General features: G+C 61.7%; 49 protein-coding genes and 1 riboswitch (2 of these 50 running past the window's edge). Of the genes, 22 read left to right on the top strand and 27 right to left on the bottom strand.

What is annotated here, in order from left to right; translation table 11 throughout:
- Positions 1–410: the 5' portion of a glutathione S-transferase family protein gene (locus ACJ8HN_RS17850; RefSeq protein ID WP_039569625.1), read on the bottom strand. It extends 259 nt beyond the left edge of the window; the window shows 410 of its 669 coding nt (coding positions 1–410); it begins with the start codon at positions 408–410; its stop codon lies beyond the left edge, outside the window.
- Complete coding sequence (locus tag ACJ8HN_RS17855; protein ID WP_346422730.1) at positions 407–850, bottom strand: lipocalin-like domain-containing protein; 444 nt, start codon at positions 848–850, stop codon at positions 407–409. Before ACJ8HN_RS17855 ends, ACJ8HN_RS17850 begins: the two co-directional genes overlap by 4 nt.
- 196 nt (positions 851–1,046) lie before the next feature.
- Between ACJ8HN_RS17855 and bhsA the strand changes: the two genes are divergently transcribed.
- Entirely contained in the window at positions 1,047–1,307 is a 261-nt protein-coding gene (bhsA, locus tag ACJ8HN_RS17860) for a multiple stress resistance protein BhsA (RefSeq protein WP_025304435.1), read from the top strand.
- 55 nt (positions 1,308–1,362) lie between these two features.
- Here bhsA and ACJ8HN_RS17865 read toward each other — a convergent pair whose 3' ends face one another.
- Complete coding sequence (locus tag ACJ8HN_RS17865; protein WP_442523768.1) at positions 1,363–2,280, bottom strand: LysR family transcriptional regulator; 918 nt, start codon at positions 2,278–2,280, stop codon at positions 1,363–1,365.
- A gap of 132 nt (positions 2,281–2,412) precedes the next feature.
- Between ACJ8HN_RS17865 and ACJ8HN_RS17870 the strand changes: the two genes are divergently transcribed.
- Positions 2,413–3,162, top strand: coding sequence for a 3-oxoacyl-ACP reductase family protein (locus ACJ8HN_RS17870; protein ID WP_442523769.1), 750 nt, complete (start codon positions 2,413–2,415; stop codon positions 3,160–3,162).
- Positions 3,163–3,212: 50 nt separating this feature from the next.
- Here the strand turns inward: ACJ8HN_RS17870 and ACJ8HN_RS17875 are convergent, their stop codons facing one another.
- Positions 3,213–3,689 (bottom strand): Rrf2 family transcriptional regulator, encoded by a 477-nt coding sequence (locus ACJ8HN_RS17875; protein ID WP_197829447.1) that lies wholly within the window; start codon positions 3,687–3,689, stop codon positions 3,213–3,215.
- A gap of 196 nt (positions 3,690–3,885) precedes the next feature.
- On the opposite strand from ACJ8HN_RS17875, the gene ACJ8HN_RS17880 reads away from it, so the two are divergent.
- Together ACJ8HN_RS17880 and ACJ8HN_RS17885 are read left to right on the top strand one after the other, a co-directional pair.
- Entirely contained in the window at positions 3,886–4,227 is a 342-nt protein-coding gene (locus ACJ8HN_RS17880) for a DUF1360 domain-containing protein (protein WP_370531229.1), read from the top strand.
- An 11-nt stretch (positions 4,228–4,238) separates the two neighbouring features.
- Positions 4,239–4,934, top strand: coding sequence for a class I SAM-dependent methyltransferase (locus ACJ8HN_RS17885; protein ID WP_442523770.1), 696 nt, complete (start codon positions 4,239–4,241; stop codon positions 4,932–4,934).
- Positions 4,935–4,982: 48 nt separating this feature from the next.
- Here the strand turns inward: ACJ8HN_RS17885 and ssb1 are convergent, their stop codons facing one another.
- A complete protein-coding gene (gene ssb1 / locus ACJ8HN_RS17890) occupies positions 4,983–5,516 on the bottom strand; it encodes a single-stranded DNA-binding protein SSB1 (RefSeq protein ID WP_033654707.1) in 534 nt (177 codons plus the stop codon).
- A gap of 277 nt (positions 5,517–5,793) precedes the next feature.
- Here ssb1 and uvrA point away from each other — a divergent pair, with 277 nt between their 5' ends.
- Both uvrA and ACJ8HN_RS17900 read left to right on the top strand, forming a co-directional pair.
- Positions 5,794–8,622 carry an excinuclease ABC subunit UvrA gene (gene uvrA / locus ACJ8HN_RS17895; protein WP_442523771.1) on the top strand — a complete coding sequence of 943 codons (2,829 nt, stop codon included), beginning with the start codon at positions 5,794–5,796 and terminating at the stop codon, positions 8,620–8,622.
- A gap of 229 nt (positions 8,623–8,851) precedes the next feature.
- Complete coding sequence (locus tag ACJ8HN_RS17900; RefSeq protein ID WP_442523772.1) at positions 8,852–9,904, top strand: NAD(P)-dependent alcohol dehydrogenase; 1,053 nt, start codon at positions 8,852–8,854, stop codon at positions 9,902–9,904.
- Between the two features lie 30 nt (positions 9,905–9,934).
- Here ACJ8HN_RS17900 and maa read toward each other — a convergent pair whose 3' ends face one another.
- The 5 genes from maa to ACJ8HN_RS17925 all read right to left on the bottom strand — a co-directional run bounded on the left by maa (position 9,935) and on the right by ACJ8HN_RS17925 (position 13,286).
- A complete protein-coding gene (maa, locus tag ACJ8HN_RS17905; RefSeq protein WP_041036886.1) occupies positions 9,935–10,492 on the bottom strand; it encodes a maltose O-acetyltransferase in 558 nt (185 codons plus the stop codon).
- Between the two features lie 150 nt (positions 10,493–10,642).
- On the bottom strand, positions 10,643–10,996 hold the full coding sequence (locus ACJ8HN_RS17910; protein WP_019453210.1) for an MmcQ/YjbR family DNA-binding protein: 354 nt from the start codon (positions 10,994–10,996) through the stop codon (positions 10,643–10,645).
- A gap of 4 nt (positions 10,997–11,000) precedes the next feature.
- Positions 11,001–11,417 carry a secondary thiamine-phosphate synthase enzyme YjbQ gene (locus ACJ8HN_RS17915; protein ID WP_004936779.1) on the bottom strand — a complete coding sequence of 139 codons (417 nt, stop codon included), beginning with the start codon at positions 11,415–11,417 and terminating at the stop codon, positions 11,001–11,003.
- Between the two features lie 125 nt (positions 11,418–11,542).
- Positions 11,543–12,736: an amino acid aminotransferase gene (locus ACJ8HN_RS17920; RefSeq protein ID WP_049195296.1), complete on the bottom strand. Its 1,194-nt coding sequence runs from the start codon at positions 12,734–12,736 to the stop codon at positions 11,543–11,545.
- A gap of 82 nt (positions 12,737–12,818) precedes the next feature.
- Positions 12,819–13,286 (bottom strand): Lrp/AsnC family transcriptional regulator, encoded by a 468-nt coding sequence (locus tag ACJ8HN_RS17925; RefSeq protein ID WP_004936775.1) that lies wholly within the window; start codon positions 13,284–13,286, stop codon positions 12,819–12,821.
- Positions 13,287–13,501: 215 nt separating this feature from the next.
- On the opposite strand from ACJ8HN_RS17925, the gene ACJ8HN_RS17930 reads away from it, so the two are divergent.
- The gene (locus ACJ8HN_RS17930; RefSeq protein WP_039569645.1) at positions 13,502–14,269 is read left to right on the top strand and encodes a transporter substrate-binding domain-containing protein; all 768 of its coding nucleotides are present in this window, start codon (positions 13,502–13,504) and stop codon (positions 14,267–14,269) included.
- 44 nt (positions 14,270–14,313) lie between these two features.
- Here ACJ8HN_RS17930 and alr read toward each other — a convergent pair whose 3' ends face one another.
- Complete coding sequence (gene alr, locus ACJ8HN_RS17935) at positions 14,314–15,393, bottom strand: alanine racemase (RefSeq protein WP_039569648.1); 1,080 nt, start codon at positions 15,391–15,393, stop codon at positions 14,314–14,316.
- A gap of 17 nt (positions 15,394–15,410) precedes the next feature.
- Positions 15,411–16,835, bottom strand: coding sequence for a replicative DNA helicase (gene dnaB, locus ACJ8HN_RS17940; RefSeq protein WP_025160134.1), 1,425 nt, complete (start codon positions 16,833–16,835; stop codon positions 15,411–15,413).
- A 167-nt stretch (positions 16,836–17,002) separates the two neighbouring features.
- On the opposite strand from dnaB, the gene ACJ8HN_RS17945 reads away from it, so the two are divergent.
- On the top strand, positions 17,003–17,986 hold the full coding sequence (locus ACJ8HN_RS17945; RefSeq protein ID WP_442523773.1) for a quinone oxidoreductase: 984 nt from the start codon (positions 17,003–17,005) through the stop codon (positions 17,984–17,986).
- Positions 17,987–18,286: 300 nt separating this feature from the next.
- Here ACJ8HN_RS17945 and pspG read toward each other — a convergent pair whose 3' ends face one another.
- The 3 genes from pspG to ACJ8HN_RS17960 all read right to left on the bottom strand — a co-directional run bounded on the left by pspG (position 18,287) and on the right by ACJ8HN_RS17960 (position 20,356).
- Positions 18,287–18,505 (bottom strand): envelope stress response protein PspG, encoded by a 219-nt coding sequence (gene pspG / locus ACJ8HN_RS17950; RefSeq protein WP_033636200.1) that lies wholly within the window; start codon positions 18,503–18,505, stop codon positions 18,287–18,289.
- Positions 18,506–18,662: 157 nt separating this feature from the next.
- Complete coding sequence (gene dusA / locus ACJ8HN_RS17955) at positions 18,663–19,673, bottom strand: tRNA dihydrouridine(20/20a) synthase DusA (RefSeq protein ID WP_442523774.1); 1,011 nt, start codon at positions 19,671–19,673, stop codon at positions 18,663–18,665.
- Positions 19,674–19,783: 110 nt separating this feature from the next.
- Positions 19,784–20,356, bottom strand: a complete 573-nt coding sequence (locus ACJ8HN_RS17960; protein WP_033639268.1) for a sugar O-acetyltransferase — start codon at positions 20,354–20,356, stop codon at positions 19,784–19,786.
- A gap of 245 nt (positions 20,357–20,601) precedes the next feature.
- Here ACJ8HN_RS17960 and zur point away from each other — a divergent pair, with 245 nt between their 5' ends.
- Positions 20,602–21,114, top strand: coding sequence for a zinc uptake transcriptional repressor Zur (gene zur, locus ACJ8HN_RS17965; RefSeq protein ID WP_015379223.1), 513 nt, complete (start codon positions 20,602–20,604; stop codon positions 21,112–21,114).
- Between the two features lie 101 nt (positions 21,115–21,215).
- On the opposite strand, the gene ACJ8HN_RS17970 is transcribed toward zur, so the two are convergent.
- The 4 genes from ACJ8HN_RS17970 to ACJ8HN_RS17985 all read right to left on the bottom strand — a co-directional run bounded on the left by ACJ8HN_RS17970 (position 21,216) and on the right by ACJ8HN_RS17985 (position 24,259).
- Entirely contained in the window at positions 21,216–21,425 is a 210-nt protein-coding gene (locus ACJ8HN_RS17970) for a CsbD family protein (RefSeq protein WP_004936743.1), read from the bottom strand.
- Positions 21,426–21,739: 314 nt separating this feature from the next.
- Entirely contained in the window at positions 21,740–23,077 is a 1,338-nt protein-coding gene (gene dinF / locus ACJ8HN_RS17975) for an MATE family efflux transporter DinF (protein WP_442523775.1), read from the bottom strand.
- A gap of 102 nt (positions 23,078–23,179) precedes the next feature.
- Positions 23,180–23,788 carry a transcriptional repressor LexA gene (gene lexA / locus ACJ8HN_RS17980; RefSeq protein ID WP_004936736.1) on the bottom strand — a complete coding sequence of 203 codons (609 nt, stop codon included), beginning with the start codon at positions 23,786–23,788 and terminating at the stop codon, positions 23,180–23,182.
- Positions 23,789–23,890: 102 nt separating this feature from the next.
- The gene (locus ACJ8HN_RS17985; protein ID WP_015379225.1) at positions 23,891–24,259 is read right to left on the bottom strand and encodes a diacylglycerol kinase; all 369 of its coding nucleotides are present in this window, start codon (positions 24,257–24,259) and stop codon (positions 23,891–23,893) included.
- 148 nt (positions 24,260–24,407) lie between these two features.
- Here ACJ8HN_RS17985 and plsB point away from each other — a divergent pair, with 148 nt between their 5' ends.
- Positions 24,408–26,873 carry a glycerol-3-phosphate 1-O-acyltransferase PlsB gene (gene plsB, locus ACJ8HN_RS17990; RefSeq protein WP_033649708.1) on the top strand — a complete coding sequence of 822 codons (2,466 nt, stop codon included), beginning with the start codon at positions 24,408–24,410 and terminating at the stop codon, positions 26,871–26,873.
- A 65-nt stretch (positions 26,874–26,938) separates the two neighbouring features.
- On the opposite strand, the gene ubiA is transcribed toward plsB, so the two are convergent.
- The gene (gene ubiA / locus ACJ8HN_RS17995) at positions 26,939–27,811 is read right to left on the bottom strand and encodes a 4-hydroxybenzoate octaprenyltransferase (RefSeq protein ID WP_033654716.1); all 873 of its coding nucleotides are present in this window, start codon (positions 27,809–27,811) and stop codon (positions 26,939–26,941) included.
- 17 nt (positions 27,812–27,828) lie between these two features.
- A complete protein-coding gene (gene ubiC, locus ACJ8HN_RS18000) occupies positions 27,829–28,344 on the bottom strand; it encodes a chorismate lyase (protein ID WP_033636208.1) in 516 nt (171 codons plus the stop codon).
- A 392-nt stretch (positions 28,345–28,736) separates the two neighbouring features.
- Here ubiC and ACJ8HN_RS18005 point away from each other — a divergent pair, with 392 nt between their 5' ends.
- From ACJ8HN_RS18005 to ACJ8HN_RS18015, 3 genes are read left to right on the top strand one after another with little or no spacing between them, the layout of a single operon-like run.
- A complete protein-coding gene (locus ACJ8HN_RS18005) occupies positions 28,737–30,119 on the top strand; it encodes an MFS transporter (protein ID WP_033654718.1) in 1,383 nt (460 codons plus the stop codon).
- 24 nt (positions 30,120–30,143) lie between these two features.
- Entirely contained in the window at positions 30,144–31,145 is a 1,002-nt protein-coding gene (locus ACJ8HN_RS18010) for a LacI family DNA-binding transcriptional regulator (protein WP_033649706.1), read from the top strand.
- 21 nt (positions 31,146–31,166) lie between these two features.
- Complete coding sequence (locus tag ACJ8HN_RS18015) at positions 31,167–32,150, top strand: nucleoside hydrolase (protein WP_049195299.1); 984 nt, start codon at positions 31,167–31,169, stop codon at positions 32,148–32,150.
- A 55-nt stretch (positions 32,151–32,205) separates the two neighbouring features.
- Here the strand turns inward: ACJ8HN_RS18015 and malM are convergent, their stop codons facing one another.
- From malM to ACJ8HN_RS18035, 4 genes are all read right to left on the bottom strand, one after another.
- Positions 32,206–33,111 (bottom strand): maltose operon protein MalM, encoded by a 906-nt coding sequence (gene malM / locus ACJ8HN_RS18020; RefSeq protein WP_033636212.1) that lies wholly within the window; start codon positions 33,109–33,111, stop codon positions 32,206–32,208.
- A gap of 99 nt (positions 33,112–33,210) precedes the next feature.
- On the bottom strand, positions 33,211–34,500 hold the full coding sequence (locus ACJ8HN_RS18025; RefSeq protein ID WP_033649704.1) for a maltoporin: 1,290 nt from the start codon (positions 34,498–34,500) through the stop codon (positions 33,211–33,213).
- 32 nt (positions 34,501–34,532) lie between these two features.
- Positions 34,533–35,642 (bottom strand): maltose/maltodextrin ABC transporter ATP-binding protein MalK, encoded by a 1,110-nt coding sequence (gene malK, locus ACJ8HN_RS18030; protein WP_442523776.1) that lies wholly within the window; start codon positions 35,640–35,642, stop codon positions 34,533–34,535.
- On the bottom strand, positions 35,635–36,606 hold the full coding sequence (locus tag ACJ8HN_RS18035) for an alpha-amylase family glycosyl hydrolase (protein WP_033638605.1): 972 nt from the start codon (positions 36,604–36,606) through the stop codon (positions 35,635–35,637). The genes malK and ACJ8HN_RS18035 overlap by 8 nt, the downstream gene beginning before the upstream one ends.
- Positions 36,607–36,964: 358 nt before the next feature.
- Here ACJ8HN_RS18035 and malE point away from each other — a divergent pair, with 358 nt between their 5' ends.
- Genes malE through malG form a run of 3 tightly spaced genes read left to right on the top strand, consistent with a single transcriptional unit; the run spans position 36,965 to position 40,695 of the window.
- Complete coding sequence (malE, locus tag ACJ8HN_RS18040; RefSeq protein WP_033636215.1) at positions 36,965–38,158, top strand: maltose/maltodextrin ABC transporter substrate-binding protein MalE; 1,194 nt, start codon at positions 36,965–36,967, stop codon at positions 38,156–38,158.
- A gap of 57 nt (positions 38,159–38,215) precedes the next feature.
- Positions 38,216–39,793 carry a maltose ABC transporter permease MalF gene (malF, locus tag ACJ8HN_RS18045; protein WP_049232860.1) on the top strand — a complete coding sequence of 526 codons (1,578 nt, stop codon included), beginning with the start codon at positions 38,216–38,218 and terminating at the stop codon, positions 39,791–39,793.
- Positions 39,794–39,804: 11 nt separating this feature from the next.
- Positions 39,805–40,695 carry a maltose ABC transporter permease MalG gene (gene malG / locus ACJ8HN_RS18050; RefSeq protein ID WP_021505147.1) on the top strand — a complete coding sequence of 297 codons (891 nt, stop codon included), beginning with the start codon at positions 39,805–39,807 and terminating at the stop codon, positions 40,693–40,695.
- Between the two features lie 152 nt (positions 40,696–40,847).
- Here the strand turns inward: malG and psiE are convergent, their stop codons facing one another.
- Entirely contained in the window at positions 40,848–41,255 is a 408-nt protein-coding gene (gene psiE / locus ACJ8HN_RS18055; RefSeq protein ID WP_033636217.1) for a phosphate-starvation-inducible protein PsiE, read from the bottom strand.
- Between the two features lie 225 nt (positions 41,256–41,480).
- Here psiE and ACJ8HN_RS18060 point away from each other — a divergent pair, with 225 nt between their 5' ends.
- Positions 41,481–42,914, top strand: a complete 1,434-nt coding sequence (locus tag ACJ8HN_RS18060; RefSeq protein WP_049195303.1) for a capsule assembly Wzi family protein — start codon at positions 41,481–41,483, stop codon at positions 42,912–42,914.
- A 61-nt stretch (positions 42,915–42,975) separates the two neighbouring features.
- On the opposite strand, the gene pgi is transcribed toward ACJ8HN_RS18060, so the two are convergent.
- On the bottom strand, positions 42,976–44,622 hold the full coding sequence (pgi, locus tag ACJ8HN_RS18065; RefSeq protein WP_033636219.1) for a glucose-6-phosphate isomerase: 1,647 nt from the start codon (positions 44,620–44,622) through the stop codon (positions 42,976–42,978).
- A gap of 228 nt (positions 44,623–44,850) precedes the next feature.
- Between pgi and ACJ8HN_RS18070 the strand changes: the two genes are divergently transcribed.
- The 5 genes from ACJ8HN_RS18070 to ACJ8HN_RS18090 all read left to right on the top strand — a co-directional run.
- Positions 44,851–46,659: a cation:proton antiporter gene (locus tag ACJ8HN_RS18070; RefSeq protein WP_442523777.1), complete on the top strand. Its 1,809-nt coding sequence runs from the start codon at positions 44,851–44,853 to the stop codon at positions 46,657–46,659.
- Positions 46,660–46,711: 52 nt separating this feature from the next.
- Positions 46,712–46,906, top strand: a riboswitch (Lysine riboswitch).
- A 108-nt stretch (positions 46,907–47,014) separates the two neighbouring features.
- A complete protein-coding gene (lysC, locus tag ACJ8HN_RS18075; RefSeq protein WP_033649702.1) occupies positions 47,015–48,382 on the top strand; it encodes a lysine-sensitive aspartokinase 3 in 1,368 nt (455 codons plus the stop codon).
- 142 nt (positions 48,383–48,524) lie between these two features.
- Complete coding sequence (gene panS / locus ACJ8HN_RS18080; RefSeq protein ID WP_025304471.1) at positions 48,525–49,442, top strand: ketopantoate/pantoate/pantothenate transporter PanS; 918 nt, start codon at positions 48,525–48,527, stop codon at positions 49,440–49,442.
- Positions 49,443–49,826: 384 nt separating this feature from the next.
- Positions 49,827–51,506 carry a ShlB/FhaC/HecB family hemolysin secretion/activation protein gene (locus ACJ8HN_RS18085; RefSeq protein ID WP_033654724.1) on the top strand — a complete coding sequence of 560 codons (1,680 nt, stop codon included), beginning with the start codon at positions 49,827–49,829 and terminating at the stop codon, positions 51,504–51,506.
- Positions 51,507–51,551: 45 nt separating this feature from the next.
- Positions 51,552–56,340, top strand: the 5' portion of a protein-coding gene (locus tag ACJ8HN_RS18090; RefSeq protein WP_442523778.1) for a hemagglutinin repeat-containing protein. 38 nt of this gene lie beyond the right edge of the window; only the first 4,789 of its 4,827 coding nucleotides appear in the window; the start codon lies at positions 51,552–51,554; its stop codon lies off the right edge, out of view.

Genomic DNA, 56,340 nt, shown 5'->3' on the forward strand with positions numbered 1-56,340 from the left:
CCCTTGCCGATCGCGCCGGCCACCGGCCGCAGCAGCCAGGGGATCGGCGGCTGGCCGAGGCGGCTGAACACCAGTTTCATCACCAACAGCGGCATCAGCGATCCTTCGGCGTAGTGCAGCCAGTAGCGGTATTGCTGGCGCGCGTGGAAGTCGGTCGGCATGAACATCCCTTGCGCGTCATAGGCTTCCTGCAGGTATTCGATGATGGCGCCGGATTCCGCCAGCGTCAGATCGCCGTCGACGATCACCGGTGATTTGCCCAGCGGGTGGATCTTTTTCAGCGCCACCGGCGCCAGCATGGTCTGCGGATCGCGTTCGTAGCGTTGCACCTGATAGGGCACGCCCAGCTCTTCCAGAAACCACAGAATGCGCTGCGAGCGCGAATGATTGAGATGATGAACAATGATCATAAAGAAGCTCCTGTCCGCTGCCACACCAGTTCGCCCACCTGCACGCCGTTGCCGAGCTGCAAGGGCACCGTGCGCAACGTCAGCCGATCGCCGCTGAAAGCGTAAAAACGCACCTGACGGCTGCCTACCCAGTTGGGGAATGAACAGCCTTCGACCTGATGCACCACCCGCTGCTCGCTTTCCTCCACCTGATAGCGGCCGAAGTAGCAAATCATATTGATGAAGGCGGTGCGGATCTCCCGCTCGGACCCCTGCGCCAAATCGTCGGCGGCGAAACGCGGCCGCACGGCGCTGTACAGCTGCGCCGCCATCGTGCCGTTGGCCTCATAGTGGATGCGCCCCAGCACCTGCTCACCCAGCGGGTAATTCAGCTCGCCGTCCTGGTTTTTGAACACCGACGACACCAGCGCCCAACTGCCGATAAATGCGTTTACCGTCATTACGCTTCTCCGGTTAAGGATCGTCTGTAAAGGGTAGTGGCGATTTTTACTGCGCGCCAGCGGGTGAAAAAATAATCAGTTTATTTGACAGAGATACTCAAAACTCTCCGATTTTTTATTCACACCCGGTGCACTACTATTTAACACATCGAGAGACAACGGGCTCTCACCTAACAAATACTCTGAGGAACACATCATGAAAAACGTCAAAATTTTTGCTACCGCTGCGCTGCTGGCTACCGCTTCTTTCGCTACCTTCGCCGCTGACCTGCCTTCCAGCCAACCCGCTGCAGACGCGCAGAAAATCGGTGTCGTCTCCGTTAGCGGCGCCACCAACCTGAGCGCGCTGGAAAGCGAACTGGCCAGCAAAGCCGCCGCGTCGGGCGCCAGCTCATACCGCATCGTCGCCGCCGGCGGCCAGAACAAACTGTACGGCACCGCAGAAATCTTCAACTGATCGTCGAACAGCCAACCGACGGAAGAAAGAAGCCCCGCAAGGGGCTTTTCTCGTTTTAGCGGGCGTCGAAGCGCGTCGCCAGCTTCTGCAGGCGAAACTGCTCGGTGATGAAATCGACAAAAACCCGGGTTTTGGTCGGTAAGAATTTGGTGGTGGGAAAATAAAGGTGCATGCTGCCGCGATCGACATACCAACCCGGCAACACCCGCACCAGGCAGCCGTTTTCCAGAGAGGGCACCGCATTCGGCATGGCGATCAAGGCAATGCCCAAGCCCATTTCCGCCGCCCGCGCCGCCGCCTCCGGCTCGTTTACCGTCATGCCGATCGCCATCGCCGGCGCATGCTGCTCGTTTTCCGCATTGCGCAGCGGCTGATGGCGGATGCGCCCGGTCTGCGGCGAACGGATGAAAATCCCGGTGTGTTGCGCCAGCTGTTCCGGCTGCCGCAGCGGCGGCCGTTGCCGCAGATAATCCGCCGAAGCCACCAACACGCCGTGTGCGGGCGCCAGCTCGCGCGCAATCATCCCCTGAGCCAGTTCGATGCCGCCGCCCAACGCGGCGTCGAAGTGCTCGCCGATCAGATCCACCTGGCGATTATCAAAATGCCAGTCCGGCACGATCGCCGGATAACGCGCCAGAAAATCCGGCAACATCGGCAACACGAAATTCAGACCGAAAGCGGTGCCCATGCTGATCCTCAGGCTGCCGGCCGCCACGCCGCTGCTGCTGCTCAGCCCCTTCAACGCGCACTGAATCGACTGCAGACCACCGCTGATTTCCTGCAAAAAACGCTCGCCCTCTTCGGTCAGGATCAGCTGGCGAGTGTTGCGCTGGAACAGGCGCACGCCAACCAGCGTCTCCAGCCGGGTGACGTTTTTGCCCACCGCCGCCGGGCTGAGGCCCAGCTTGCGGCCGGCGGCGGAAAAGCTGCCGTTTTCCGCGCTGCTGACGAAGCATTCCAGGTGTCCCAGCATACTTTTCCTCTATGGATTTCAAACTAATGGTTTGAACTGATTATAGCTCTTTGTGGCTAGTGGCCGTGCCGGCGATCTCCGATACTGAATGACGGCACTTTACTTTACCCTCACCCACTTTGGAGAAATAACATGACCACAGCACACCCTCTGCAAGGCAAAGTCGCGTTCGTTCAAGGCGGTTCACGCGGCATCGGCGCCGCCATCGTTAAACGGTTGGCGAGTGAAGGCGCCGCCGTCGCCTTTACCTACGCCGCCTCGGCCGATCGCGCCGATGCGGTGGCAAGCGCCATCACCGCCGCCGGCGGCAAAGCCCTCGCCATCAAGGCCGACAGCGCCGATGCGGCGGCGCTGCAGCAGGCGGTGCGCCAGGCGGTCAGCCAGTTCGGCAATCTGGATATTCTGGTGAACAACGCCGGGGTGTTTACGCTGGGCAGCACCGAGGAACTGGCGTTGGAAGACCTGGATCGCATGCTGGCGGTCAACGTGCGCAGCGTGTTCGTCGCCAGCCAGGAGGCGGCGCGCCACATGAACGACGGTGGCCGCATCATCCACATCGGCAGCACCAACGCCGAGCGCGTGCCGTTCGGCGGCGCGGCGGTGTATGCGATGAGCAAATCGGCGCTGGTCGGCCTGACCAAAGGCATGGCGCGCGATCTCGGCCCGCGCGGCATCACCGTCAATAACGTGCAGCCCGGCCCGGTAGACACCGAGATGAACCCGGACGCCGGCGAGTTCGCCGATCGGCTCAAGCAGTTGATGGCGATCGGCCGCTACGGCAAAGATGAAGAGATCGCCGGCTTCGTCGCCTACCTCGCTGGCCCGCAGGCGGGTTATATCACCGGCGCCAGCCTGAGCATCGACGGCGGCTTCTCGGCGTAACCGTCCCTGAAATGCAAAAAGCCCCGTGAAGGGGCTTTTTTAATGGCGAATTACGCTTCGGCACCGTCGCCGTCAATGCAGGCCACCGCGCCTTCGTTCGTTCCCACAGGGAAGTGGCGGTCAAAGCGATCCTTCAGATCCTTCAGGCTGATTTCGGCAAAGCGCGCCAGCAGCGCCTGCTCGGCCTCATCCAGCACGTTGCCCAGCGCCTGATTTACCGCCGCCTCCACTGCACATTCCGGGTGCTCTTCCCCGCCGCCGATGGCGAACAGCTGCTTAACGCCCACCGCCCGGTAGATATCGAGCAGGCTGATGTTCCGCAGATCGTCGGCGATACGCCACCCACCGTGATGGCCCTTTTCCGACGCAACGAAACCGGCGTCACGCAGGCCGGCCAAGGTACGCCTGACCACGGCGCTGTTGGTGCCCAGCATCGCGGCGATCTGTTCCGAGGTGTAAACCCCCTTGTGGCGCGCCATATGCAGCAACACGTGCAGCATGCGCGAAAGCTTGTTGTCCTGACGCATTCCCATCTTCCTTTCAGCCCAGCATAGTCTCGTATCTTACAATGATACGAAAGATTGACAACGGCAAATATCACGTGCTTTTATAGGTTACATGAAATGACCGGCGTTCTCTTGGGCGCTGAAAACCCATTGCACCATGACCTCGTAAGGAATAATGATGACTCCCGTATCGGCTTCAGATCTCTCGGTATGCCTGATGATCGCGCTGGCGTCTGCCAGTATTTCCATGACCCTGACACAAACCGAACTCTTCACGGCGCTGCGGGCCTGGGCGGCGCGCAAAAACGCCCTGTTGGGCCATTTGTTCCAATGCTTTTACTGCATGAGCCACTGGGTGGTGATTGCAGGAATGCTGGTTTACCGCCCGGCGCTGTTGCACAGCGACATCGGGCCGATCGATTGGGTGATGACCGCCTTCATCGTGCTCACCGTCACCACCTTTATCAACGGCCTGCTGTTTAAAGTATTTCAGGCGGCTGTGCGCACTCATGTAATGAAACACGAGGCGCAGCAGATGTTGAATTCGCATGAGCAGTGATGAGGCCGTGCATGAACCAGAATACCAATGACATTTTCAACGGCGAATTTTCCCGCCGGTATGACGCTGGCAACGCGCGCTTCAATACGATTAGTGACAATCTTCACTTTTTGATTGCGCTGCTATTGAAGGATTTGCCCGTCAATGCCCACATCCTGTGTGTTGGCGTAGGAACCGGTACCGAGATGATCCATTTGGCCCGCCAGAACCCGAGCTGGCGTTTCACCGGCGTGGATCCTTCCGCCGACATGTTGGCGGTGTGCGCTGCCAAGCTACGGCAGGCAAAAATTAGCGAACGCTGCACGTTGGTGGAGGGCTATCTGCAGGATCTGCCGAGCGCACCAGATTACGACGCCGTACTGTGTCTGCTAGTGACCCATTTTATTCTCGATGACGCACGTGGCGACCTCTATCGCCATATGGCGTCACGGTTAAATACCGCAGGCCGGGTGGTGATTGCGGAAATTTCCGGTGATACGACGGCGGCGGATTTTGACCAGCACCTGGCCAGCTGGGCCGCCATGCAGTCTCTTGACGGTCAAACTCCGCGCACGCCGGTTGAACTCCGAGCCCAGTTGCAGCAACGGCTGTTGCTGCTGCCGCCGGAACACACCGAACGGTTGATCGCCGAAGCCGGATTTTCTCCGCCGCAGCGTTTCTTCCAGTCGTTGCTGATCCACGCTTGGACGGCCCGTAAACCGGCATAAAAAAACCCCGCCTGAGCGGGGTTTTTCGCGATCTTTTCCAGGCGAACCTTAGAACGGGATATCGTCGTCGAAATCCATTGGCGGTTCGTTGCTGCTGGCCGCCGGAGCGCTGTTCTGCGCCGGGCGCGACTGCTGCTGGCCGCCGCTGAACTGGTTGCCGCCCTGTGGCTGCTGAGGCTGGCCCCAACCGCCCTGGCCGCCGGCAGATTGACCGGCCGGTGCGCCGCCGCCCTGACGGCCGCCCAGCATCTGCATGGTGCCGCCGACGTTAACCACGATCTCGGTGGTGTAGCGATCCTGGCCGCTCTGATCCTGCCATTTACGGGTCTGCAGGGAGCCTTCGATGTAGACCTGAGAGCCTTTACGCAGGTATTCGCCCGCCACTTCGGCCAGTTTGCCGAACAGCACGACGCGGTGCCACTCGGTCTTCTCTTTCTGTTCGCCGGTCGCCTTGTCACGCCAGCTTTCGGAGGTCGCCAGGGTAATGTTGGCCACTGCGCCGCCGTTCGGCATGTAACGGACTTCTGGATCCTGACCCAGATTCCCGACCAGAATTACTTTGTTTACGCCTCTGCTGGCCATGAGCACTTCTCCCGATGATTGATTTCTACACAGTATAAACGCGTCAGTTTACCACGCTGAGTGCGAAACCACACCCGTGTTGATAAGTGCGAATTGCATTCCAGAATTGTCTTTTCAATCGACCTTGTTGCATTCGCATACTGGATATTCATTCAGGTTTTTTTGTGTCATAATTATGCGTTTCGACCTGGCTGTGCCGGTTTTTTGCGAGATCCATCACAAAATCCCCCGCAAAAATCGCGACAGGCGCGGTGTATCATCAAGACGGGAAGTGTAAATGGACAATATCGAAGTTCGTGGTGCTCGAACCCATAATCTGAAAAACATCAACCTGATTATCCCGCGTGACAAACTGATCGTCGTCACCGGCCTGTCCGGTTCCGGCAAGTCATCGCTGGCTTTCGATACGCTGTATGCCGAAGGGCAACGCCGCTACGTCGAATCGCTCTCCGCCTATGCGCGCCAGTTCCTGTCGCTGATGGAAAAACCGGACGTCGATCATATCGAAGGCCTGTCGCCGGCGATCTCCATCGAGCAGAAATCCACCTCGCACAACCCGCGATCCACGGTCGGCACCATCACCGAAATCCACGACTACCTGCGCCTGCTGTTCGCCCGCGTCGGCGAGCCGCGCTGCCCGGATCACCATGTGCCGCTGGCGGCGCAAACCGTCAGCCAGATGGTCGATAACGTGCTGAGCCAGCCGGAAGGCAAACGCCTGATGCTGCTGGCGCCGGTGGTGAAAGACCGCAAGGGCGAGCACACCAAAACGCTGGAAAACCTGGCCGCCCAGGGCTATATCCGCGCGCGCATCGACGGTGAAGTGTGCGATCTGTCCGATCCGCCGAAGCTGGAGCTGCAGAAGAAACACACCATCGAAGTGGTGGTCGACCGGTTCAAGGTGCGCGAGGACATGGCGCAGCGCCTGGCCGAATCGTTCGAAACCGCGCTGGAGCTGTCCGGCGGCACCGCGGTGGTGGCGGACATGGACGACGAGAAAGCGGATGAGCTGCTGTTCTCCGCCAACTTCGCCTGCCCGATCTGCGGCTACAGCATGCGCGAGCTGGAACCGCGCCTGTTTTCCTTCAACAACCCGGCCGGCGCCTGCCCAACCTGCGACGGCCTGGGCGTGCAGCAGTTCTTCGATCCGGATCGCGTGGTGCAAAACCCCGAGCTGTCGCTGGCCGGCGGCGCGATCCGCGGCTGGGATCGCCGCAACTTCTATTACTTCCAGATGCTGCGCTCGCTGGCGGAGCACTATGAGTTCGACGTCGAAGCGCCGTTCAACACCCTGAGCGCCGACGTGCAGAAGGCGGTGCTGAGCGGCTCCGGCAAAGAGTCGATCGAATTCAAATACATCAACGATCGCGGTGATACCACCGTGCGCCGTCATCCGTTCGAAGGCGTGCTGCACAACATGGAGCGCCGCTATAAAGAGACCGAATCCAGCGCGGTGCGCGAAGAGCTGGCGAAGTTCATCAGCAACCGCCCTTGCGCCTCGTGCCACGGCACTCGCCTGCGCGAAGAAGCGCGCAACGTGTTCGTCGAAGACACCACGCTGCCGGAGATCTCCGATCTGAGCATCGGCCATGCGATGACCTTCTTCCAGAACATGAAGCTCAGCGGCCAACGCGCCAAGATCGCCGAAAAAGTGCTGAAAGAGATCGGCGATCGCCTGAAATTCCTGGTGAACGTCGGCCTGAACTACCTGTCGCTGTCCCGCTCGGCGGAGACGCTCTCCGGCGGCGAAGCGCAGCGCATCCGTCTGGCCAGCCAGATCGGCGCCGGCCTGGTGGGCGTGATGTACGTGCTGGATGAGCCGTCGATCGGCCTGCACCAGCGCGACAACGAGCGCCTGCTGGAAACGCTGATCCACCTGCGCAACCTCGGCAACACGGTGATCGTGGTGGAGCATGACGAAGACGCCATCCGCGCCGCCGACCACGTGATCGACATCGGCCCCGGCGCCGGCGTGCACGGCGGCCAGGTGGTGGCGGAAGGCACCGTCGACGACATCATGGCGCAGCCGGAATCGCTGACCGGCCAGTTCCTCAGCGGCAAACGCGAGATCGCCATCCCCGCGCAGCGCGTGCAGGCCGATCCGACCAAGGTGCTGAAGCTGAGCGGCGCGCGCGGCAACAACCTGAAGGACGTGACGCTGACGCTGCCGGTCGGTCTGTTTACCTGCATCACCGGCGTTTCCGGCTCCGGCAAATCGACGCTGATCAACGATACGCTGTTCCCGATCGCCCAGCGCCAGCTCAACGGCGCCACCATCGCCGAGCCGGCGCCGTTCCGCGAAGTGACCGGCCTGGAGCATTTCGACAAGGTGATCGACATCGACCAGAGCCCAATCGGCCGTACGCCGCGCTCCAACCCGGCCACCTACACCGGCATCTTCACCCCGGTGCGCGAGCTGTTCGCCGGCGTGCCGGAGTCGCGCAGCCGCGGTTATACGCCGGGCCGTTTCAGCTTCAACGTCAAGGGCGGGCGCTGTGAAGCCTGCCAGGGCGACGGGGTGATCAAGGTCGAAATGCACTTCCTGCCGGACATCTACGTGCCGTGCGACCAGTGCAAGGGCAAACGCTATAACCGCGAAACGCTGGAAGTGAAGTACAAGGGCAAGAGCATCCACGAAGTGCTGGAGATGACCATCGAAGAAGCGCGTGAGTTCTTCGACGCGGTGCCGGCGCTGGCGCGCAAGCTGCAGACCCTGATGGATGTCGGCCTGTCGTACATCCGTCTCGGCCAGTCGGCCACCACGCTTTCCGGCGGGGAGGCGCAGCGCGTCAAGCTGGCGCGCGAGCTGTCGAAACGCGGCACCGGCCAGACGCTGTATATCCTCGACGAACCGACCACCGGTCTGCACTTCGCCGATATCCAGCAGCTGTTGGCGGTGCTGCATCAACTGCGCGATCAGGGCAACACCATCGTGGTCATCGAGCATAACCTGGACGTGATCAAGACCGCCGACTGGATCGTCGATCTGGGGCCGGAAGGCGGCAGCGGCGGCGGCGAGATCCTGGTCGCCGGCACGCCGGAAACCGTGGCCGAGTGTGAAAAATCGCACACCGCACGCTTCCTGAAACCGCTGTTGAACAAGTAGTATCGCCGGCGTGCGGGCCGTCGCTCAGGCGACCCGCACGCTGACCCGTTTCGCAGCAATCAAACAGAAACGGGCAAGGTTTCGACATTTTCAGGCATTTCCCTCCGCGCTCACCGCTTTTATCATCAATGTTCCCTCGGCGGCCGCCCTGTCTGATTCAGGCCGCGTCTCACCGGTACTCCGCTGCCGGCCAAGCGTTGTCCCCCATACATTGATAACTGGAGCGACCATGAACATTACCCATGCCTATGCCGCGCATGACGCGAAGTCTGCGCTGGTGCCTTTCGATTACCCACCGCGCGCCCTGCGCGACCACGATGTGCAAATTCAGGTGCTGTTCTGCGGCGTGTGCCATTCGGACCTGCATCAGGCTCGCAACGAATGGAGCAATACGATTTACCCGGTGGTGCCGGGCCACGAAATCGTCGGCCGCGTCAGCGCCGTCGGTGGCCATGTCTCGCGTTACCGGGTCGGCGATCTGGTCGGCGTCGGTTGCATGGTGGATTCCTGCCGCAGCTGCCCAAGCTGCGATGAGGGGCTGGAACAGTATTGCGAGAACGGCTTTACCGGCACCTATAACGGTCAGGACCGCCAGACCGGCGCCGTGACCTACGGCGGCTACTCCACCAATCTGGTGGTGGATCAGGACTTCGTGCTGCGCGTGCCGGAGAATCTCGATCCGGCCGGGGTCGCGCCGCTGCTGTGCGCCGGCATCACCACCTATTCGCCGCTGCGCCAGTGGGGCGCGGGGCCAGGCAAAAAGGTCGGCATCGTCGGCCTCGGCGGGCTGGGGCACATGGGCGTCAAACTGGCGCGGGCGATGGGCGCGCATGTGGTGCTGTTCACCACCTCGCCGTCGAAAATAGAAGACGCCAAGCGCCTCGGCGCCCATGAAGTGGTGATTTCGCGCAACCCGGATGAGATGGCGCAGCACGTTAATAGCTTCGACTTCATCCTCAACACGGTGGCGGCCCAGCACGATCTGAACCCGTTCCTCAGCCTGCTGCGCCGCGACGGCACCCTGACGCTGGTCGGCGCGCCGGAGCACGATCATCCGTCGCCGCAGGTGTTCAACCTGATCATGAAGCGCCGCCGCATCGCCGGTTCGCTGATCGGCGGCATCGCGGAAACGCAAGAGATGCTGGACTTCTGCGGCCAACACGGCATCACGTCGGATATCGAGCTGATCCCGATGCAGCAGATTAATGAAGCCTATGAGCGCATGCTGAAAAGCGACGTGAAGTACCGCTTCGTGGTGGATATCGACTCGCTGCGGGTCTGATGACGGCGGGCGCCCAACGGCGCCCGTTTCTTATAGCTGCTTGATGATCCTGGCCGGGTTGCCGCCCACCACGCAATTGGCCGGCACGTCTTTGGTTACCACCGCGCCGGAGGCAACGACCGCATTGTCGCCGATGGTCACCCCCGGATTGATCACCGCGCGCCCGCCGATCCACACGTTGTCGCCAATCCTGACCGGCTTGCCGAACTCCGCGCCGCCGACGCGGGTCTCGGCGTCCAGCGGATGGGTCGCGGTGTAGATATGCACGCCCGGCGCCAGCAGGCAGTTGTCGCCGATATGCACCTCGCACACGTCGAGGATCACGCAGTCGAAATTGGCGTAGAAGTTCTTGCCCAGATAAATGTTATAGCCGTAGTCACAGCGGAAGGTCGGCTCGATGGTGCCGCCCTGATAGCCGCCCAGCAGCTCGCCCAGCCACTGTTTGCGCAGCTCGCCCTCTTCCGGCGAGGAGTGGTTATAGCGATGCGTCAGCTGGCGCGCGCGCCGACGTTCGCTGCGCAGCAGGTCATCGCCGGCGTCGTACAGTTCCCCGGCGATCATCTTGCGCTTTTCTTCGCTGATGGCCATGTCGGCCTCCTTATTTTACCCGCGTTTCTTGAATGCCCAAGCGTAGCCGCTTTAGCCCGGCAACAGAAAGGGAACGTTCCCAACTTAAAACCGCGATCACGCTTTAACATGAAAAAGCAGGAGAAAACGGGCGGCGCCGCCGCCCGACAATCAGGCGCGCAGTTCCTGGCGCACGTGTTCGGGCAGGCCTTCCACCACCAGCTGATAGGAGCTGTCGATCAGCGTGTAAAACTGCGAGTTCGGCAGGTTGCCGTCAAGAAACACCGTGTTCCAGTGCGCCTTGTTCAGGCCGTCGCAGGCGACGATCTCCGGATGGTGTTCACGCAGGCTTTCCGCCAGCTCCGGGCTGGACTTGACCGCCAGCGCCGGCCGCCCTTCGACCTCGCACACCATGGCGAACATCACGTCGCCCACCTTGATCTGGCTGGCCTGCCACTGGTTCTGGTCGCTTTGTTCCGCGCCCGGCTTCGCCATGCAGTACTCCAGCAATGCACTGTTATTCATTGGGTTATTCCCCCTGTAACGTGGCCACAATACGGCGTGCTCCGCCGTGGATGCGGTGCTCCCCCAGCCAGATGCCCTGCCATGTGCCCAACATCAGCCGCCCGTGCCTGACGGGCAGCGTCAGAGAAGCGCCCAACAGCGAGGATTTGATGTGCGCCGGCATGTCGTCCGGCCCTTCGTAGTCATGCTGATAGGGTGCGTTTTCCGGCACCTGACGCAGGAAATGCTGCTCCATATCGGCTCGCACCGTGGGATCGCAGTTCTCGTTGAGCGTCAGCGAGGCCGAGGTATGCTGCAGCAACAGATGCAGCAGGCCGGTTTGCAGGCGGTGTAAGTGGGTTAACTGGTTGACGATCTCGTCGGTAACCAGATGAAAGCCACGCGCTTTTGCGCTGAGGATTAGCGTTTGCTGATGCCACATGAGTGAGCGCCCCTCAATCAGTATATTCTCTCTCCGGTTTGCGGCAACTTCGGCGGCGCGCCGGCAATAAAAAAGGAGCGATATCGCTATCGCTCCCGATGAACGTCCGTTCAGACTAACAGGCGTTACTGCACCGCGGCAAACGCCTCGGCCACCTGACGCACGTTGTTGTGGTTCAGGCCGGCCACGCACATGCGGCCGCTGTGGATCAGGTAGACGCCGAACTCTTCACGCAGGCGATCGACCTGCGCCGCGCTGAAGCCGGTGTAGCTGAACATGCCGCGCTGCGCCAGCAGGTAATCGAAGTTGCGCTGCGGCAGCGCGCTCTTCAGGGTGTCCACCAGCGCGTGGCGCATCTCGAGAATGCGGGTGCGCATGCTCTCCACTTCGTCCAGCCACTGGGTTTTCAGCTGGGCGTCGTTCAGCACCTTGGCCACCAGCTGTGCGCCGAAGTTCGGCGGGCTCGAGTAGTTGCGGCGCACGGTGGCCTTCAACTGGCCCAGCACGCGCCCGGCCGCCTCTTCGCTTTCACACACCACCGACAGGCCGCCGACGCGCTCGCCGTACAGCGAGAAGATCTTCGAGAACGAGTTGCTCACCAGGCACGGCAGGCCGGCCGCCGCGATGGCGCGAATGGCGTAGGCATCCTGCTCCATGCCGCCGCCGAAGCCCTGATAGGCGATGTCGAGGAACGGAATGATTTCACGCTCGGCGATCACCTTGACCACCTCATCCCACTGGGCAGGGGTCAGGTCGGAACCGGTCGGGTTGTGGCAGCACGGGTGCAGCAGCGCGATGCTGTGCTTCGGCAGCTGTTTCAGCGCAGCGAGCATGGCGTCGAACTTCACGCCCAGGCTTTCGCTGTCGAAATACGGGTAGGTATTCACCTTGAAACCGGCGCCGCTGAAGATGGCGACATGGTTTTCCCAAGTCGGATCGCTGACCCACACCTGCGAATCCGGGAAGTAGCTTTTCAGGAAGTCGGCGCCCACTTTCAGCGCGCCGGAACCGCCGACGGTCTGAATGGTGGCGATGCGCCCCTGCTGCAGCATCGGGTGCTGCGCGCCGAACAGCAGCTGCTGGATGGCGGAACGGTAGGGTTGCAGCCCTTCCATCGGCAGGTATACCGAGGCGCCGTGCTCGACGCTGTTCAACTGCGCTTGCGCCGCGGCGACCGCCCGCATCTGCGGGATGATGCCCTGCGCATCGTAGTACAGGCCGATACTCAGGTTCACCTTGTGCGCGCGCGGGTCTTGTTTGAATTTTTCCATCAGCGACAGAATGGGATCGCCGGCATAGGCGTCAACGTTCTGGAACACGGGGGTTTTCTCCTGGTTTATTGTGGTTTGGGCACAGCGTTACGTTCCTAATATAGACGGAAAACCGCATTCGGTTTTAGCTTTATCTCGCCACCGGCAACAAACCGTTTTCCTTGATGCGATTGAGCACCACCGCCGTTTTGATATGCGCCACGCTTTTGTGCGGCGACAGCGTCTGGCTGATGAACTCGCTCAGCGCCGGCAGGTCCGCCACCGCCACTTTCAGCAGGTAATCGGCGTCGCCGGTGGTCTTGTAAGCGTCAAGGATCGCGTCCACCTCCTCCAGCATCTGATGAAAGCTGTCGATCTGCTCCTGCGCGTGCGTGATCAGGCTAACTTCGATCAGCCCCACCAGCCCCAGGCCGACCGCCTCCGGCGCCAGCCGCGCGTGGTAGCCGCGGATCAGCTGCGCCTGCTCCAGGCTGATGCGCCGCCGCGAACATTGGGAGGCGGAGAGCCCGACCAGCTCGCTCAGTTCCTGATTGGTCAGACGGCCGTTGGCCTGTAACAGCGTCAGGATTTTCATATCAAAATCGTCAATGTTGTACATAGCCACCTGTAAACTGTGTTAATAAATGTTGACGTTACAGCCTACCAGTTTTTTTACCGTTGCCGACGTCACACCCTGGCGCTCAAATCGCGTACAGCAGCAACGCCCGGCGTTTTCGCCGGTAAGCGGCATAAAAAACGGCTAACTCATGCAGGTAAACGACAATTAACGGCGAAGTAACGCATAAAACCACGAATGTATAAAAAGGACGCCAGATGAAAAAGCTACTCCCTCTCGCGCTGCTGCTCGCCGCCGGCGGCGCCGGCGCGCAATCCCACCTGGACAAGGTGCTGCAGCAAAAGACCCTGGAAGTCTGCACCACCGGCGACTACAAGCCCTATACCTTCCTCAAGGAAGACGGCGGCTATGAAGGCATCGACATCGATATGGCGGAGTCGCTGGCCAAGAGCCTGGGCGCCAAAGTGAAGTGGGTGAAAACCAGCTGGAAAACCCTGACGCCGGACTTCGTCGGCGGCAAGTGCGATATCGCGATGGGCGGCATCTCCGTCACGCTGGAGCGACAAAAACAGGTGTTCTTCGCCGACAAGCTGGATACCGACGGCAAAATCCCGCTGGTGCGCTGCACCGACGTGAAGAAATACCGCACTCTCGAGCAGATCAACAAACCGTCGGTGCGCCTGCTGGAGCCGGCGGGCGGCACCAACGAAGCCTTCGTGCACGCCTATCTACCGAAGGCCAAGCTGACGCTGACGCACGACAACATGAGCATTTTCCAGCAGTTGGTAGACCGCAAGGCGGACGTGATGATCACCGACGCCTCCGAGGCGCTGTACCAGCAGAAGCGCTATCCGAAGCTGTGCGCGGTGAATCCGAGCAAACCGATGCAGTACGGCGAGAAAGCTTACATGCTGCCGCGCGACGATCTGAGCTGGAAACTGTACGTGGATCAGTGGCTGCACCTGGCCAAGGCGACCGGCGAGTATCAGAAGATTATCGATAAGTGGTTGGCGGTAAAGAAGTAACCCGCTGAGAAACGGGGCCGACGCGCGTCGGCCCCTGCTGCGCATCAGTCGCCGATGTATTCCATCGCCACGCGCTGCGTGAGCTTGGTGATGAGTTCGTAAGCGCTGATGCCGGTGCAGGCGGCGATGCGCTCGACCGGCAGCGCCTGGCCCCACAGCACCGCTTCATCCCCCACCTTATCGGCGGCGTCCGGCCCGAGATCGACCGAAATCATGTCCATCGACACCCGGCCGACGATCGGCACTTCGCGGCCGTTGATCAGGATCGGCGTACCGGTCGGCGCGCTGCGCGGGTAGCCGTCGCCGTACCCCATCGCTACCACGCCCAGCCGGGTATCGCGCGGGCTTACCCAGGTGCCGCCGTAGCCAACCGCTTCGCCGGCCTTGTGCTCGCGCACCGCGATCAGGCTGGACTTCAACGTCATCGCCGGCTGCAGCCCATGCTCGGCGCCGCTGCCGTTATCCAGCGGCGACACGCCGTACAAAATGATGCCAGGACGCACCCACTCATTGTGGGCATCCGGCCACAGCAGCGTGCCGCCGGACGCGGCGACCGAGCGCTGGCCCGGTTTGCCGCGCGCGAACTGCTCGAAGCAGGCGATCTGTTTCAGGGTGGCGTCGGATTCCGGCTCATCGGCGCGGCTGAAGTGGCTCATGATATTGACCGGCTGCGCCACGTTGCGGCAGGCGCACAGGCGCTGATAAAACGCCTCCGCCTGTTCGGGGCGCACCCCCAGCCGATGCATGCCGGTATCGAGCTTCATCCACACCGGCACCGGGCGCGCCAGCTCGGCCTGCTCCAGCGCTTCGAGCTGTTCGATGCTGTGTACCGCGGTTTCGATGTTGTTCGCCACCAGCACCGGCAGATCTTCGGCACAGAAGAAGCCTTCCAGCAGCAGGATCGGTTTGACGATGCCGCCGGAGCGCAGCATCAGCGCCTCGCCGATGCGCGCCACGCCGTAGCAGTCGGCGTCTTGCAGGGTGTGTGCTGTTTCCAGCAGGCCATGTCCATAAGCGTTTGCTTTCACAACGGCAATCAGGCGGCTTTGCGGCGCCTGGCGGCGCACCTGTTGCAGATTATGTCGCAGAGCGCGGCGGTCGATTACAGCGGTTGCCGCTTTCATTTCAGTTCCTTAGCTGATTATTCGTCATCGTATTGTGGCCCCGCGTAGTTATCGAAACGCGACCACTGGCCGTTAAAGGTAAGGCGCACGGTGCCGATCGGGCCGTTACGCTGCTTACCGATAATAATTTCCGCGATCCCTTTCAGATCGCTGTTCTCGTGATACACCTCATCACGATAGATGAACATAATCAGGTCGGCATCCTGCTCGATAGAGCCGGACTCACGCAGGTCGGAGTTGACCGGGCGCTTATCGGCGCGCTGCTCCAGGCTTCGGTTCAGCTGCGACAGCGCCACCACCGGCACCTGCAGCTCTTTCGCCAGCGCCTTCAGCGAGCGCGAAATCTCGGCGATCTCCAGCGTACGGTTGTCGGACAGGGCCGGCACGCGCATCAGCTGCAGGTAGTCGATCATGATCAGGCTAAGCCCGTCGTGCTCGCGGAAAATGCGCCGCGCGCGCGAGCGCACTTCGGTCGGCGTCAGGCCGGAGGAGTCGTCGATGTACATGTTGCGCTTCTCCAACAGAATACCCATGGTGCTGGAAATGCGCGCCCAGTCCTCGTCGTCGAGCTGGCCGGTACGGATGCGCGTCTGATCCACGCGCGACAGCGACGCCAGCATACGCATCATGATCTGCTCGCCGGGCATCTCCAGGCTGAAGATCAGCACCGGTTTTTCCTGGGTCATCGCGGCGTTTTCGCACAGGTTCATGGCGAAGGTGGTTTTCCCCATCGAAGGACGGGCGGCGACGATGATCAGATCGGACTTTTGCATGCCCGCGGTTTTCTTGTTGAGGTCTTGATAGCCGGTATCGACCCCGGTCACGCCATCGTGCGGCTGCTGATACAGCTGCTCAATGCGCGACACGGTGTCTTCCAGAATACGCTCGATGCCCTTCGGGCCCTCGTCTTTGCTGGCGCGGTTCTCGGCGATTTGGAAGACCCGGGATTCCGCCAGATCGAGCAGGTCTTCGCTGCTGCGCCCCTGCGGATCGTAGCCGGCGTCGGCGATCTCGTTAGCCACCGAGATCATCTCGCGCACCACCGCGCGCTCGCGCACGATGTCGGCGTAGGCGCCGATGTTAGCGGCGCTCGGGGTGTTTTTCGACAGCTCGGCCAGGTAGGCGAAGCCGCCGACCGAGTCCAGTTCGCCCTTTTGTTCGAGCGATTCGGACAGGGTGATGAGGTCGATAGGCTTGCTCATCTCCAGCAGACGCTGCATCTCGGTAAAGATCAGGCGGTGCGGGCGGCTGAAGAAATCGTTGGCGACCACGCGCTCCGCCACGTTGTCCCAGCGCTCGTTATCCAGCATCAAACCGCCCAACACCGACTGCTCGGCCTCCAGCGAGTGCGGCGGCATCTTCAGCCCTTCCATCTGACGATCTCTGGAACGCTCTCTGGTTTCGTCCGCGTTTGTTTTGTTGGTTGGTTTTTTTCCTGCCATGAAACGTAGTCTTTATCCGGTTGCGAATGAAGGATCCTGACGCGAGAGTATACGTGATTTTTGCGCCATAACCGATGCAAAAAAGGTATTGAACCCCGCACGGGCAAACTGGATCTCCGAGACTAAAAAGAATAGGGTGAAATCAGACACTCCAACGAGGTAACGATATGGCCAAGCGCATTCAATTCTCCGCCACCGGCGGGCCGGAAGTCTTGCAATACGTTGATTTTACACCGCTCGATCCGGCTGCCGGGGAAGTGCAGATCGAGAACAAGGCGATCGGCATCAACTACATCGACACCTATGTGCGCAGCGGGCTGTACGCGCCGGCCAGCCTGCCGAGCGGCCTCGGCACCGAGGCGGCCGGCGTGGTGGTCAAGGTCGGCGCCGGGGTCAGCGCGATCAAACCGGGCGACCGGGTGGTGTATGCGCAGTCGTCGCTCGGCGCCTACAGCGAGATCCACAACGTGCCGGAAGAAAAAGTGGCGCTGCTGCCGCACAACCTCAGCTTTGAGCAGGGCGCCGCCTCTTTCCTCAAAGGGCTGACGGTGCACTACCTGCTGCGCCAGACTCACGAAGTGCAGCCGGGAGAAGTGTTCCTGTTCCATGCCGCCGCCGGCGGGGTTGGCCTTATCGCCTGCCAATGGGCCAAAGCGCTGGGCGCGCGCCTGATCGGCAGCGTCGGCTCCGACGAGAAGGCCGCCCTGGCGAAACAAGCCGGCGCCTGGGCCACCATCAACTACCACAAAGAGGATATCGCCCAGCGGGTGGCCGAGCTGACGCACGGCGAGAAGGTTGGCGTAGTGTACGATTCGGTGGGGCAAAGCACCTGGCAGGCCTCGCTCAACAGCCTGAAACGCCGCGGCCTGATGGTCAGCTTCGGCAATGCCTCCGGCCCGGTGACCGGCGTCGATCTGGCGCTGCTCAACCAGAAAGGATCGCTGTACGTCACCCGCCCTTCCCTCAACGGCTACGTCACCAACCGCGCCGAACTGCAGTACGCCAGCAACGAGCTGTTCTCGCTGATCGGCAGCGGCGCCATTCGGGTGGAGGTGAGAGACGAGCAGAAATTTGCGCTGGCCGACGCCCAGCAGGCGCACCAGGTGCTGGAAAGCCGCAGCACCAGCGGCTCCAGCCTGCTGATCCCCTGATAGCGGCCAAAGAAAAGGGCTCCTTGCGGAGCCCTTTCTGTTACTGCGTTTTGTAGGGGTAGAGCAGAGTCCGCCAGAGACAGGGGGTTGCTTTAGCAACACGAATTTTGGTTGTCTCTCACGGTGATGAAATCGGTCGCATCACTGCATCGACCCACATCCTAACAGCCCCGTTCGGCAAAAAACACGCTTTATGTGCCACATCGCCGGGGAAAACTGCCAAGCTGTGATCGTTGCCGCATTCGCGGTACGAAAAATTGTGCAATTTTCAGTGTGACTGTCTGATTATTCAGCAAAAAATCAGTAACGCCTGGCCTGCGGTTTCTGCATCGCGCGGTAAATCCATACCCCGACTACCGCCAAAATCAGCCACGGCAGCAGCTTGATGACCACCGCGAACAACCCGCCCACCAGCATGAACGCCGCCGCCGCCAACAGCGCAGCGAAGATCCCCAGCAGCGAGATGCCGGTCACCATCAGCATCACCACAAAGCCAATGAGAAAGAAGATTTCCAACATGATTGCTCCTTTGCAACTCAACGTATCTGCTGAATGGATTACAAGAAGCGTGCCAGAATGGCGGAAGGGCTAACCTATTGAAAAAACGGGGCAGGCATCCGGCAACGAGCCGAATGCCTGGCGAAAAAGACTAACTGTTGGTCAAAATTTTTGTGGGTTACGCCATTTCCACACGCGGCTGACGCACCAGCGCCAGCGCCTGCTCCACCACCCGCGCATCGGCGCCCGGCTTGTGGGCGTTCTCGCTCAGGTGGCGACGCCACTGGCGCGCGCCCGGCACGCCCTGGAACAAACCGAGGATGTGGCGGGTGATGTGGCCGAGATAGGTGCCGTTGGACAGCTCGCGCTCGATATACGGATACAGCGCTTCGACGATCGCCACGCTGTCCGGCACTGCAGTCTGCGCGCCGAACAGTTCGCTGTCGACCCGCGCCAGGATGCCCGGATTCTGGTACGCCTCGCGCCCCATCATCACGCCGTCCAGATGCTGCAGGTGCTGCCGCGCCTCCTCCAGCGTTTTCACCCCGCCGTTGATGGCGATGGTCAGCGCCGGGAAATCCCGCTTCAGCTGATAAACGCGCGGGTAGTCCAGCGGCGGCACTTCGCGGTTCTCTTTCGGGCTGAGGCCGGAGAGCCAGGCCTTGCGCGCGTGAATGGTGAACATGTCGCACTCGCCGCGCCCGGCGACGGTCTCGATAAAGTCGCACAGGAAGGCGTAGCTGTCCTGATCGTCGATGCCGATGCGGGTCTTCACCGTCACCGGGATCGACACCGCGTCGCGCATCGCCTTGATGCAGTCGGCGACCAGCGCCGCCTGCCCCATCAAACAGGCGCCGAACATGCCGTTTTGCACGCGATCGGACGGGCAGCCGACGTTGAGGTTAATCTCGTCGTAACCGCGCTGCTCCGCCAGTTTGGCGCAGTGCGCCAGCGCGGCCGGATCGCTGCCGCCCAGCTGCAGCGCCACCGGATGCTCTTCTTCGCTGTAGGCCAGGTAGTCGCCTTTGCCGTGGATGATCGCGCCGGTGGTCACCATTTCGGTGTACAGCAGCGTTTCCTTGGTCAGCAGGCGGTGGAAGTAACGGCAATGACGATCGGTCCAGTCGAGCATCGGCGCGATGGAGAAACGATTGGCGGCGTAGGTTGGGGCGTGGTTGTCTTTCGTCATGCTGAGTTACTGGCTACCTGAGTCTGTCTGGGTTCAACGAACGGCGCGCGGCCGCAAACGGCTATTATAACGACAATCGGCGCCGTTGGGAAAACCGCCTTATCTGCGCCCTATTCCAACGCGCGGATAACCCGGCACGGCTGCCCCAGCGCCAGCACGTTGGCCGGGATGTCGCCGGTCACGATGCTGCCCGCGCCGATAGTGGTGCCGTCGCCGATGGTCACGCCCGGCAAGATCACCACGTTACCGCCGATCCACACATTGCTGCCGATGGACACCGGCTGCGCCGAGGTGCGGAAAGGGAAAGCCGGGTCACCGGTAAAGCGTTCACCGGCCTTCAGCGGATGACTCGGCGTGTAGATTTGCACGTTGGGGCCGATCAGCGTGTTGTCGCCGATGGTGATGGTATTGCAGTCGAGGAACACCGCATTGACGTTGATAAAACAGTTTTTGCCGATGCGGACATGCTGCCCGTAGTCGCACCAGAATGGCGTTTCGATCCAGCTCGCCTCACCCCAGCTGCCGAACAGCTCGCCGAGCAGGCGATTTTTCTCGTCCGCCTGATGCGAATCCAGCGCCTCCAGGCTTTTGGTCAACGCCCTGGCTCGATGGTACAGGGCGATCAGTTCTTCATCGCGGCTGTTGTACTCCAGGCCGCTTAACAGCTTCTCTCTTTCCGTCATCACACAAGGCTCCTGCTTATCACGCGGATGAAGCGCGTTATACCGCTCTCGCCCGCTGCTCTCCAGCGCTAAAATCGGCAACGTTGATTTGCCGTCCGGCGGAGGGGAAAAGTTGTGATGCATCTCTCTTTTAGCGCGCTCAGCGTGCCTTTCTCTGCGCTATCCTCAGGGGAAAAGGGGGCAACTCTCGGCGATTCGCCGTAATCATGGTAAAATCGGCTTTTTTACGTACCGGGATATTTGCGATGAACTCAACCACCCAGGAAAAGCTGCTGGCGCAGGCGGAACGCCTCTGCCAGCAACGCAATGTGCGATTGACGCCGCAACGGCTGGAAGTGCTGCGTCTGATGACTCAGCAACCCGGTGCAATCAGCGCTTACGACCTGCTCGATCTGCTGCGCGTCGCCGAACCGCAGGCCAAGCCGCCGACGGTCTACCGCGCGCTGGATTTTCTGCTGGAGCAAGGGTTTATCCATAGGGTGGAGTCCGCCAACAGCTACGTGCTGTGCCACCACTTCGAACAGCCGATGCATACGTCCGCGCTGTTTATCTGCGACCGCTGCGGCCAGGTGACCGAACGCACCACCGAAGGCGTAGAGGAAACGCTGCAGAAGCTGGCTCAGGAGGCCGGATTTGCGCTGCGGCACAGCGTAGTGGAAGCGCACGGTCTGTGCGCCGGCTGCGTGGAAGTTGAAGCTTGCGACAGCAAGCATGACTGCGCCGAACACGATCACAGCATCGCCATCAAGAAGAAGTAAGACAAAATCAGGTACCTCCCTGTACCTGCGGCCGGAGCGCCAGAGGATGGAGCGACGCCGGCCTGCGCTGTGCAAGCCGCCTTCAATGGCGGCCCTGCAGATTACCAGCGGTGTTTGGTGTGATCTTCCCAGGCTTTCACCTCTTTTTCGGCCGCCTCTTTCTGGTAACCGTAGCGCTCCTGGATTTTGCCGACCAGCTGTTCGCGTTTCCCTTCGATGACCGTCAGATCGTCATCGGTCAGCTTGCCCCATTTCTCTTTCACTTTGCCTTTCAGCTGCTTCCAGTTACCGTCGGCTTGATCTTTATTCATAGTCTCTCCGTTAACCTGTGGTGAATCAGTGATCCCTGTCGCCGGCCGGGGTTAACCAGAAACTTTTCTGGCTGATGCTCCCTTCACCTTAAGAAGCAACGCTCCCCTTCATTTACCAGCCACATGATTCATTCTAGTTAAACATGGAAATAAAAAAGCCAATTTGCAGAATAAAAAACCATTAAAAAACACAATAAAAACAAAAAACGCCAACAAACAACGAACTAACGCGAACGGATCTGGACTAAAAACATGTAAGCAAAAATGAACAAAACATAAGATAAATTAATAAATAACCCAACAAAGCGTTCGACCTAGCGTGCAGCAAACCAACTGCCGCGCACCTGATGACGGTGCCAAATCCAGCCCAACGCCAGGCCGCGCAGCGCCAGAAACACCGCCAGCGCCAGCCAGAGCCCGTGGTTGCCTAGCAGCGGCACGCTGAACAGCGCCAGACCGTATCCCGCAGCGGCCACCGCCATGCTGTTACGCATCTCGGCGCCGCGCGTGGCGCCGATAAACATGCCGTCCAGCAAATAGCACCATACCCCGACCAGCGGCAGAATGACCTGCCAGGGCAAATAATGTGCGGCCAACGCACGCAGTTCCGGCAAAGAGGTCAATGCCGCCACGATCTGCTGGCCGGTAACGGCATACGCCAGGCCGAAGGCCAACGCGACCAGCCCTGCCTGCCTGCAGGCCGCGTGCCACACCTTGCGCAGTTGGCTGTCGTCCCGGGCGCCGTAGGCGTGGCCCGAATGAGCCTCCACCGCATAAGCAAAACCGTCGAGCGCATAGGCGGTGAACGTCAGCAGATTCATCAATACCGCATTGACCGCCACCACCTCGCTTCCCAGGCGAGCGCCGAAAATGGTCAACGACGCAAAGCACAGTTGCAGCAACAGTGAACGCAGCATTATGTCGCGGTTGAGCGCCAGCAGGCGACGCAGATCGCCACGCCAGGCCTGGCGCAGCATCTGCAGGGTAATACCGCGCAGGCGCATCACCCGCCACGCCAACCACAGGCCGAGCAGCAGCGTAGCGTATTCGGCGATGGCGGTTGCCGCCGCCGCCCCCCGCACGTTCCAGCCCAGGCCCATCACCAGCCAGATATCCAGCACGATGTTCAGCAGGTTGCCGACGATCAGCAGGATCACCGGCGCCCGCATGTACTGCACGCCGAGCAGCCAGCCCAGCAGCACCAGATTGGCCAGCGCCGCCGGGGCGCTTAACCAGCGGATCTCAAGAAAACGCCGCGCCTGTTCCAGCACCTCGCCATCGCCACCGACGATCCGCAGCGCCAGTTCGATCAGCGGATAACGCAGCAGGACGATCGCCGCTCCGGCCAGCAGCGCCAACAGCAGCGGTTGCATAAAGGCGCGCGCCAGCGCCTGCGGGTTCTGTGCCCCCAGCGCCTGCGCCGCCAGGCCGGTGGTGCTCATGCGCAGGAACAACAGCAGCATGAACAGGAAGCTGGTCGCCACCGCGCCGATCGCGACGCCCCCCAGATAGATCGGGCTGTCGAGGTGGCCGATCACCGCGGTGTCCACCAGCCCGAGCAGCGGCACGGTAATATTGGAGAAAATCATCGGCAAGGCCAGGCGCCACAGAGCTTTATCGGTGTCGCTGGTAAAGGCAGAAATCAAGCGCATGATGAGACGTTCCCGTAGCGGTGGCGAATGGCAAGGTCAGAAACAAAAACGCCCCAGAACAGGGGCGATTGATACAAGGAGGCGGCACTGAGGGTGCGACGATTAAATCCAGTCGCCGTTGCGGATCACGCCGACCGCCAGCCCTTCGATAGTGAAATTCTGCTGACGCAGATCGACCACGATCGGTTGGAATTCGTTGTTCTCCGGCAGCAGTTCAACCACGTTGCCGTGCTTTTTCAGGCGCTTGACCGTCACTTCGTCTTCGATGCGCGCCACCACGACCTGGCCATTGCGCACGTCTTGCGTTTTGTGCACCGCCAGCAGATCGCCATCCAGAATGCCGATGTCGCGCATCGACATGCCGTTCACCCGCAGCAGGAAATCGGCGCTCGGTTTAAACAGGGAAGGATCCACCTGGTAGTGCCCTTCGATGTGCTGCTGCGCCAGCAGCGGCTCGCCGGCGGCGACGCGGCCGATCAACGGCAGCCCTTCTTCTTCTTCCATCAGCAGGCGGATACCGCGCGAAGCACCGGAGACGATTTCGATCACGCCTTTGCGTGCCAGCGCCTTCAGGTGTTCTTCGGCGGCGTTAGGCGAACGGAACCCCAGACGCATCGCGATCTCGGCACGCGTTGGCGGCATGCCCGTTTGCGAAATGTGCTCGCGAATCAGGTCGTAGACCTCTTGCTGTCTGGTAGTTAGTGCTTTCATTCCGCCCCCTGTTTGTTTATACAGTCTTGCTGTGAGTATATACAGGTAAGCGCGGATTGGGAACCGAAGATTAAATAAAAATCAGTCAGTAGGCGCTTTTCGTCAGCCGAAGTGCTGCCATAAGACCGTGCCCCAAACGAACAGCGCGAGCACGATCGCCAGCGACACCGCCGCCGATCCCATGTCCTTGGCCCGGCCGGACAGCTCGTGATGTTCGCTGCCGATGCGATCCACCACCGCCTCGATCGCGCTGTTCAGGATCTCGACGATCATCACCAGCGCTACCGATCCGATCAATAAAATGCGCGCTATCGCACCCACATCCAGCCAGACAGCCAGTATGATAGCCAGGAGGGTGACCACCAGTTCCTGGCGGAACGCCGCTTCGTGTTGCCAGGCGGCGGAAAGCCCTTTATAGGAATAGCCGGCGGCCTTGATGATGCGGGTCAGGCCGGTTGCTTGGTTTGCCATGTTTTCGTGCCTTTCTCAGAGGTCGGTCATAATAAAAAGAGTCTAGAACAGTCCGCGCTGACGGCTCTCGGTTTTCGAACACCACAGATCTGCTACCCGGTTTCTGGTATGCTTGCGGCGCATTGCTAACAAGAGGCTTCACGTTGTTATGTCAGGTTGGCGTAAAATTTATTATAAAATATTGAATTTACCACTTAAATTGTTGGTAAGAAGTAAGGTCATCCCTTCAGATCCGGTTACCGAGCTAGGGTTGGATCCCTCACGGCCGATTTTGTATGTTTTACCTTACAATTCCAAGGCGGATTTGCTGACGCTGCGCACCCAGTGCCTGGCGCAGGATCTGCCCGATCCGCTCAACTCGCTGGAGATCGACGGCACCGTGCTGCCGAGCTACGTGTTCATTCACGACGGCCCGCGCGTGTTCCGCTATTACACCCCGAAAGAAGAGTCGGTAAAGCTGTTCCACGACTATCTGGATCTGCATCGCAGCAATCCGGATCTCGACATTCAGATGCTGCCGGTTTCGGTGATGTTCGGCCGCTCGCCGGGCCGCGAAGGCCACGGTACGCCGCACCTGCGTCTGTTGAACGGCGTGCAGAAATTCTTCGCCGTGCTGTGGCTCGGCCGCGACAGCTTCGTGCGTTTCTCCAACACCGTTTCGCTGCGCCGCATGGCCACCGAACACGGAACGGATAAAACCATCGCGCAAAAACTGGCGCGCGTGGCGCGCATGCACTTCTCGCGTCAGCGCCTGGCCGCCGTGGGCCCGAGCCTGCCGGCCCGTCAGGATCTGTTTAACAAGCTGTTGGCGTCCAAAGCGATCGAAAAAGCGGTCGAGGACGAAGCGCGCAGCAAGAAGATCTCGCACGAGAAAGCCCAGCAGAACGCCATCGCGCTGATGGAAGAGATCGCCGCCGATTTCTCCTACGAAACCGTGCGCCTGTCCGACCGCGTGCTGAGCTGGACCTGGAACCGGCTGTATCAGGGCATCAACGTCACCAACGCCGAGCGCGTGCGCCAGCTGGCGCAGGACGGCCACGAGATCGTCTACGTGCCCTGCCACCGCAGCCACATGGACTATCTGCTGCTGTCCTACGTGCTGTATCACCAGGGCCTGGTGCCGCCGCACATCGCCGCCGGCATCAACCTCAACTTCTGGCCGGCCGGCCCGATCTTCCGTCGCCTGGGCGCGTTCTTCATCCGCCGCACCTTCAAGGGCAACAAGCTGTACTCGACGGTGTTCCGCGAATACCTCGGCGAGCTGTTCACCCGCGGTTACTCGGTGGAATACTTCGTGGAAGGCGGCCGTTCCCGCACCGGGCGCCTGCTGGAGCCGAAGACCGGCACCCTGTCGATGACCATCCAGGCGATGCTGCGCGGCGGCACCCGTCCGATCACGCTGGTGCCGATTTACATCGGTTACGAGCACGTGATGGAAGTGGGTACCTATGCCAAAGAGCTGCGCGGCGCCACCAAGGAAAAAGAGAGCCTGCCGCAGATGCTGCGCGGCCTGCGCAAGCTGCGCAACCTGGGCCAGGGTTACGTCAACTTCGGCGAACCGCTGCCGTTGACGGCTTACCTCAACCAGAACGTGCCGCAGTGGCGCGAGTCGATCGATCCGATCGAAGCCCAGCGCCCAAGCTGGCTGACGCCGACGGTCAACGATCTGGCCGGCCAGATCATGGTGCGCATCAACAACGCCGCCGCGGCCAACGCCATGAACCTGTGTTCCACCGCGCTGCTGGCCTCGCGTCAGCGTTCGCTGACCCGCGAACAGCTGATCGAACAGCTCGAGTGCTACCTGCAGCTGATGCGCAACGCGCCTTACGCGCGTGACGTCACCGTGCCGACGCAAACGCCGGACGAGCTGCTGGATCACGCGCTGAACATGAACAAGTTCGAGGTGGAGAAGGACAGCATCGGCGACATCATCATCCTGCCGCGCGAGCAGGCGGTGCTGATGACCTATTACCGCAACAACATCCACCACCTGCTGGTGCTGCCGTCGCTGATCGCCAGCATCGTGATGCATCACCGCCGGGTATCGCGCGCCGAGCTGCTGCGCCAAATCGGCATGATCTATCCGATGCTGAAAGCCGAGCTGTTCCTGCATAACGACAAGGAACAGCTGCCGGAGGTGCTGCGGCCGGTGATCGACGAGTTGATCCGTCAACAGCTGATCTGCGACAAAGGCGACGAGCTGGTGCTGAACCCGGCGCGCATTCGCCCGCTGCAGCTGCTGGCCGCCGGGGTGCGCGAAACCCTGCAACGCTACGCCATCACCATGTCGATCCTCAGCGCCAACCCGAGCATCAACCGCGGCGCGCTGGAGAAAGAGAGCCGCATCATGGCGCAGCGTCTGTCGGTGCTGCACGGCATCAACGCGCCGGAATTCTTCGACAAGGCGGTGTTCTCCACCCTGGTGGCAACGCTGCGCGAAGAAGGCTATATCAACGACAGCGGCGATGCGATCCGCGAGCACACCCTCGAGGTGTACAACATGCTGAGCGATCTGATCACGCCGGAGATCAAGCTGACCATCGAAAGCGTCAACATGCCGGAAGAAACCAACGCCCTGCCGCAATCCGATGCGGAAGAAGAGAAAGACGAGTGATTTCGCCCGGCGCGGAAACACAAAAGGCACCCTCGGGGTGCCTTTTTTCTTGCGGAAGGGAAGCGTTACGTCGGCAGATAGCTCAGCGCGATGCCGATGAACACCACCAGCCCGACATAGTTGTTCTGCAGGAAGGCCTTGAAGCAGGCCTCGCGCTCGCGGCCGGCGATCTGTTTCTGCTGGTGAATGAACAGCGCGCCCGCCAGCAGCAGTGACCAGTAAAACGCCCCGCCGAGCTGCGCCAGATAACCGACCCACACCAGCAGCAGCAGCGTCGCGAACTGCAACAGCCCGACGATCAGCTTGTCATAACGGCCGAACAGGATAGCGGTGGATTTGATGCCGATCTTCAGGTCATCGTCGCGGTCGACCATCGCATACAGCGTGTCGTAGGCCACCGTCCAGCAGATGTTGGCCAGCAGCAGCAGCCAGCAGCTGAGCGGCAGCGATTCGCTGACCGCCGCATAGCCCATCGGAATGCCCCAGCCGAACGCGGCGCCCAGCACGAACTGCGGCAGGTTGGTCACCCGCTTCATGAACGGGTACGCCCAGGCCAGCGCCAGCGCCGCCAGCGACAGCCAAATGGTCATCGCATTCAGCGTCAACACCAGGCAGAACGAGACCAGCACCAGCACCACGAACAGCACCTTGGCCTCTTTCGCGCTCACCCGGCCGCTCGGCATCGGCCGCCCGGCGGTGCGTTTCACGTAGCCGTCCACCGCGCGATCGGCGTAGTCATTCACCACGCAGCCGGCGGCGCGCATCAGGAACACGCCGAGCACGAACACCAGCAAAATCGACAGCGGCGGCACGCCTTTCCCGGCCAGCCACAGCGCCCACAGCGTCGGCCACAGCAGCAACAGCGTGCCGATCGGTTTATCAATGCGCATCAAATGGCTGTAAGCCCGCCATTTACTTTGAGTCACGCTTCCCTCCAAGGTCTTGCTCTCCTCTCTTATGCAGGAACCGCTGAATACAGCGGCGAAGCCGGTAAAAACAGTTCGGTCAGCAGCAGCGGTTTGCCCGCCAGCCGCAGCCGTGAACGGCGCGCCCACAGCGCGTCCTGCCGGCCGATATGAATATAGTCGCGGGTCAGCTCGCCGCTGCTAAACAGGTAGCGCCCCAGCGGCAGCGTGCCCAGATCCACCAGCGCCTGGTCGGGGCCGGTCAACGTATTTTCCGGGATCACCGTGCGCCCCAGCAGCCAGGGCTGGTCGTCGCCCAGCAGCACCACTTCGCGCAGCCAGTAGCGCGGGCTGTCGGGCAGGTGCTTCGCCTCGTCGCCCAGCGCCTCGCGCGTGACGAAGCATTCGCGCTGCGGTTCGACGCGCACCTGGGCGCAATGGCGTTCAAATCGGCGGGTCATGGAGCCTAACTCCATCAGCCAGTCGCTGACGGCGGCGGGCGCCGGAGGATCCTGTTCGGACAACCACTCCAGCGGCGGCAGGATGGAATCCCTGATGCCAGACATTGCTTTACTCCTCGCCTGAACCGCAGCCGGTACGGCGCGCCAGACGATACAAACTGTTAACAGGCCCCCATTGTAGCGCAGAAATGCGAAAGCGGCAGGCTGATTCGTGGCGAAAACGGCAGGCCTATCGGCCGGAAAAACCGGGGTTCTGTCATCTTTTTGCCATCCGTATTCTCTATCTTCGTTCCCCGGCACGATGACGATTCTGTGATCGCCTGCAAAGTTTCATCTTTGTCGCGTTGTTTTATCTACGCGCGTAGATACTCTGACACCGCAGCGTTGAATCGCCATGCGTCCGACATCATTTGTCGGCACACCTTTGTTGCCGGCACCAGGGAAACCATCTTTAACCGCGCCCCTCCAGGCGCAGAACAAAAGAGGATAGCACCGTCATGAGCGAAACAACGCTTGCCACTCCACAGACCGCCGACGCCGCGCTGGCGGCCGATGAACGCCTGGCAACCAAAGAGGGGCGCAGCCAATTTTGGCGCGCCACCTTCTCCTGCTGGCTCGGCACCGCCATGGAATACGTCGACTTCGCGCTGTACGGCCTGGCGGCCGGCATGGTGTTCGGCGATGTGTTCTTCCCCGAGGCCACGCCGCTGGTCGCTCTGCTGGCCAGCTTCGCCACCTACTCAGTCGGTTTCGTCGCGCGGCCGATCGGCGCGCTGGTGTTCGGCTGGATCGGCGATCGCAAAGGCCGCCGCGTGGTGCTGATCACCACCGTGGCGCTGATGGGCATTTCCACCACGCTGATCGGCCTGATCCCGTCCTATGCGCAAATCGGCGTCTGGGCGCCCACCTGCCTGGTGATCCTGCGCTTCGCGCAGGGGTTCGGCGCCGGCGCGGAGCTGTCCGGCGGCGCGGTGATGCTGGCGGAATACGCGCCGGCCAAGCGGCGCGGGCTGGTGGCCTCGATCATCGCCATCGGCTCCAACAGCGGCACCCTGCTGGCGTCGCTGGTATGGCTGCTGGTGCTGCAACTCGACAAGGAAGATCTGATGAGCTGGGGCTGGCGCATTCCGTTCCTCGCCAGCATTCTGATCGCCGGGGTGGCGCTGTACCTGCGCCGTCACGTGCGCGAAACGCCGGTGTTCGAGCGCGAGCTGCAACAAAACCACCAGCGCATGCTGGACGCCGCTCAGGCCGCGCCGGACTCACGCAGCTACCTGCAGCGCACCAAAGCGTTCTGGGTGATGCTCGGCCTGCGCATCGGCGAAAACGGCCCCTCCTATCTGTGCCAGGGCTTTATCGTCGGCTACGTCGCCAAGGTGCTGATGGTCGATAAATCGGTGCCGGCGCTGGCGGTGCTGATCGCCTCGCTGTGCGGTTTTCTGGTGATCCCGCTGGCCGGCTGGCTGTCCGATCGCTTCGGCCGCCGCGTCACCTACCGCTGGTTCTGCCTGCTGCTGGTGCTGTACGCCTTCCCGGCGTTCTGGCTGCTCGACAGCCGTGAACCGGCGATCGTCATCTCGGTGATCGTGGTCGGCATGTGCATCGCATCGCTGGGGATTTTCGGCGTGCAGGCGGCCTACGGCGTCGAACTGTTCGGCGTGAAGAACCGCTACTCCAAGATGGCGTTCGCCAAGGAGCTCGGCTCGATCCTCTCCGGCGGCACCGCGCCGCTGATCGCCACCGCGCTGCTCTCCGGCTTCGGTCACTGGTGGCCTGTCGCCGCCTATTTTGTTGTAATGGCGGGCATCGGCTTAATCACCACCTTCTTTGCTCCCGAAACCCGCGGCCGCGATCTCAACCTGCCGCAGGATGCCGCGTAGCGAGAAGGCGAACAGGATCTCAATTTGGATAATCACTCCGCGCGACGCGTTACCCGCGCCGACGTGGCCCGCGTAGCGGGCACCTCCGTCGCCGTGGTCAGCTACGTGATCAACAACGGCCCGCGCCCGGTGGCGGAAGCCACCCGGCTGCGCGTGCTGGCGGCGATCGAGCAGACCGGCTACCGGCCGAACGACATCGCGCGGGCGCTGGCCTCCGGCAGCACGCAAACCTACGGGCTGGTGGTGCCGGATATTTCCAACCCGTTCTTCGCCACTCTGGCGCGGGCGCTGCAGCAGGAAGCCTTCAGCCGCGGCCGCGTGCTGCTGCTGGGCGATGCCGGCGACGATCGTCAGCGCGAGTATGAGCTTATCAACAACCTGCTGCGCCGCCAGGTCGATGGCCTGCTGTACACCAGCGTCGATCGCCACCCGTGGTTCGATCTGATCCGCGCTTCCGGCACCCCCTGCGTGATGATAGACACCATCGACAGCCAGGCCGGCGTTTGCGCCATCCGCGTCGACGAGCGCGACGCCGCTTGCCAGGCGACCCGCCATCTGCTGCAGCACGGCTATCGCGACATCGGCATTTTTATCGGTCCGCTGACCATGCTCAACGCGCAGGATCGCCTGAACGGCTGGCGCGATGCGCTGCTGGAGGCGGGCATCGCGCCACGCGACGCGTGGATTTTCGAAGCGCCCTACACCCGCCAGGGCGGTTACCAGGCCACCCAGCGCCTGGTGCAAGGCCCGCGACCGCGCGCCGTTTTCACCTCTAACGAGCAGCAGGCGCTCGGCTGCCTGTCGGCGCTGGCGGAGCATGGGCTGCGCGCGCCGGACGATCTGGCGCTGATCTGTTTTAACGGCACGCAACAATCCGAATTCAGCGTGCCGCCGCTCAGCGCGGTCGAGCAGCCGATCGACGCCATGGCCAAGCGGGCCATCGCCATGCTGGCCGCCGGCGCCGCGCCCGCCGAGCTGCATGAATTCGCTTTTCAACTGCGCATCCGCCGTTCGTGCGGCTGTTAGCGGTTTTTCAGGACACCTTATATGCGTTTAATCATTGATTGCGATCCCGGCAACGGCGTTCCCGGCGCCAACGTCGACGACGGCCTGGCGCTGGCCCTGGCGCTGGCGGCCAAACCGCAGCTGCAGCTGGAGTTGATCAGCATCGTGGCCGGCAACACCCCGCGTGAAGTGGGCTTCGCCGTCGCCACCGATCTGCTGGCGCAGAGCGGCTATCAGGTGCCGGTCGCCCTCGGCGCGGCGCGCGCCCTGAGCGAACCGCCGGAGCCGTGGCGCGCACACCTGGACCGCCCGATCGCCGATCCTAAGCTGGCGGCGCTGTGGCGTGACCTGCCCGCGCCCCCGCTGGCCAACGCGCCTGCGCCGGACGCCGCCATCGCCATCGGCGAACTGATCTGCCGGCATCCCGGCGAGATCACGCTGGCGGCTATCGGCCCGCTGACCAACGTTGCGCACGCCATGCAGCTTTACCCGCAGATGGCGCAGGCGGTGAAAGAGATCGTGATCATGGGCGGCGTGTTCAACGTTGAGGGATATATCAAGGACACCAATTTCGGCCTGGATCCGGAAGCGGCGCGGCTGGTGTTGAACAGCGGCGCCGCTATCACGCTGGCGCCGCTGGACGTCACCACCCAGACCATGCTGACCCAGGCGGATCTGGCCGCGTTGACCCAGCCGGATACCCCGCTGTGCCGCTATTTGCGCGCCACGACGCAGCCGTGGATCGACTATTCGCGCCATACGCGGCGCCTGCCGGGCTGCTGGATCCATGATGCGCTGGTGATAGCCTGGCTGCTGGCGCCGCAGTTGGTCACCACCGAGATGTTTCATGTGGATGTGGCGCTGGAAGGGGCGTTGACGCGCGGCAGCTCACGCCGCTGGCGGCCGGACAGCCTGCGCCTGACGGTCGGCATGCCGGCGCCGCAGGGCAAGCCGGTGCGCGTCATGCAGCAGGTGGACAACGCCCGTCTGCTGGCGTTGATCGGCGCAACGCTGGCCCGCGGATGAAAAAAGGTGCGCCAAAGCGCACCAATCATCGAGCCAGCATCGGCAGCGCCGGGTGTTACCCCTTGCCTTTAACGCTGCTGATAAACGTTTTACGCGCGGTGGTCGAGCCCAGTTTCTCGGCCTCATTCATCAGCTTCAGCGCCTTGTCGATATCGCCCGCCTTCACCGCCTGCTTGATGCCGTTATTGAAGTAGCTTTCGGTATCGTTGAGCATCGGCTCCGCCGGTTTCTCCGGCGCAGGCGCAGGCGCCGCCACGGCGGCCGGTGCGGTCGAGCCCACCACCACCGGCGCCACGGTCGGCGCAGGCTGCAGCATGCCGATCATCACGTTGCCGGTGCCCTGTTCCGCGGTGACCTTAAGCTTCAGCGTGCCGGTCGTCGCGTGGCCGGCGATCGGATCCGGGATATCCGGCACCGCGTTGCCCACGCCCTGCGCGTAGGCCTTGGCCGGGTTGGTCAGCTGCGTGGTTTTCGCCAAGTCCTGGCGGGTGGTGTACACCAGCAGGTAAATCTGTTTTTGACCGAGCGCCGGCGTCAGTTTCAGCGTGCCTTCGAGGCGATCGGAGGACATCGCCCCCGGCGGCTGATACGGGAAATAGCTGCTCGGGTAATACGCCGCCGGGCGCAGATGCTCGTCCAGCACCAGCACGCTCGGCGCGTACAGCGAATTGTTTTTGGCGAGGCTGCTCAGCGTCACTTCCAGCGAACCGCGATCGGCCGGCAGCGTATAGGCGGCGATCGCCCCCTGAATTTCGCCCTGATTGAGCTGCGGGCTGACGGCGTCGAGCTTCACCTCTTGCGACACCGGCGGCTGCAGCGGCTGCCACGGCAGGCTTTGCAGCGTGGCAGCGCTGATGGCCGGCGCGACGGAAACATTGGCCGGCGTGTCGGCGTTGGCCGCCAAAGGCGCGCCGACGGTCAGCGCCAGCGACAGGCAGAGTGACAGCAGATTCTTTTTCATCGTTATATCCTCTTTCAGCGCCGCGGCGGATCAGGCAAGAGATCCGGCCGCGGCGAATGCGGTTGGGGGAGAGCCGATGGCCCTCCCCGCCCTGTCGCGTTACCACCAAATTTCCATCTGGGCGCCGAAGGTGACTTCGTCATCCTTGCCGCGGCTGAAGGTATGCATGCTGGTGTCGTTGTAAGCGGTGCCGGTGTTATACCCGGTGTCGTCACCGGTGGCGTAGCCCCACTTCTCATCCCACTTGGCGTAGGTGGCGAACAGACGGATGGCCGGACGCGACCAGATGCTGTTGCCCGCCTGCCACTGCTGCGCCAGGGTCACTTTATACTGGCCGTTGCGATCGCCGGTGCGCTGGGATTTGACGTTGTCATAGCCGGCTTCCAGCAGGGTGCTCATGATCGGCGTCCATTTGTACATCGGGCGCACGCCCACGGTGTACCAGGTGGTGCCGTTGTTGTTATCGCGGTCGATGTCCTGGAACATGGCGACGTACATCAGCGCCCATTGATCGTTGAAGTCGATGGCGCCGTGATCCAGCACGCGGATCATCTTGCCGTTGTTATCGATGGTGGCGCCTTCGTTGCGGCCGTTGTTCTGCGAGGTCATCGAGTCGGTGGCGTACTGCAGCACGAATTTGTTGTAGCCGTTCAGGATGCTCTGCGTGTGTTCCGCGGTGAACATCCAGCCGTCTTTGCTGGCGCCGTCGGCCAGGCGATAGTTATCCTGCGCATTGGCGCGGCCGTAGTCCACGCCCAGCTCCAGGGTGCCGCCCGGGTTCAGCTCCAGGCCGGCCAGACGCAGGTCGAAAGTGTCGTTGACGGTTGGGCGCTGTTTCCATTCGTTATCCAGGTAGCCGTAAGAGCCGCCGGATTCGGAGTTGCGGGTCACGGCGGCGGACAGCTTGCCAAAGCCCAGATCGATGTTTTCCAGACCGGCGCCCGGGCCGGAGATATCCCAGTAGTAGAAGTCGATCATGTGAACGTCATGACGCTGATAGAAGCGCTTACCGGCCCACAGCGTGGAGCCCGGCAGCCAGTCGATCAGGTTTTTACCCTGCACGTTGACTTCGCGGAAGCCCGGGGTCACGTCTTCCCAGTCGGAACGTTGCGAGACCGAATAGGCCAGGTTGGTGTCGAAATAGAAGCTCTTGTCGCCTTCTTTCCACACTTCCTGCCCCAGTTTCAGTTCGGCGTAGGTTTCGCATTCGTTGCCGAGACGGTATTTGCTCGCGGCACCGGTGGCCTTGAAGCACTGTTGCTCACCGCCGCTGCCGGTCCAGCCGATGCCGGAACGGGCGTAACCGTGAAAATCCACGGCCAGCGCCTGGGTAGAGAGAACACCGGCGGCGACAGCCAGTGCCAGAGGAAGTTTGCGCAGAGTAGTCATCATTATTCTCCTGTTATACCGACTTTGATGCTTTAAACGCCCGGCTCCTGGTGCAGCCGTTTACATGCCGTACCGTCTTCACGGAACAGGTGGCAACGATGAGGCGGCAGGCCGATGGCGAATGTGGCACCTTCTTCTACCAGCACCACGTCATTCTGGCGGTACACCAGGTTTTGACGGATGGCCGGGATTTGGATGTGGATTTGCGTCTCGTTGCCGAGCTGCTCCACCACCTGTACGTCGCCGGTAAGCCGCACTTCTGAGGCTTCGCCGGGCAGCAGATGTTCAGGGCGAATGCCCAGTGACAGGTTGGCGCCGGGCTGAACGCCCTCGCCTTCCACCGGCATCCAGACCAGCTGGCGGTTGGGCAGTTCGACCTGCACCTGTTGCGGCTGCGCCGCGGTCACCTTGACCGGCAGGAAGTTCATCTTCGGCGAGCCGATAAACCCGGCGACGAAGCGGTTGGCCGGGTAGTGGTACAATTCCAGCGGCTTGCCGACCTGCGCCACGCGACCGGCGTCGAGCACCACGATCTTGTCGGCCAGCGTCATCGCTTCGACCTGATCGTGGGTGACGTAAATCATGGTGCGCTGCAGGCGCTTGTGCAGACGGGAGATCTCGATGCGCATCTGCACCCGCAGCGCGGCGTCGAGGTTGGACAGCGGTTCGTCGAGCAGGAACACGTCCGGCTCGGCCACCAGCGTGCGGCCGATCGCCACGCGCTGACGCTGCCCGCCGGACAGCGCCTTCGGCCGCCGATCGAGCAGGTGCGCCAGCTGCAACACCTCGGAAACCTGATTCACCCGTTGATTGATTTCCGCTTTCCTGGCGCCGGCCAGCTTCAGGCCGAACGACATGTTGTCCGCCACCGACAGGTGCGGATACAGCGCGTAGGACTGGAACACCATGCCGATGCCGCGCTCGGAAGGCGGTACCTCATTCATACGTTTCTCGCCGATCAGCAGATCGCCGGAGGTGATGTCCTCCAGCCCGGCGATCATGCGCAGCAGCGTCGATTTACCGCAGCCCGACGGCCCGACAAACACCACAAACTCGCCGTCTTCGATGGTTAGATTGACGTCTTTGGAAATCACGGCCTCACCGAAGGCCTTATAAACGCTGCGCAGTGTCACGCTAGCCATGCGTTACTCCCCTGCTTTCGCAGTTAACATGTCGTGTGAAAATGGCGGAGGCAAAGCCCGCCAAAACCCATTGATGACCCTCTTGCTGCGCGCCGTGCTGCCATGCCAACGGCAAGGTCGCCTCAGACGGCGCGGCCGCCTGAGTATAAGGCTGCAGGTTTATCAGCGCTTCAAGGCATTGATCCTGATGGGTAATAAGTAAGCGCACCACGCCGTCCCGCTGGCTGATCGCGTTCAATTCGCCGCGCTGGATGAGCGGCGAACGGCGCAGGGCCAACAGCGCCTGGCAGTAACGTAAGGTGGAGTGGCTGTCGTGCTGTTGGCGGCTGATGGCCAATGCGCGGTGTTCGATCGCCACCTGTTGATACCAGCTGATTTCGCCGGCGGTGACCTGTTCGGGGGCTTCATGCCACGGCATCGGCGTTTGCGCGCCGCGCGGATCCTGCAGCCCGGCGGCATGCGGCAGCCCCAGCTCCTCGCCCTGGTACAGGCAGATCGGCGCCGGCAACATCGCCAACAGCGTCAAAAAGGCGGCGGCGGAACGCAGGTCGCCCTGCCCCCAGCGGCTGACCACTCTTGGCTGATCGGCGTCGCCGGTGCTCCACAGGCTGTCCGCCAACGTGGCGCGGCGGGCGTGCAGCACCGCCACCAGCTTCTCCGCGCTGAACGGCATCACGTCCAGCGCCAGCGCGCCGTGGACGAACCGCTGTGGCGCAACGGCATTGCGAACGCGGTTGGCTTCATCGCCATACCACAGCGTCAGCCCTTCGGCCGTCACCGTCGCCTCGGCCTCTGGCGCCAGCGTCTGCGGCAGCAACAGGCCGTCGATCGACAGCGCTTTCAGGTACGGCAGCGCCGCCAGCATGCCGTGCGCGTCGCCCACGCCGTCCCCGTTTCCGTCACGGAAACTGGCCGGATGGATCCGGTACAGGGTGGGCTGAGTGGCGATAGGCATTGACGACATAAATCCGGTATCCCTGCTGCGCGTGGCGTTAAAAATCAATGGGCCGATAGTGCGGGAGTCGCCGGAAAGGGTAATCATCCGTAACAGGATTTTTCATGGGGGAGGAGGCGGGAGGATGAGAGAACGACCGCGGCGATGAGAAGTTCCGCGCTTAAGGCAAATCTGTGATCCGTCTGGCAAAAATCGCCCCCCTATTTTGTGCCTGACGCCACAGAATAGAGCGCAACGTTAACTGGATCACACTCCTCATCTCAGGGGCGTAGAGGGGGGGAGGATGAGAATATGTCGCGTTGTGACCCACTATTACCGCGAAACGTCACTCCTTGATTTATGTGCCCACAAAAAGAAGGACTGGATTATGACTCGCAGCATTACCCTCGCCCGCACGCTGGCGCTCTCGGCACTGGCCACCCTGGTGCTCTCTTCTTCCGCCTTCGCCAAGATCGAGGAAGGCAAACTGGTTATCTGGATCAACGGCGACAAGGGCTATAACGGCCTGGCCGAAGTCGGCAAGAAATTCGAAAAAGACACCGGCATCAAGGTTACCGTCGAACACCCGGACAAGCTGGAAGAAAAATACCCGCAGGTGGCCGCCACCGGCGACGGCCCTGACATCATTTTCTGGGCCCACGACCGCTTCGGCGGCTATGCGCAGTCCGGCCTGCTGGCCGAAATCCACCCGTCCAAAGCCTTCCAGGACAAGCTGTTTCCGTTCACCTGGGACGCCGTGCGTTATGACGGCAAGCTGATTGGCTACCCGATCGCCGTCGAGGCGCTGTCGCTGATTTACAACAAAGACCTGGTCAAACAGCCGCCGAAGACCTGGGAAGAGATCCCGGCGCTGGACAAGCAGCTGCGCGCCAACGGCAAGAGCGCCATCATGTGGAACCTGCAGGAACCCTACTTCACCTGGCCTATCATCGCCGCCGACGGCGGTTATGCCTTCAAGTATGAAAACGGTAAATACAACATCAAGGATGTCGGCGTCGCCAACGCCGGTTCGCAGGCCGGTCTGCAGTTCATCGTCGATCTGGTGAAAAACAAGCACATCAACGCCGATACCGATTACTCGATCGCCGAAGCCGCGTTCAACAAAGGCCAGACCGCGATGACCATCAACGGGCCGTGGGCCTGGAACAACATCGAGCAGAGCAAAATCAACTACGGCGTGACGCTGCTGCCGACCTTCAAAGGCAAACCGTCCAAGCCGTTCGTCGGCGTGCTGACCGCCGGCATCAACGCCGCCAGCCCGAATAAAGAGCTGGCGACCGAGTTCCTCGAGAACTACCTGCTGACCAACGAAGGGCTGGCGGACGTCAACAAAGACAAGCCGCTGGGCGCGGTGGCACTGAAGTCCTACCAGGAAACGCTGGCCAAAGATCCGAAGATCGCCGCCACCATGCAGAACTCGCAAAACGGGGAAATCATGCCGAACATCCCGCAGATGAGCGCCTTCTGGTACGCCGAACGCAGCGCGGTGATCAACGCCGTCAGCGGCCGTCAGACGGTGAAAGCCGCGCTGGACGACGTGCAGACCCGCATCACCAAGTAACGACGTCGTGCGGGGTGCCACGGTGCCCCGCCGTTGCTTCACAGAAAGGAACGCCCTATGCAATTCGCTCACGCCGGGACGCCTGCGCGTAAAAAATCGAAGTGGTGGCAAAGCGACGCGCTGAAATGGCTGGTGGTCGGCCTGTTCAGCCTGGTGACCTGCTACCTGATTGTGTTGATGTATGCACAGGGTGAATACCTGTTCGCCATCCTGACGCTGATCCTGGTCAGCGCCGGGCTTTACGTCTTCGCCAACCGCCGCGCCTACGCCTGGCGCTATGTGTATCCCGGCGTCGCCGGCATGGGGCTGTTCGTCCTGTTCCCGCTGATTTGCACCATCGCCATCGCCTTCACCAACTACAGCAGCACCAACCAGCTGACCTTCGAGCGCGCGCAATCGGTGCTGATGCAGCGCCAGTTCCAGAGCGGCAAAACCTTTACCTTCGGCCTCTACCCGGCGGAAAACCAGCAGTGGCGCCTGCAGCTGACGCCGCCGGACGGCGAAGCACCGCTGATCTCCGAGCCTTTCCGCCTCGACGCCGCCGCGCCGCAAACCCTGAAACTGACGGCGCAGAGCGCCGCGCCGCAGGGCGAGCACGCCACGCTGCGGGTGATCACCCAGAACCGGCAGGCGCTGAGCCAGCTGGTGGCGCAGCTGCCCGACGGCGGTGAATTGCGCATGAGCTCCCTGCGCCAGTTCTCCGGCACCCGCCCGCTGTATGCGCTGGACCAAGACGGCAGCACGCTGACCAATAACCAGACCCAGGTGCGCTACCGGCCGAACGGCGACACCGGCTTCTATCAGGCGATCAACGCCGACGGCGGCTGGGCGCAGGAAACCCTGAGCCCGGGCTATACCGTCACCACCGGCTGGAAAAACTTCCTGCGGGTGCTACAAGACGAGGGCATCAAAAAGCCGTTCGTGTCGATCTTCATCTGGACCATCGTGTTCTCGGTGATGACGGTGATCCTCACCGTGGCGGTCGGCATGGTGCTGGCCTGCGTGGTGCAGTGGGAGGCGCTGAAAGGCAAGGCGATCTACCGCGTGCTGCTGATCCTGCCCTATGCGGTGCCATCATTCATTTCGATCCTGATCTTCAAAGGTTTGTTCAACCAGAGCTTCGGCGAGATCAACATGATGCTCAGCCATCTGTTCGGCATCAAGCCGGCCTGGTTCAGCGATCCGCTCACCGCCAAGAGCATGATCCTGATCGTCAACACCTGGCTCGGCTACCCGTACATGATGATCCTGTGCATGGGGCTGCTGAAGGCGATCCCGGACGATCTGTACGAGGCCTCGGCGATGGACGGTGCCAACCCGTGGCAAAACTTCTTCCGCATCACCTTACCGCTGCTGATCAAGCCGCTGACGCCGCTGATGATCGCCAGCTTCGCCTTCAACTTTAACAACTTCGTGCTGATCCAGCTGCTGACCAACGGCGGCCCGGACATGATCGGCACCACGACGCCGGCCGGCTATACCGATCTGTTGGTCAGCTACACCTACCGCATCGCCTTCGAAGGCGGCGGCGGGCAAGACTTCGGGCTGGCGGCCGCCATCGCCACGCTGATCTTCCTGTTGGTGGGCGCGCTGGCGATCCTGAATTTGAAAGCCAGCAAGATGAACTTCGATTAGGGAGAATGACGATGGCCATGGTTCAACCCAAATCCCAGCGCCTGCGCCTGTGGATCACCCATATTTTGATGCTGTGCTTTATCGCCCTGATCATGTTCCCGCTGCTGATGGTGGTCGCCATCTCGCTGCGCTCCGGCAACTTCGCCACCGGCAGCCTGATACCGGAAACCCTCTCCTGGGATCACTGGCGGCTGGCGCTCGGCTTTAGCGTCACCCACGCCGACGGCAGCGTGACGCCGCCGCCGTTCCCGGTGCTGCTGTGGCTATGGAACTCAGTCAAGATCGCGGCGATCACCGCCATCGGCATCGTGACGCTGTCTACCACCTGCGCCTACGCCTTTGCCCGCATGCGCTTTCGCGGCAAGAGCACGTTGCTGAAAAGCATGCTGATCTTCCAGATGTTCCCGGCGGTGCTGTCGCTGGTGGCGCTGTACGCCCTGTTCGATCGCCTGGGCCAGTACATTCCGTTTATCGGCCTGAATACCCACGGCGGCGTGATCTTCGCCTACATGGGCGGCATCGCGCTGCACGTCTGGACCATCAAGGGCTATTTCGAAACCATCGACAACTCGCTGGAAGAGGCGGCGGCGCTGGACGGCGCCACGCCGTGGCAGGCGTTCCGTCTGGTGTTGCTGCCGCTGTCGGTGCCGATTCTGGCGGTGGTGTTCATTCTGTCGTTTATCGCCGCCATCACCGAAGTGCCGGTGGCATCGCTGCTGCTGCGCGATGTGAACAGCTACACGCTGGCGGTGGGAATGCAGCAATATCTCAACCCGCAGAACTACCTGTGGGGCGACTTCGCCGCCGCCGCGGTGCTGTCGGCGATACCGATCACCGCCGTGTTCCTGCTGGCGCAGCGCTGGCTGGTGGGCGGCCTGACGGCCGGCGGCGTGAAGGGGTAATTTGTGCCACTGCAGTGCGTTTGATGTCTTTTCTTATCTTTTACCCTATGGATTTCAAGTTACAGCGAGTGCAGTCAACAACGCTGTAGCTTGAAAGACGACGGGTAATGATATCCTGTGTCTTCGGCGGCCTTGGGCCGCCATTTTTATCGCTACTCTCGTTTCAGCCGGTCGGTATTAGCCAGATAAAGCGTCACCACCAGCACCAATATCGCCGCGGCGTAGATCAGGGTATCGATAGGATTTTTGTGATCCACGATAATCAAACGAATAATCGCGGTAATGCCAATGTAAATAAAATAGCGCAGCGGGAAATGATAACCCGACTCAAAATACTTGACGATCAAGGCGATAAATTCAAAGTACAGGAAATAAATCACAATGCCTTCAATCAACAGGTAAGAGGACGACTCTTCGCTGTTGATAAATAACACCTTCGCCAGATGGAGGGTTTCCTTGACCAGAAACACCACCAGAATGGCCGCCAGCAGCAGCAAGCCCACGTTCAGCACCCGCTGCAGCCCCTTCGCTATCATTATCGAACGCGACGTTTTTGCCATAAAACCTCTCTCTGAATACCGCGTATATGATTCAACCGTGCCAATATAGGCATTGTCCTAAAAATTCCGCCCCTCGCGAAAGCACTTTAAACCCCATTTAATTCATCACGTTATAATAAGATGTTTCTGACCTATAGATTTGTAGCAAATCGAAATGTCAACTATCATGGGACACAGAGATCTTTACATAAAACCAATAACCTCGAATTAACAAGGGAATTCTTTATGCGCGCTAAACTTAACGGACTGGTCGCTGCGGGCCTGTTTACCTGTGCATTGTCCGGCCACGCCGCCGGCCTGGTAGCCCCTGACAACGATCTGCGTAACGATCTCGCCTGGCTGTCTGACCGCGGCGTCATCAACGTCAGCCTGTCCACCTGGCCGCTGAGCCAGGAAGAGATCAGCTCCGTTATCGCGCAGGCCAAGCCGGTGACCAACACCGAGAAAAACGTTATCGACCGCGTACAACGCCGCGTCGATGCCCTGAAAGCCAACATTCGCGTCAGCGGTTACGCCTCGACCGATAAACCCGGCACCCCACAGGGCTTCGGCCAAAACGAATACGCCGACGATCGCCTGACCATCGGCGCCGGCGCCAACGGCGAGTTCTGGGACGTGCGTCTGCAGGGCTCGGTGGAAGGCGATCAGCGCGTCAGCGACGGCTCCAAATTCAACATGAACGGCTCCTACGGCGCGGTGAAAATCTGGAACCAATGGCTCTCCTTCGGCGAGGTTTCCCAGTGGTGGGGCCCTGGCTACGACGGCAGCCTGATCCGCTCCGATGCCGCGCGCCCGGTGGCCGGCTTTATGCTGCAGCGCGCCGACCAATCGCCGTTTGAAACCCCGTGGCTGTCGTGGATCGGCCGCTGGCAATACCAGTTGTCCGCCGGCCAGCTGTCGCAGTACGCTGCCGTGCCGGACACCAAGCTGATCGGTGGCCGCCTGACCATGATGCCGACCGACTTCCTGGAGTTGGGCGCTTCACGCGTCATGATGTGGGGTGGTGATGGCCGTCCGCACTCCTGGAGTTCCTTCTGGGATGGCGTAACCGGCAACGACAATACCGGCGATCCGAAAAACGATCCGGGCAACCAGTTGGGCGGTTTTGACTTCAAACTCAAGCTGCAGCCGCTGATCGGCATGCCGGTCAGCCTGTATGGCCAGATCACCGGTGAAGATGAAGCAGGCATGTTGCCTTCGCACAACGCCTACATGCTGGGGCTTGAAGGCCATCCGGAATGGGGCCCGACCACGATCAACTGGCATATCGAAGGTACTGATACCCGCTCTAACGGCAACGCCAACAACGTGATGTACAACCACTACATCTATCGGGGCGGTTACTACCAGCAAGGTTATCCGCTGGGCCATGCGATGGGCGGCGACGGTCAGATGCTGTCCGGCCGCGTGGAAATGGTGCTGGACGACGGCCAGCGTTGGAGCACCCGCCTGGTGTACGCCAAGGTGAATCCGAACAACCAAACCATCAACCAGGCGTTCCCGCGTTCCGATACGCTGAAAGGCATTCAGCTCGGCTGGGGTTACAGCTTCGATTCTCAGGTTAAATTCGATACCAGCCTGTGGTACACCAACAGCGATCACAGCACCGCCGACGACGTGGGCGCCGGCGTCAGCTTCGAAGTGCCGATCAACCTGTAATTTTTTGCAGACGTAAAAAAACCCGCCGCGGCGGGTTTTTTATTGGCTTCAGCTAAGGCGCTTAGCGCCATTCCTTGAAGCGGTTGATCAGCGCATTGGTCGAACTGTCGTGGCTGCTGATTTTCTCGCTGCCCGCCAGCTCCGGCAGGATGCGGTTAGCCAGCTGTTTGCCCAGCTCCACGCCCCACTGATCGAAGGTGAAGATGTTCAGGATCGCGCCCTGGGTGAAGATCTTGTGCTCGTACAGCGCGATCAGGCTGCCCAGGCTGAACGGGGTGATTTCGCGCAGCAGGATCGAGTTGGTCGGGCGGTTGCCTTCAAACACTTTGAACGGCGCCACGTGCTTGACCTGCTCAGGGGTTTTACCCTGCGCCGCGAACTCGGCCTCCACCACGTCCAGCGACTTGCCGAACGCCAGCGCTTCGGTCTGGGCGAAGAAATTGGACAGCAGTTTGGCGTGATGATCGCCCAGCGGATTATGGCTGATGGCCGGCGCGATGAAGTCGCAAGGCACCAGCTTGGTGCCCTGGTGGATCAGCTGGTAGAACGCATGCTGGCCGTTGGTGCCCGGCTCGCCCCAAATGATAGGGCCGGTCTGATAATCCACCGGATTGCCGTTGCGATCGACGTACTTGCCGTTGGATTCCATGTTGCCCTGCTGGAAGTAAGCGGCAAAACGGTGCATGTACTGATCGTACGGCAGAATGGCTTCGGTTTCGGCGCCGAAGAAGTTGTTGTACCAGATACCGATCAGCGCCAGCAGCACCGGCAGGTTCTTCTCCGCCGGCGTTTCGGCGAAGTGCTTGTCCATGGCGTGCGCGCCGCTCAGCAGCTGCTCGAAGTTGTCATAACCGATGGACAGCGCGATCGACAGACCGATCGCCGACCACAGGGAGTAACGGCCCCCTACCCAGTCCCAGAACTCGAACATGTTGTCGGTATCGATGCCGAACTCGGCCACCGCTTTGCCGTTGGTGGACAGCGCGGCGAAGTGCTTGGCCACGTGTTGTTGATCGGCGGCGCTGCTCAGGAACCAGTCGCGCGCGCTGTGGGCGTTGGTCATGGTTTCCTGAGTGGTGAAGGTTTTGGAGGCCACCAGGAACAGCGTGGTTTCCGGGTTCAGCGGCTGCAGCGTTTCGGCGATATGGGTGCCGTCGACGTTGGAGACGAAGTGCATGTTCAGGTGGTTTTTATACGGGCGCAGCGCTTCGGTCACCATGTAAGGGCCGAGATCCGAACCGCCGATGCCGATGTTCACCACGTCGGTGATCGGTTTGCCGGTGTAGCCTTTCCACTCGCCGCCGATGACGCGCGCGCAGAACTGTTTGATCTTGGCCAGCACCGCGTTCACTTCCGGCATCACGTCTTTGCCGTCGACCAGGATCGGGCTGTTGCTGCGGTTGCGCAGGGCAATGTGCAGCACCGCGCGATCTTCGGTGCGGTTGATTTTCTCACCGGCGAACATCGATTTGATGGCGCCTTGCAGATCGGTTTCTTTCGCCAGCGCCTGCAGCTTCTCCAGGGTTTCCTGCGTGATACGGTTCTTGGAATAGTCCACCAACATTTGGTCGTTGAAGGTCGCGGAGAACCTGGAGAAACGATCGCTGTCCTGGGCGAACAGGTCGGCGATCCGTACGTCTTTCATCTGTGCATAATGTTGCTGCAGGGCTTGCCAAGCAGCGGTTTGACTAGGATTGATATTTTTCATAGCAACACTCTTAGGCTTGAGAATAAAAATGACGCGTTGTCCGATTGTAGCCTGTTCGACTGTGATTATGATCTCTTTTCTTGCGATAGGCGCTAACTGTCAACGCAGTGCCGCCTCGTTTCAGCTTTCACTCTATACTTTTGGCTAACGGCCTGTTATCGGGGTTGCCGAATTGTCATCAGGCTGTGTCATCGTTGCTTATTTCGTCATTTGAAAGGGATCTCGCTTATGGAATTATCTGCCCCGCTCATGTTGGTGCTTATCGGCCTGGCGTCGCTGCTGGCGCAGTGGCTGGCCTGGCTGCTGCGCCTGCCGGCCATTTTGCCGCTGTTGCTGTTCGGCATCGTGCTCGGCCCGACGGTGCATCTGGTGCAGCCGGATCTGCTGTTCGGCGATCTGCTGTTTCCGCTGGTGTCGCTGTCAGTGGCGATCATCCTGTTCGAAGGGGCGCTGACGCTGCGTTTCGAGGAGATACGCGGCCTCGGCGGCGTGGTGCGCAATCTGGTCACCGTCGGCATGCTGGTCACCTTTCTGGTCATCAGCCTCGCCAGCTGGTGGCTGCTGGATTTCCCGCCGGAGCTGGCGGCGCTGATCGGCGCGGTGACGGTGGTGACCGGGCCGACGGTGATCGCCCCGCTGATGCGCGTGGTGCGGCCGAACGCCAACATTAACCAGGTACTGCGCTGGGAAGGGATCGTCATCGATCCGGTCGGCGCCATCTTCACCCTGCTGGTGTTCGAATTCATCGTGCTGAAACAGAATGCGGAGTCCTATACCCATCTGTTTTGGACGCTGGGCATGACCGCCGCCGTCGGCCTGATCGCCGGCGCACTGTTCGGCTACCTGCTCGGCCTGGCGCTGCGCCGCGTCTGGCTGCCGCGCTACCTGCAGAACCTGGCGGTGCTGGCGATCATGCTGACCGCCTTCGGCGTTTCCAACGCCATCGCCGACGAATCCGGCCTGCTGACCGTCACGGTGATGGGCATCTGGCTGGCCAACATGCGCGACGTGGACACCAGCGATATTCTGGCGTTCAAAGAGGAGCTGTCGGCGATCCTGATCTCGGCGCTGTTCATCATTCTGGCGGCGCGGCTCGATATCCAGGCGCTGTGGAACATGGGCTGGCCGCTGCTCCTGCTGCTGCTGGTGGTGCAGTTCATCGCCCGGCCGCTGTGCATCGCGGTGTCGACCTGGCGCTCTTCCCTGCACTGGCGCGATCGGCTGCTGCTGTGCTGGATCGCCCCGCGCGGCATCGTCGCCGCGGCGGTCAGCTCGCTGTTCGCGCTGACGCTGCAGCGCAGCGGCTACCAGGGCGCCGACCGGCTGGTGACCGTGGTGTTCGCCATCATCATCGGCACCGTGGTGCTACAAAGCCTGACCAGCGGGATGATGGCGCGCTGGCTGCGGGTGCAGCAGCAAAAGCCGCGCGGCGTGCTGATCGTCGGCGCCAACAGCGTGGCGCGCATGCTGGCGCAGGCGCTGATCAAGCTGAACGTGCCGGTGATCGTCACCGACAGCAACTGGGAATACTACCGCCAGGCGCGCATGGAAGGCATCCCGGCCTACTATGGCCACGCCTACTCCGAACACGCCGAGAACTATCTCGATCTGAGCAATATCGCCCAGGTGCTGGCGCTGTCGCCCAATCGCCACCAGAACGCGCTGGCGGTCTACCACTTCGGCCATCTCTTCGGCGAGGATCACGTGTTTGCCATCCGTTCGGGTGCGCCGCTGAAAGGGCGCGGCGCCAGCGCGGAAAGCTCGCGTTTCCGCCGGCATGAAATTTTATTTAATCAGGAAGCCACCTACGGCCGCCTGAGCAGCCTGCTCGCCAGGGGAGCCACCATCAAAGCGACCAAATTGAACGAAAATTTCGGTTGGCTGGAGTATTTGGAGAAACATCAGGGCGTTATTCCGTTATTCAGCCAAAAGGAAGACGGTTCTCTGCAACCGATTGGCGCCGGTTCCACGCCCGCGATGCCCTGTACGCTTATCGCGCTGGTGCAAGATGAAAATCCCTCACCGTCTGTACGTTGACAGAATGGCGATAACCGGCTATTCCTAACAGCCTACTTGCGCACCCGGTGCGCAAGCCAGAAGAGGCGCGTCGCCCAGGTAGAGTGTCAGAGGAGCCGTTTCTCCGTTGACGGCACCCGAGGGGGAGCGACGCCGAGGTAGGGTAATGGCCGGCCATTATCCTATCGACTACAGGGGCTGAATCCCCTGGGTTGTCACCAGGGGATCGCCCGCAGGGCGATCGACAAGGTGGGGCGCTTCTGGGTGTATCGTAGCCTGACCTCTACGCCTGCCCCCTGTTTACCGCTCTCCCCTTGTGCCAAGGCTATGGAATTACAGTGCCCCCAAACGGGCATCCCTGACACGAGGTTTCTAGATGAACCAAGCAGCACCCCAGAATTCCACCGTGGTAGCCAAATTCGGCGGCACCAGCGTCGCCGACTTTGAAGCCATGAACCGCAGCGCCGACGTCGTGCTGGCCAACCCGCAGGTCCGCCTGGTGGTGTTGTCCGCCTCGGCGGGCGTCACCAACCTGTTGGTCGCCCTGGCCGAGGGTTGCGAGGCCGACAAGCGCAACTACCGGCTTGATGAGATCCGCCGCATCCAGTACGCCATCCTCGATCGCCTCACGGCGCCGGCGGTGATCCGCGAAGAGATCGACCGCCTGCTGGAAAACATCGCCATGCTGTCGGAAGCCGCGTCGCTGGCCACCTCGACGGCGTTGACCGACGAACTGGTCAGCCATGGGGAGCTGATGTCCACCCTGCTGTTCGTTGAAATCCTGCGCGCCCGCAACGTGCAGGCCGAATGGTTCGACGTGCGCAAAGTGATGCGCACCGACGATCACTTCGGCCGTGCCGTGCCGGACAGCGCCGCGCTCAGCGAACTGGCCCGGGCGCAGTTGCAGCCGCGCCTGCAGGAAGCGCTGGTGGTCACCCAGGGCTTTATCGGCAGCGAGCCGAAAGGCCGCACCACCACGCTCGGCCGCGGCGGCAGCGACTATACCGCCGCGCTGCTCGGCGAGGCGCTCGGCGTTGGCCGGGTGGATATCTGGACCGACGTGCCGGGCATCTACACCACCGATCCGCGCGTGGTGCCGGCGGCCAAGCGCATCGACAAAATCGGTTTCGAAGAGGCGGCGGAAATGGCCACCTTCGGCGCCAAGGTGCTGCATCCGGCCACCCTGTTGCCGGCGGTGCGCAGCGACATTCCGGTGTTCGTCGGCTCCAGCAAGGATCCGGCGGCCGGCGGCACGCTGGTGTGCAACACCACCGAGAATCCACCGCTGTTCCGCGCGCTGGCGCTGCGTCGCAAGCAAACGCTGCTGACGCTGCACAGCCTGAACATGCTGCACGCGCGCGGCTTCCTGGCGGAGGTGTTCAACATTCTGGCGCGCCACAACGTCTCCGTCGATCTGATCACCACCTCGGAGGTCAGCATTGCGCTGACCATGGACACCACCGGCGCCACCTCCGTTGGCGGCAGCCTGCTGACCACCTCGCTGCTGACCGAGCTGTCGTCGCTGTGCCGGGTGGAAGTGGAAGAAAACCTGGCGCTGGTGGCGATCATCGGCAACCAGCTGTCGCGCGCCTGCGGCGTGGGCAAAGAGGTGTTCGGCGTGCTCGATCCGTTCAATATCCGCCTGATCTGCTACGGCGCCAGCAGCTATAACCTGTGCTTCCTGGTACCGGGCGAAGAAGCCGAACAGGTGGTGCGCACCCTGCATCACAACCTGTTCGAATAAGTCATTATCCCCGATTGCGGGCGCAGCACGCTGCGCCCCTGCGTCTAAAAAATCCGTTCAAAACCGGCAGGGGTTCAGCATGTTGAACCCGCAAAAAACACAACCACACCCACCGTTCTCAATCTGGCTAAGGAAAACCTGCATGTTGGCATTACTCACGCGTTTATTCCCCCTGTGGGCGATACTGCTGTCCGTCGCCGCCTATTACACGCCGACCACCTTTACCGGCATCGGCCCCTACGTCAGCCCGCTGCTGATGCTGATCATGTTCGCCATGGGCGTTACGCTGCGGCTGGACGACTTCAAACGCGTGCTGGCGCGCCCCGGCCCGGTGGCGGCCGGCATCTTCCTGCACTATCTGATCATGCCGCTGGCGGCCTGGATCCTGGCGATGCTGTTCCGCATGCCGCCGGATCTGTCCGCCGGCATGGTGCTGGTGGGCAGCGTGGCCAGCGGCACCGCCTCCAACGTGATGATCTACCTGGCCAAGGGCGACGTGGCGCTGTCGGTGACCATCTCGGCGGTCTCGACGCTGGTGGGCGTGTTCGCCACGCCGCTGCTGACCCGTTTGTACGTCGACGCCGAAATCAGCGTCGATATCATGGGCATGCTGCTGAGCATTCTGCAGATCGTGGTGATCCCGATCGGCCTGGGCCTGATCGTCCACCATACCCTGACCAAAACGGTGAAACGCATCGAGCCGCTGCTGCCGGCGCTGTCGATGGTGTGCATCCTGGCGATCATCAGCGCGGTGGTGGCGGGCAGCCAAAGCCATATCGCCTCGGTCGGTCTGGTGGTGATCGTCGCGGTGATCCTGCACAACGGCATCGGTCTGCTGAGCGGCTATTGGGGCGGCAAGCTGTTCGGCTTCGACGAATCCACCTGCCGCACGCTGGCGATCGAAGTCGGCATGCAGAACTCCGGCCTGGCGGCCACGCTGGGCAAAATCTACTTCTCGCCGCTGGCCGCGCTGCCGGGCGCACTGTTCTCGGTCTGGCACAACCTTTCCGGTTCGCTGCTGGCGGGTTATTGGTCCGGCCGCCCCATCAAGAAAAAATAAACCGCCTGTAGGGACGCAAACAATTGCGTCCCTTTTTTTCCTGCGAAATTTCGTATTTCCCACTGGTCGGATTGTCATAATTCCCCTCATCCCCTATCATCCGTGAAAAATAAAAATTCAGATTCTTCCTATCCATGCCGATAATGTTGGCAAGAGGAAGAGACGTTCTACTTTTTTTAATTAATTAAGTCACCAGGGTTGCCCGCCATAAAAGAAGCAGCCTAATTATTATTTAGATATATACCCACCGTCTTATTTGCCGCGGCAAATCAAGATACCTCGCAATGTGCATGTCGCTCATTATTTCGGGCCGGCCGTCGGCCGCCCGTGGTTAACCTCATGGATTGGGCTGGCTGCCCCGGCGGCCTCTCATAATGGATTACAATGATAAAAAAAATCACCGCTTTGACGCTGTTGGTCAGCACGGCCCTTTCCGCCGAAACCCTGCCGGACGCCCACATGATGCGGGATATGTCGATGGGGGAGTCGCGCCGCGCGCTGCAAGACAGCACGCGTGAAGTCAACCAGTTGATTGAGCAACGCCGCTACCAGCAGTTGAAGCAGCAACGCTTGCTGGCGGAGCCGGAACCGGCCGCGCCCGCCCTGCCGCAGTCCGCGCAGTGCCTGCCGATCGCCGGCGTTTATCTGCAGGGCGTCACCCTGCTCTCGCCGGCCGATTTATCCGCCCTGAGCGCGCTGCCGGAAAACTGCATCAGCAGCAACGATATCAATCGCCTGACCCGTGAATTAACGCGCCTTTATGTGCAAAAAGGCTATATCACCGCGCGCGTGCAAATTGTTCGCCCTAATTCACAGGGAGAATTGGGATTAAGCGTCACCGAAGGATTTATCGAGAAAATAGAAGGCGGCGATCGCTGGGTCAACAGCCGTTTATTATTTCCAGGGCTGGAAGGCAAGCCGTTGAAATTAACCGAGCTCGACCAGGGATTGGATCAGGCCAACCGTTTGCAATCGAATACCACCAAGCTGGATATATTGCCCGGCCGCCAGGTTGGCGGTTCGGTCATTCGTTTGCGCAATCAGCATGCCAAGCCCTGGCTGATGACCGTCGGCACGGATAATTACGGCCAAAAAAGCACCGGCCAGTGGCTGGCTCGCGCCACCGCCACGTTGGACAGCCCGTTCGGCCTGTCGGACTTCGTCAGCCTGAACGCCAACAGCACGCTGGAAAACCCGGCTCACCGCTACAATCGCGCCTATACCCTGCTCTATTCGCTGCCGTACGGCGCGTTCACCTTCAGCGGGTTCGCCAGCTTCTCGTCCTACGAGAACCACCAGCAGCTGCCGCACAACCTGGTCAAACTGCACGGCCAGACCCAGCAGTATGGTCTGCGCAGCGACTACGTGTTTTACCGCGATCGCGATCAGATAGACAGCCTGAGCGGCCAGTTGACCTACAAGCGCATCGACAACTACTTCGAAAGCGTGCGCCTCGAGGTCAGCAGCCCCACCCTGACCCTGGCCGAACTGAGCGCCAGCCACCTGCAAATTCTGCCCAACGGGGTGTTCAGCGCCAACCTCAGCGTCGAACAGGGCCTGCCGTGGCTGGGGGCCGGTCGCCACCCAAGCTCGGTGCACCTCGACAGCCAGTTCACCAAAGGCAAGCTGTTCGCCAACCTCAGCCAGCGGCTTCACCTGGGTGACGCCACCTATCAGCTCAACAACCTGTTCTACGGCCAGTACAGCCGCGACCCGCTGCCCGGCGTGGAGTGGCTGAGCCTTACCGATCGCAGCGCCGTGCGCGGCTTCAGCCGCAGCACCCAGTCAGGCGACAACGGCTGGTATCTGCAGAACACGCTGTCGCGCAGCTTCAATCTGGGTGCCACCACGCTGACGCCGCGCCTCGGCGCCGACGTCGGCCGCATTTTGCCGCGCCAGGACAGCTCGGGGTGGCGCAGCAGCGCCGGCCTGAGCAGCGGCGCCACGTTGCGCTATCGGCAGGCGCTGGTCGATCTCGAGGTCAGCCGCGGCTGGATCTTGTCGAATCACGCCACGCCGGAAGATCCCGTTCAGGTACTGGCGCGCTTTTCTTACACCTTTTAATCAGCAGTTTTGCAGGACCCCACGGCAATATACGGAGAAACATGGATGAAAAATAATAACTTCAGGCTTTCAGCAGCGGGCAAACTGGCCGCCGCGCTGGCGATTATTCTCGCCGCTTCCGCCGGCGCCTACGCCGCGGAGATCGTGGCGGCCAACGGCGCCAACGGCCCCGGCGTTTCCACCGCCGCGACCGGCGCGCAGGTGGTCGACATCGTCGCGCCGAACGGCAACGGGCTGTCGCACAACCAATACCAGGACTTTAACGTCAACCAGCCCGGCGCCGTGCTGAACAACTCCCGCGAAGCGGGACTGTCGCAGCTGGCCGGCCAACTGGGCGCCAACCCCAATCTGGGCGGGCGCGAAGCCAGCGTGATCCTCAATGAAGTGATCGGCCGCAACCCGTCGCTGCTGCATGGCCAGCAAGAGATCTTCGGCATGGCGGCCGACTACGTGCTGGCCAACCCGAACGGCATCAGCTGCCAGGGCTGCGGGTTCATCAACACCAGCCGCTCCTCGCTGGTGGTCGGCAACCCGCTGGTGGAGAACGGCCTGCTGCAGGGCTACAGCACCCTGGACAACCGCAATACCCTGAGCCTCAACGGCGTCCTGAACGCCGGCGGCGTGCTGGATCTGATCGCACCGAAGATAGACAGCCGCGGCGACGTGATCGTGCAAGACTTCACCCATCGCAACGGCAGCGTGACGCCGGCGGCGATCAACGCCATCAGCGGCCATAACCGGGTGGCGCGCGACGGCAAGGTGCTGGCCAGCGTACAGCCGACCACGGCGCTGGACAGCTACTACCTCGGCAGCATGCAGGCCGGGCGCATCAACATCATCAACACCGCGCAGGGCAGCGGCGTGAAGCTGGCCGGCACGCTGGCCGCCGGTGACGAGCTCAAGGTGAAAGCCTACGATATTCGCAGCGAAAGCCGCGTTGACGACGCCAGCAGCAACCGCAACGGCGGCGACAACTACCAGAACTACCGCGGCGGCATCTACGTCAACGATCGCAGCAGCAGTCAGAAGCTGACCCGCACCGAGCTGAAAGGCAAGAACATCAGCCTGGTGGCGGATAACCACGCGCACCTCACCGCCACCGATATTCGCGGCGAAGACATCACGCTGCAGGGCGGCAAGCTGACGCTCGACGGCCAGCAGTTGAAACAGACCCAGGGCCACACCGACGACCGCTGGTTCTATTCCTGGCAATACGACGTCACCCGTGAGCGCGAGCAGCAGCAGCAGGCGGGCAGCACCGTCGCCGCCGGCGGCAACGCCACACTCGTCAGTACCCGGGAAGACGTGAACCTGTTGGGCGCCAACGTCAGCGCCGATCGGGCGCTGAGCGTCAAAGCGGCGCGCGACGTGCACCTCGCCGGGCTGGTGGAGAAGGATAAGTCCACCGAACGCGGCTACCAGCGCAATCACACCTCCAGCCTGCGCACCGGCAGTTGGAGCAGCAGCGACGAAAGCGAGAGCCTGAAGGCCAGCGAACTGCGTAGCCAGGGCGAACTGACGTTGAAAGCCGGCCGCAATGTCTCGACTCAGGGCGCCAAGGTCCACGCCCAGCGCGATCTGACGATCGACGCAGACAGCCAGATCCAGGTCGGGGTGCAGAAAACCGCCAACGCCAAAGCGGTACGCGATGACAAAACCTCCTGGGGCGGCATCGGCGGCGGCGACAACAAAAACAACAGCAACCGCCGCGAGATCAGCCACGCCTCCGAGCTGACCAGCGACGGCACCCTGCGCCTGAACGGCCAGCAGGGCGTCACCATCACCGGCAGCAAGGCGCGCGGCAAGGAAGGCGGCCTGGTCACCGCCACCCAGGGCGGCCTGCGCATCGACAACGCGCTGAGCACCACCGTAGACAAAATCGATGCGCGCACCGGCACCGCCTTCAACATCACCAGCAGTTCGCACAAGGCCGACAACCGCTACCAGAGCAGCACCGCCAGCGAGCTGAAGTCTGACACCAACCTGAAGCTGGTCAGCCGTAAGGATACCGACGTGATCGGCAGTCAGGTCACCAGCGGCGGCGAGCTGAGCGTGACGTCGCAGACCGGCAACATCAACGTCAAGGCCGCCGAACAGCAGCAAAAAATCGATGAGCAGAAGACCGCGCTTACCGTCAACGGCTACGCCAAAGAAGCCGGCGACAAGCAATACCGCGCCGGTTTGCGCATCGAACACACCCGCGACAGCGAGAAAACCACCCGCACCGAAAACCGCGCCTCGACCCTCAGCGGCGGCAGCGTGAAGCTCGAGGCGGAGAAGGACGTGACCTTCAGCGGCTCCAAACTGGTCGCCGACAAAGGCGACGCCAGCGTCAGCGGCAACAAGGTTTCGTTCCTGGCGGCCGACGATAAAACCACCTCGAACACCGAGCAGACCAAGATCGGCGGCGGTTTCTATTACACCGGCGGCATCGACAAGCTCGGCAGCGGCGTGGAAGCCGGCTACGAGAACAGCAAAACGCAGGCGCAGAGCAGCAAGGCGGTCACCTCCGGCAGCGACGTCAAAGGCAACCTGACTGTCAACGCCCGTGACAAGCTGACCCAGCAAGGCGCGCAGCACAGCGTCGGCGGCGCCTATCAAGAAAACGCCGCGGGCGTCGATCACCTGGCCGCCGCCGACACCGCCAGCAGCACCACCACCAAAACCGACGTCGGCGTGAACATCGGCGCCAACGTCGATTACAGCGCCGTGACCCGCCCGGTCGAGCGCGCGGTCGGCAAGGCGGCCAAGCTGGACGCCACCGGCGTCATCAACGACATCGGCGGCATCGGCGCGCCTAACGTCGGCCTGGATATCGGCGCGCAGGGCGGCAGCAGCGAAAAACGCAGCAGCAGCTCGCAGGCGGTGGTCAGCTCGGTGAAAGCCGGCAGCATCGACATCAACGCCAAAGGCGAAGTGCGCGATCAGGGTACGCAGTATCAGGCGAGCAAAGGCGCGGTCACGCTGACGGCGGACAGCCACCGCAGCGAAGCCGCGACGAACCGCCAGGAAGAGCAGAACCGCGATACCCGCGGCAGCGCCGGCGTACGCGTCTACACCTCCACCGGCAGCGATCTGACCGTAGACGCCAAGGGCGAAGGCGGCACCCAGCGCAGCAACAGCAACGCCAGCCAGGCGGTGACCGGCACGATCGACGCGGCCAACGGCATCAACGTCAACGTGAAACAAGATGCGGTCTATCAGGGCACCGCGCTGAACGGTGGCAGCGGTAAAACCGCCGTCAACGCCGGCGGCGATATCCGCTTCGATCAGGCCAGCGATAAGCAGAGCGAAAACCACAGCGGTTTCAACGTCAAGGCCTCGGCGAAGGGCGGCTTCACCGCCGACAGCAAAAACTTCGGCGCCGGCTTCGGCGGCGGCACCCGCAGCGGCGAAAGCAGCGGCAGCACCGCGCAGGTCGGCAACGTCAGCGGCCAACAGGGCGTGGAGCTGAAGGCGGGCCGCGATCTGACGCTGCAGGGCACCAACGTCAAGAGCCAGGGCGACGTCACCCTGAGCGCGGGCAACAAGGTTGCGCTGCAGGCGGCGGAATCGACCCAAACGCGTAAGGAAAGCCAACTGTCCGGCAATATCGATCTGGGCGCCGGCAGCAGCGACAGCAAGGAAAAAACCGGCGGTAGCCTCTCCGCCGGCGGCGCCTTCGACATCGCCAAGGTGAATGAGTCCGCGACCGAACGCCAGGGCGCCACTCTCGCCTCAGACGGCAAGGTCACCCTGTCCGCCGGCGGCAAAGGCGATGACGCGCTGCATCTGCAGGGCGCCAGGGTCAGCGGCGGCAGCGCCGCGCTCGAGGCGAAAAACGGCGGCATCCTGCTGGAGTCCGCCAAGAACGAGCAGCACAAGGACAACTGGAGCCTGGGCATCAAAGCCAACGCCAAAGGCGGCCAAACGTTCAACAAGGACGCCAACGGCAAGGTCGATCCGAACACCGGCAAAGACACCCATACGCTGGGCGCCGGTCTGAAGGTCGGAGTGGAACAGCAGGATAAAACCACCCACGCCAACACCGGCATCACCGCGGGCGACGTGGCGCTCAACAGCGGCAAGGACACCCGCCTCGCCGGGGCGCGCGTCGATGCCGACAGCGTACAGGGCAAGGTAGGCGGCGATCTGCGCGTTGAAAGCCGCAAGGACGTCGAGAAAGGCGTGAAGGTGGAGGTGGATGCCGGCCTGAGCCACAGCAACGATCCGGGCAGCAGCATCACCTCCAAGCTGTCGAAGGTGGGCACGCCGCGCTACGCCAGCAAGGTGAAAGAGAAACTGGACGCCGGGGTGAACAAAGTGGCCGACGCCACCACCGACAAGTACAACAGCGTGGCGCGTCGCCTCGATCCGCAGCAGGACACCACCGGCGCGGTCAGCTTCAGCAAGGCCGACGGTAAAGTGACGCTGCCGGCAACGCCGGCCGGCGAGAAACCGCAGGGCCCGCTGTGGGATCGCGGTGCACGCACCGTCGGCGGCGCGGTGAAAGACAGCATCACCGGGCCGGCGGGTCGCCAGGGGCAGCTCAAGGTCAATGCCGACGTGGTGAACAACAACGCGGTCGGCGAGCAGTCGGCGATTACCGGTAAGCACGGCGTGGCGCTGCAGGTCGGCGGCCAAACCCAACTGACCGGCGGCGAGATCCGCAGCCAGCAGGGCAAGGTGGAACTGGGCGGCAGCAAGGTCAGCCAGCAGGACGTCAGCGGCCAACGCTATCAGGGCGGCGGCCGCGTCGATGCGGCGGCCACGGTAGGCGGGCTGTTAGGCGGCGCGGCGAAGCAAAGCGTCGACGGCAACGTGCCGTTCGTCAGCGGCCATGCTTCGACTCAGC

The organism is Serratia sp. CY29653 (assembly GCF_052169255.1).
Taxonomy (GTDB): domain Bacteria; phylum Pseudomonadota; class Gammaproteobacteria; order Enterobacterales; family Enterobacteriaceae; genus Serratia; species Serratia sarumanii.

What these genes read in the sequence shown, in the direction of transcription:
- ACJ8HN_RS17855 (WP_346422730.1), bottom strand. Translation starts at nt 850, where the DNA reads ATGACGGTAAACGCATTTATCGGCAGTTGGGCGCTGGTGTCGTCGGTG.
- bhsA (WP_025304435.1), top strand. Translation starts at nt 1,047, where the DNA reads ATGAAAAACGTCAAAATTTTTGCTACCGCTGCGCTGCTGGCTACCGCT.
- ACJ8HN_RS17865 (WP_442523768.1), bottom strand. Translation starts at nt 2,280, where the DNA reads ATGCTGGGACACCTGGAATGCTTCGTCAGCAGCGCGGAAAACGGCAGC.
- ACJ8HN_RS17870 (WP_442523769.1), top strand. Translation starts at nt 2,413, where the DNA reads ATGACCACAGCACACCCTCTGCAAGGCAAAGTCGCGTTCGTTCAAGGC.
- ACJ8HN_RS17875 (WP_197829447.1), bottom strand. Translation starts at nt 3,689, where the DNA reads ATGCGTCAGGACAACAAGCTTTCGCGCATGCTGCACGTGTTGCTGCAT.
- ACJ8HN_RS17880 (WP_370531229.1), top strand. Translation starts at nt 3,886, where the DNA reads ATGATCGCGCTGGCGTCTGCCAGTATTTCCATGACCCTGACACAAACC.
- ACJ8HN_RS17885 (WP_442523770.1), top strand. Translation starts at nt 4,239, where the DNA reads ATGAACCAGAATACCAATGACATTTTCAACGGCGAATTTTCCCGCCGG.
- ssb1 (WP_033654707.1), bottom strand. Translation starts at nt 5,516, where the DNA reads ATGGCCAGCAGAGGCGTAAACAAAGTAATTCTGGTCGGGAATCTGGGT.
- uvrA (WP_442523771.1), top strand. Translation starts at nt 5,794, where the DNA reads ATGGACAATATCGAAGTTCGTGGTGCTCGAACCCATAATCTGAAAAAC.
- ACJ8HN_RS17900 (WP_442523772.1), top strand. Translation starts at nt 8,852, where the DNA reads ATGAACATTACCCATGCCTATGCCGCGCATGACGCGAAGTCTGCGCTG.
- maa (WP_041036886.1), bottom strand. Translation starts at nt 10,492, where the DNA reads ATGGCCATCAGCGAAGAAAAGCGCAAGATGATCGCCGGGGAACTGTAC.
- ACJ8HN_RS17910 (WP_019453210.1), bottom strand. Translation starts at nt 10,996, where the DNA reads ATGAATAACAGTGCATTGCTGGAGTACTGCATGGCGAAGCCGGGCGCG.
- ACJ8HN_RS17915 (WP_004936779.1), bottom strand. Translation starts at nt 11,417, where the DNA reads ATGTGGCATCAGCAAACGCTAATCCTCAGCGCAAAAGCGCGTGGCTTT.
- ACJ8HN_RS17925 (WP_004936775.1), bottom strand. Translation starts at nt 13,286, where the DNA reads ATGTACAACATTGACGATTTTGATATGAAAATCCTGACGCTGTTACAG.
- ACJ8HN_RS17930 (WP_039569645.1), top strand. Translation starts at nt 13,502, where the DNA reads ATGAAAAAGCTACTCCCTCTCGCGCTGCTGCTCGCCGCCGGCGGCGCC.
- alr (WP_039569648.1), bottom strand. Translation starts at nt 15,393, where the DNA reads ATGAAAGCGGCAACCGCTGTAATCGACCGCCGCGCTCTGCGACATAAT.
- dnaB (WP_025160134.1), bottom strand. Translation starts at nt 16,835, where the DNA reads ATGGCAGGAAAAAAACCAACCAACAAAACAAACGCGGACGAAACCAGA.
- ACJ8HN_RS17945 (WP_442523773.1), top strand. Translation starts at nt 17,003, where the DNA reads ATGGCCAAGCGCATTCAATTCTCCGCCACCGGCGGGCCGGAAGTCTTG.
- pspG (WP_033636200.1), bottom strand. Translation starts at nt 18,505, where the DNA reads ATGTTGGAAATCTTCTTTCTCATTGGCTTTGTGGTGATGCTGATGGTG.
- dusA (WP_442523774.1), bottom strand. Translation starts at nt 19,673, where the DNA reads ATGACGAAAGACAACCACGCCCCAACCTACGCCGCCAATCGTTTCTCC.
- ACJ8HN_RS17960 (WP_033639268.1), bottom strand. Translation starts at nt 20,356, where the DNA reads ATGACGGAAAGAGAGAAGCTGTTAAGCGGCCTGGAGTACAACAGCCGC.
- zur (WP_015379223.1), top strand. Translation starts at nt 20,602, where the DNA reads ATGAACTCAACCACCCAGGAAAAGCTGCTGGCGCAGGCGGAACGCCTC.
- ACJ8HN_RS17970 (WP_004936743.1), bottom strand. Translation starts at nt 21,425, where the DNA reads ATGAATAAAGATCAAGCCGACGGTAACTGGAAGCAGCTGAAAGGCAAA.
- dinF (WP_442523775.1), bottom strand. Translation starts at nt 23,077, where the DNA reads ATGCGCTTGATTTCTGCCTTTACCAGCGACACCGATAAAGCTCTGTGG.
- lexA (WP_004936736.1), bottom strand. Translation starts at nt 23,788, where the DNA reads ATGAAAGCACTAACTACCAGACAGCAAGAGGTCTACGACCTGATTCGC.
- ACJ8HN_RS17985 (WP_015379225.1), bottom strand. Translation starts at nt 24,259, where the DNA reads ATGGCAAACCAAGCAACCGGCCTGACCCGCATCATCAAGGCCGCCGGC.
- plsB (WP_033649708.1), top strand. Translation starts at nt 24,408, where the DNA reads ATGTCAGGTTGGCGTAAAATTTATTATAAAATATTGAATTTACCACTT.
- ubiC (WP_033636208.1), bottom strand. Translation starts at nt 28,344, where the DNA reads ATGTCTGGCATCAGGGATTCCATCCTGCCGCCGCTGGAGTGGTTGTCC.
- ACJ8HN_RS18005 (WP_033654718.1), top strand. Translation starts at nt 28,737, where the DNA reads ATGAGCGAAACAACGCTTGCCACTCCACAGACCGCCGACGCCGCGCTG.
- ACJ8HN_RS18015 (WP_049195299.1), top strand. Translation starts at nt 31,167, where the DNA reads ATGCGTTTAATCATTGATTGCGATCCCGGCAACGGCGTTCCCGGCGCC.
- malM (WP_033636212.1), bottom strand. Translation starts at nt 33,111, where the DNA reads ATGAAAAAGAATCTGCTGTCACTCTGCCTGTCGCTGGCGCTGACCGTC.
- ACJ8HN_RS18025 (WP_033649704.1), bottom strand. Translation starts at nt 34,500, where the DNA reads ATGACTACTCTGCGCAAACTTCCTCTGGCACTGGCTGTCGCCGCCGGT.
- malK (WP_442523776.1), bottom strand. Translation starts at nt 35,642, where the DNA reads ATGGCTAGCGTGACACTGCGCAGCGTTTATAAGGCCTTCGGTGAGGCC.
- ACJ8HN_RS18035 (WP_033638605.1), bottom strand. Translation starts at nt 36,606, where the DNA reads ATGTCGTCAATGCCTATCGCCACTCAGCCCACCCTGTACCGGATCCAT.
- malE (WP_033636215.1), top strand. Translation starts at nt 36,965, where the DNA reads ATGACTCGCAGCATTACCCTCGCCCGCACGCTGGCGCTCTCGGCACTG.
- malF (WP_049232860.1), top strand. Translation starts at nt 38,216, where the DNA reads ATGCAATTCGCTCACGCCGGGACGCCTGCGCGTAAAAAATCGAAGTGG.
- malG (WP_021505147.1), top strand. Translation starts at nt 39,805, where the DNA reads ATGGCCATGGTTCAACCCAAATCCCAGCGCCTGCGCCTGTGGATCACC.
- psiE (WP_033636217.1), bottom strand. Translation starts at nt 41,255, where the DNA reads ATGGCAAAAACGTCGCGTTCGATAATGATAGCGAAGGGGCTGCAGCGG.
- ACJ8HN_RS18060 (WP_049195303.1), top strand. Translation starts at nt 41,481, where the DNA reads ATGCGCGCTAAACTTAACGGACTGGTCGCTGCGGGCCTGTTTACCTGT.
- pgi (WP_033636219.1), bottom strand. Translation starts at nt 44,622, where the DNA reads ATGAAAAATATCAATCCTAGTCAAACCGCTGCTTGGCAAGCCCTGCAG.
- ACJ8HN_RS18070 (WP_442523777.1), top strand. Translation starts at nt 44,851, where the DNA reads ATGGAATTATCTGCCCCGCTCATGTTGGTGCTTATCGGCCTGGCGTCG.
- lysC (WP_033649702.1), top strand. Translation starts at nt 47,015, where the DNA reads ATGAACCAAGCAGCACCCCAGAATTCCACCGTGGTAGCCAAATTCGGC.
- panS (WP_025304471.1), top strand. Translation starts at nt 48,525, where the DNA reads ATGTTGGCATTACTCACGCGTTTATTCCCCCTGTGGGCGATACTGCTG.
- ACJ8HN_RS18085 (WP_033654724.1), top strand. Translation starts at nt 49,827, where the DNA reads ATGATAAAAAAAATCACCGCTTTGACGCTGTTGGTCAGCACGGCCCTT.